The following is a 55695-nucleotide window of genomic DNA, read 5'->3' on the forward strand; positions in this document are numbered from 1 at the left end:
CGTTGTGTCGGCTTCTTTCTGTCTACGCTGTCGAGAGCGTCTTGCAATTCCTCGACGGAGATCTCGTCGAGATGATTCACTATCTCTTACAACATTTTCCGGGCAGAAAGTTCTAACGGTTACTATAGTCACGACGGACCGCGGGTCCGGTCGCCAGCCCCATCATTATCATTCGTGAGTATTCGGCCCCGTGTTTTATATTGTAAATCAGGGACCTAAGAGGTACTTACACTGGACAACCAGAGGTGTTCCCTATTACCAGACAAACCGGCGACGACATGGAGGGCTGGACAGATGCGTGAGCGGGTGCGGCGGCTGGTCCCGGACGCGATCCGGGGGAGTTACCTCGCGAAGTTCGCCGCCGTCGTGGTCGTAATCGCGGCGATAACCGTCGCTGTCGGGCTCTACTCCCAGCAGGGGATCGCGGGACAACTGACCGAGAACGTCCACTCGGAGATGGAGACGACGACCGAGCTGGAAGCCAACGGGCTGGCGACCTGGCTGGAGAGCAACCAGCGCTCGACGCGGATGCTCTCCGCCCACGCCGTGTTCCGACAGGGCGACCGCGAGGAGATAGACAGCAGGATGGAAACCGAACTGAGTCAGTTGCCCGAGGAGACCCAGGCCATCCACTACGTGGATCTCGACTCGCGGCGCATCGTCGAGAGCACGACCGACGACGCGGAGGGGGAGAACCTCACGGAGTGGGACATCGAGTGGATGGTGAGTTCGCTCGACATGTCCGCGTACTCGACGGTCGCCGTCTCGGACGTGTTCCGCAACGGCGAGGGGGAGCAACTCGCGTTCGTGAGCCGTATTCAGGGCACCTCGCGCGGGGTGATGATCGTCGTCGACCCGAGCGTGCGCGCTACCCAGTTCCGCAACAGTATCAACAACAGCACTACCCAGGTCGTCAACGAGGAGGGGCAGATCTCCTTCGCCGCCGACCAGTCGTCGCTGCTGACCGAGTACGAACACGGCGCTGATTCGGCGGCCGTCCAGGCCGGTCTGCGCGGCGAGATCGGGGTCGCCGAGTCGAACGAGAGCGACGAACTCGTCGCCTACGCGCCGGTCACGGGCACCGACTGGGTCGTCATCAAGCAGACACCCACATCCAATGCGTATGCGCTCCGGTCGGCGATCAGCAACGACTTCATGCTCCTGTTCGGCGTCGCGATACTGGGCTTCGTCCTCATCGGGGCGACCATCGGCCGCAACACCGTCCGGAGCCTGAACGTGTTGCGGAGCAACGCCGAGTCCATCGCCGACGGTGACCTCGACGTCGAGGTTCCCGAAACCGACCGGATCGACGAGGTCGGGCAGGCGCTGACCGCCTTCGACGAGACGGTGACCTACCTCGGGACCGTCGCGGGACAGGCGGACGCCCTCGCGAATCGCGATTTCGAGGCCGATGTGCTGTCAGAGGACGTTCCCGGTGATCTCGGTCGGTCGCTCCGGACGATGCGGGACGACCTCCAGACGTTCGTCAGCGAACTGGAGGCCGCACAGGCCGAGGCCGCCGAGTCACGGGAACGCGCCGAGGAGCTGGCGGACTCGCTCGAACAGCGGGCGGCACGCTTCAGCGAGCTCATGGCCGAGGCGGCGGACGGCGACCTCACCAGCCGCCTCGACGCCGACACCGACAGCGAGGCGATGGCCGACATCGCGACGGCGTTCAACGAGATGCTCGGGGAACTGGAGACGACGATGGTCGAGATCCAGGGCTTCGCCGAGACGGTCGCGACCTCGAGCGAGCAGGTCGCCAGCAGCGCCGACCAGATCGAGACCGCGAGCGTCGACGTCAGCGACGCCGTCCAGGACATCGCCGCGGACGCGTCCGAACAGAACGAGACGATCCAGCAGGCCATCGAGGAACTCACCGACATGTCCGCGACCATCGAGGAGGTCGCCTCCTCGGCCGACGAGGTCGCCACGGTCGCAGACGAGGCCGCGTCACTCGGCCAGACCGGGCGTCAGCAGGCCGAGGGAGCAGTCGAGGAGATGGACGCCATCGAAGGCACGGTCGACGACGTGATCGCCGCCGTCGAAAACCTCGACGAGCAGATGGCGGCGATCGGCGACATCGTCGACCTGATCGACGACATCGCCGAGCAGACGAACATCCTGGCGCTCAACGCCTCCATCGAGGCGGCGCGGGCCGGCGAGGCCGGCGAAGGGTTCGCCGTCGTCGCCGGCGAGGTCAAGCAGTTGGCCGAGGAGACCGGTGAGGCGACCCGGGAGATCGACGAACGGATCAGCGAGACCCAGGCGACCACGACCGAAGCGGTCGAAGACGTCCGCGCCATGGGCGACCGCGTGGCCGACGGGATCGACGCGGTCGACCGGACCGTCGAGACGCTCGAACGCATCGCCGACACCGTCGCCGACGCCAACGCCGGCGTCCAGTCCATCAGCGAGGCGACCGACGAACAGGCCGCCACCACCGAGGAAGTGGTCGCACAGGTCGAAGAAGTCGGCACGATCAGCGAACGGACCTCGACCCGCGTCGAGTCGGTGGCCGCCTCCGCCGAGGAGCAGACGAACTCCATCTCGGAGGTGACCGAGGCCATCGAACGGCTCTCGGCACGTTCACAGGAGCTCGAAGCGCGGCTGACCGACTTCGAAGTCGAGGCCCACTCCGAAAAACAGCTCGCGGCAGACGACGACTAACGGATTCACGCCGCGACGAGCGCGTCTTCCAGCAGTTCTAGCGGGTGACGAATCTCATAGCCTGACCCGTGTTCCATCTGCATCGCGCAGGTCGGACACTCGGTCATCCCAGTCTCGCCCTCGGCCTCGTCCATGTGTTCGAACATCTCCTCGCCGATCGCCATGGATTTGTCGTACTTCTCGGCCTTCCAGCCGTAGGTCCCCGAGATGCCCGAACAGGACTCGCCCACGTCCTCGATCCCGACACCGTCCAGGTCCCGGAACAGTTCGACGGCCTGGCGGTCGAGGCCCTGGTTGCGGGCGTGACAGGGCGCGTGGTAGGCCAGGTCCGGGCCGTCCACGCTGGCCGCCGAGATCGCGTCGTTCAGGTCCTCGTGAATCCGGAGGTACTCGACGGCCTCGTAGGTGCTGGCCGAGACCTCCGCAGTGCCTTCGAAGGAAAACAGTTCGGGATACTCCTGGCGGAGCGACATCGAGCAGGAGGTACAGGAACAGACCACGTCGTACCCCTCCTCGACGAGCTCGGAGAACTCCTTGATGTTCAGCTTCGCATCGCGCCGAGCGTCGTCGAGCATCCCGTTAGCGTACATCGGCGTGCCCGAACAGCCCTGGTCCGGGACGGCGATCTGGTAGCCGAAGTGCTCGAAGACCCGCACCATCGCCTTGGCGACCTCGGGCGTGTTGTAGTTCGCGTAACAGCCGTGGAAGTACGCGACCCGCTTGTCCTCGCTCCGTACCTGCGGGCCGCCGCGTTCGGCCCACCACTGCCGGAAGGTCTGCTGGGCGAACTCGGGGAACTCCCGCTCGGCGGTGACGCCGAACACCTTCTCGCCGACCTGCCGGACCAGCGAGTTACCCATCACCGCGTTCGCCAGGCGCGGGACCTTGCTCGCGAACCAGGCGCTGATGCGGTAGTTGGCGAGGACGCGATTGCGCCAGTACTCGACCGACAGCTTGTCCATCTGCTGGTCGACGTACTCCCCGCGGGCCTCGTTGTGCATCTGGCTCAGGGGCACGTCCGAGGGGCAGGCGTTGTCACAGCGCATGCAGTTCGAGCAGTCCATGATCGAGTCGTCGACGTCGTGGTCGTCTTTCTGTTTGAGCCGCCACTGCTCTGGGCCCTGGAACTTCGGCCCGGGGAAGTCGTCGTCGACCTCCGCGACCGGGCAGTTCGTGTCACAGGTCGAGCACTTGTAACAGTCGTCTGCGCCCTCCCGGAGGTCCAGCTCGTTGTCCGGGAACACCTGGACCGGTTCGAACTCGTCGCCGTCGGGTATCTCGTCGTCGGGGACGGACGGTACGTCGTCGTCGGGGGGAGATTCAGCGTCGCTCATGTTGCACCTTCTCCTGCGAGTCTACCGGCGTGGAATCCCGTCGCCAGCGAGACGCCGCTGCCTGATTTCTCCGCTGCGAAGTCGTAGTTACCCAGCACCGAACCGGCGGCCCGGAGGTTCGAGAACTCCGGGGTCCCGCCGGCGTCCATCGGTCGCAACTCGCGGTCCGGATCGACGCCGAAGCGGGCGAACCGGTGGTCGCCGAAGGCCTCGTCCTCGAACCAGTCGTATCGATCCGACGGCTGTGCGACGTGGCAGTCGAACACCGGTTCTTCGACGCCCTCGCGGTCGGAGTCGATCCCCTTCCCGACCAGCCCGCCGGTCGCGAGGACGTACTCCTCGGCCGCGTAGGGCACGTCGTTACCCGTGCGGTCGACGACGACCGACTCGACGCGGTCGCCGTCGGCCTCGAAGCCGACGACGGGGTTGCCCGTCTCGATGCTGACGCCGGCTTCGTCGAGGGCCTCGTAGAGCCGGTCTTCCAGGCGAATCCCCGGAAGGCTCGGGGGTCCCATCGGGACCTCGAACACGTCCGCGCCGATGTGCTCGGCCAGGTCAGTCCGTACCTCGCGGGGATGGTCGTCGCCCAGCACCGCCGGGAACCCGACCCGTGCTTCGCCGTCGAGGCGTCCGTTCACGAGTTCCGCCAGCGCGCGGCGGACGCCACGGGTCCCGCCCCCGATCGGTTTGTCCTGATCCAGCAGGTGGGCGAAGCGGGTCACCTTCGGGTCCGCGCTGAGTTCGACCGGGAACTCGACGGTCACGCCGCGCGCGTCGAAGGGGGCACCGGCCGCAGCGAGGTGTTTCGCGGCCAGCGGCGCGTCGAACCCGACCAGGCGCTCGAAACCCACGAGCAAGGCGTCGCGGCCGTCGCTGGCCAGGCCCGCCGCGGTGCTGTCCGGATATCGCGCCGTCGGCTTGACCGCCCCGCCGTGGGTCGGGACCAGCGCGTTCCGGTCGGTGTGGTTGCCCTCGTAGGTATCTCCCGCGATGTCGTCGAACAGGTCGAGTCCTGCCTCGATGGCCGCGGGTCCGACGCGCTCGTAAGGATGGCCCTCGGGCAGGTCCTCGACGGCGTCGAACGGGTCGACGATGGGGCCCTCACCGTCGGGCGTGTACCCCAGTACGTCGATCAGGCCACTGGCGTGGCGCAGTGTCGGCTGTTTGTAGGAAACCAGTCGCACGTGTGCGCCAGACTCCGCGGCCGAGATGGCCGCCGTGATGCCGGCGAGACCGCCGCCGACCACGAGCACGTCCTGTTCAATCGCCATGGGCCCCTCCGTCGGCGGCCGTCGTTCGCGTGTCCGTGCCGGTCGCGGCGTCGCCGCCGTCGTCGAACGCCGAGAAGTCGATGGCCTCCTCGCGGTCGACGGGGTCTGAATCTCGGTTCATCGTCGTCGCGTGGAGCGCGTACGTGAGCATCGCCTGGGAGAGCTGTTCGCCCCACAGCGCGTGGCGCTGGCCCTTCCAGCGCTCCTGGTAGAGTTCGTCCAGTGCCGCGTACGACTGTGCCGCGTCGTACTCGGGATGGAGTTCCTGGGCCATCGCGTGGGTACAGAACCCGCCCTGACAGTTGCCCATCGAGGCGCGGGTCCGGATGCGGACGGCGTTCAGGTCCGTGCCAGCCTGGCCGATGGCGTCCTGCAGTTCCGCACGGGTGACACCCTCACAGCCACAGACGACGGGATTGGGGTCGGTAATCGAGAGGACCTCCTCCGCGCGGCTTCCCAGCCGTTGCGTGCTGCGCTTGGCGATGGGCGAGGTCAGGCCGTAGTCGTCCATCGCGTCCTCCAGCACCCGGTAGTTCTTACTGCCGGGCAGGGCCACGTCCGCGGTCCGGCAGGTGGCCGAGACGCCGAGTTTGGCACAGACGTGGTCGCTGATGTCCTCGGCCATCATCCGGTAGGTCGTGAACTTCCCGCCGACGATGGAGGTCATTCCCGGCAGGCCGTCCCGTTCGGCGTGGTCGAGCAGGAAGAAATCCCGCGTGATGTCCTCCGAGTCGGTCGTCCCCGAGCCCGGCGGTTCGTACAGCGGGCGCACGCCCCAGTACGAGCGAATCGTTCGAGCGGACTGGAGTTTCGGGACGAGTTTCGACAGTTCGTCGATCATCAGGTCGACCTCCCACTGCTCCTCGGGGTAGTCCTCGGGGTCGTCGACCTCCGCGTCGGTCGTTCCCAGAATCGCGGTCGTCTCGTGGGGGACGATGATGTCGGCGTTGCCCTTGGGTTTACAGCGGTTGATGACGGTGTCGACCTGCCGGACGTTCATGACGGTCATCACGCCCTTCGAGGGGCGGACCTCGATGTCGACGCCCGCCATCTCGCCGATCTGCCCCGCCCACGCGCCCGTGGCGTTGACGACGTAGTCGGCTTCGATCTCCTCGATCGTCCCGGCCGCGCCGTGACTACGGGTTCCTTTCCCGCTCTGATGGCGAACCTCGACGCCGACGACCTCGCCGGCCTCGACGAGCAGGTCCGTCACCTCGGCGTGGGTCTCGATGCGCGCGCCGTGGTTCTCCGCGCTGACCGCGTTGGCCACACAGAGCCGGAAGGGGTCGATTGCCCCGTCGGGGACCGTGATGGCCTTGTCGATGTCCTTGGCGAGGTACGGTTCGCGCTGGCGGGCCTCCCGCCCGGAGAGGACCTCCGTCGGAATGTCACACTCGTCACAGCCCCGGAGCTTCCGCTCGAAGTACTCCTCGGTGTCCTCCGGCCGCTTGACGAACAGGCCGCCGGTCTCCTCGACGCAGTGGCTCGCGATCTCTTCGAGCACGCGCGTCTCCTGTATGCACTCTCTGGCACTGGCCTGATCGGAGACGGCGTAGCGGCCGCCGCTGTGGAGCAGGCCGTGCATCCGCCCGGTCGTGCCGTGTGTCAGGTTCCCTTTCTCGACGAGGGTCACGTCCAGACCGCGCATCGCCAGGTCCCTGGCGATCCCACAGCCCGTCGAGCCACCGCCGATGACGAGAACGCTCGGTGTGTCAGCCATCGCACTGTCCCCACATTGGACTGCTCGTACATATTTTTACCGCAGGAATGAAACCTCCAGTAAATTAGATGCACACAGTATCATATAAGAATACGTACTCGACAGGGCTGTCGTCGAGTTGGGACCGACGCCACTCAGGAGATCATCGACGAGGCAGGACCGACCGAAGCAGTGCGACAAAAATACCCTTTTGGCACGCGAAAAGCGGCGATACCCGCCAGCTTCCGGGAGCGATCGGCGGACGTGGAGCCGCCAGAGTTCGTTACGGCATAACACTTATCATGATTGGGCTAGAGATTTATCGCTAAGACGGCTTTGGCAGTAAAGAAAGCTGTCGAGACACCAGAGTGGAGAACCCAAAATGTCATCAAATACGTACGTCGGCGCGATCGACCAGGGGACGACGGGAACCCGGTTCATGGTCTTCGACCACAGCGGTCAGGTCGTCGCCAACGCCTACGAGAAGCACGAACAGATCTATCCGGAACCCGGCTGGGTCGAGCACGACCCGATGGAGATCTGGGAAAACACCAAGACGGTCGTGACGACCGGCCTGGAGGAGGCGGGACTCGACGCGAGTCAGCTGGAGGCGCTGGGCATCACCAACCAGCGCGAGACGACGCTCGTCTGGGACGCCGAGACCGGGAAACCGGTCCACAACGCCCTGGTCTGGCAGGACCGCCGAACGACCGACCGCGTCGAGGAGGTTCAGGAGGCGGGGAAAGTCGAGTGGATCCGGGAGAAGACCGGCCTCGAGTGTGACGCGTACTTCTCGGCGACCAAGACCGAGTGGATTCTCGACAACGCCGACCCGGTGAAGATGGACCGGTCGCGCTCGGAAGACGTCCGCGACCGCGCCGAGAACGGCGAACTCATGATGGGCACCATCGACGCGTGGCTCATCTACAACCTCACCGGTAACCACATCACGGACGTCTCGAACGCGTCGCGGACGATGCTGTACAACATCCACGACATGGAGTGGGACGAGGAGCTCTTAGACGAGTTCAACGTCCCCGAACCAATGGTTCCGGAGGTACGCCCGTCCTCGGACGAGGACTACTACGGACACACCGACGCCGACGGCTTCCTGGAGGAGTCGATTCCCGTCGCGGGCGCACTCGGCGACCAGCAGGCAGCGTTGTTCGGCCAGACCTGTTTCGACGAGGGCGACGCGAAGAACACCTACGGGACGGGGTCGTTCTACCTGATGAACACCGGGAACGAGGCCGTCGAGTCCGACCACGGCCTGCTGACGACGATCGGCTTCCAGCGGTCGGGCGAACCCGTCCAGTACGCCCTTGAGGGGGCGATCTTCATCACCGGCGCGGCCATCGAGTGGCTCGAAGACGTCGACCTCATCGACGACCCCGCCGAGACGGCCGAACTGGCGCGGTCGGTCGACTCGACCGACGGCGTCTACCTGGTACCGGCCTTCACCGGCCTGGGTGCGCCCCACTGGGACGGACGCGCTCGCGGGACCATCGTCGGGATGACCCGCGGGACCGAGCGCGAGCACATCGTCCGGGCGACGCTCGAATCCATCGCCTACCAGACCCGCGACGTGGCCGAGGCCATGGAGGCAGACTCCGGCGTCGAGACGACGAGCCTCCGCGTCGACGGCGGGGCAGTCAAGAACAACTTCCTCTGTCAGCTACAGGCCGACATCATCGGAACGGAGATCGTCCGGCCCGAGGTCGACGAGACGACCGCTCTGGGGTCAGCATACGCGGCCGGCCTCGCCGTCGGCTACTGGGACACGCTGGACGAACTCCGGAAAAACTGGCAGGTCGACCGCGAGTTCGACGTGAAAAACGGCGGCGAGTACGACGACAACTACGAGCGCTGGGAGGACGCGGTCGAACGCTCCAAGGACTGGGCCCAGGACGGAGGGAGCTAGCCGATGTTCCAGGCGGTGCTCCAGCTACCCGTCATCGGAATGGAAGTCGAGCCGTTCCTCCTTTTGCTCATCACCGCCCTCGCCGGCGGGGCGTTCGGTGCAGCGCTCGGCGCACTGCCGGCGTTCGTCTTCACGGGCTTCGTCGTCTTCCTCGGTGAGGGGATCGCCATCCTCCAGCGGGAGATCGGCAGCAGTCTCGACGTCCCCGGCGCTGGGAACATCGCAACCGGCGTGACCGGGACGATCGGGTTCGGTGCAGTCACCGGCCCCCACATCGCCTTCGCCGGCGGTGTCGCCGCGACCGCCTACGCGGGGCGGAAGTACCCCGAGATGGAACCCGACGACTGGGACTACCACTTCGGGAAGAACATTCTCTACGCGTTCGGGACCAAACCCGACATCCTGGCGGTGGGTGCGATCTTCGGCGCGGTCGGGATGCTCTTCACCCGGATCATGGGCGGCATCGGGTTCCCGACGGACAACATCGCGCTGTCGGTCGTGGCGACGGCCTTCCTCGCCCGGCTGGCTTTCGGCTACCCGCTCGTCGGCAAGGTCGGCGGGTCGAACATCCTCGACATGTCCCCGTTCGAGCGCGAGGAGAAGCGCACGGCAGCCGACGGCGGCACGGAGACCGACCGCCTGGCGACCGAGCCGTGGCTCCCCCACCAGTACAAGTGGGCCGGCGTCACGGCGATCGGTCTCGTCGGCGGGATCCTCGGCGGCTTCATCTGGATCGAAACCGGGAGCATCTTCCTGGGCTACGCGATTTCGGCGATGAGCCTCCTCTTTCTCAACCTCGGGGTCGAGAAGATCCCGGTCACCCACCACATCACGCTGCTGGGTGCGGTCGGTGCCGTCATCGCGATGCCGATGATCGGGAGCGAAGTAGTCGCGCTGCTGGTCGCCGGCGTCTTCGGTGCCGTCAGCGGCCTCTTCGGCGAATTGACTCAGCGGCTCTTCTACTCACATTCCGGGACGCACGTCGATCCGCCGGCGATGGCGATCGCGCTGTTCATGCTGATCCTCGGCGTCCTCTATCTGGCCGGTGCCATCCCGAACGCGGGGTATCTCGGACTCTAACCGGCAACGACCCACATCTCACAGTAACCGGTTCAAAACACTCACTGTCCTCTATTTCTAACCACACGTCAGACTGGTAGAGGACTACGTCACGCCACACAGATGGACCTGAAATCCCGAATCCGTCGACGCCGGCGAACAGGCACGACTGCCACGCTCGTCCTCGATTACGAGGCGATCAGTCCCATCGCCCACGTGTCCGAACCGACCGGCCGTGGTCCCGTGCTCGAACGGCTCCTCGATTACCTCGATCCGGTGTTCGACGGCGATTTGCCGCCGAACGCCTACGTCTGGGGACCCATCGGTGCCGGCAAATCGGCAGTCGTCACGGCGCTGTGGGCCAACCTCGCGGGGCAGCTCTCGGAGTCACAGTCGGTGATCCACACGACGACGCGGTCGCAGACGACCAACGCGCCACAGTTCGTCTACGTCGACAGCCGCGAAGCGAGCAGCACCTTCGCACAGTACCGCGCGATTCTGGACGCCATCTCCGACGAGTCCGTCCCGGAGAAGGGCATCGGGACGGACACGCTGGAGACCCGACTGACAAACTCGCTCCGGGCCGGCGGCGCCAGCGTCCTCGTCGCCGTCGACCACGTCGGCGAGCCCGAAACCCCCGACCTCGCGACCGTCGCCGACCGGCTCGATTCCCTCGGCGCGTCGCTCACGTGGGTCGCGGTCGGACGGACGAATCCCGAGACCCTCGCTGTCGATCTGCCGCCGGAACGCATCGAACTGCCCGCGTATCGACGCCACGATCTGGTCGACATCCTCACGAGTCGGGCCTCGGAGGGGCTGGCCGAACGCGCCCTCCAGCACGAACAGACCCGCGATATCGCCGACTGGGCCGAGGGCAACGCCCACGACGCCTTCGCGGCGCTGTTCGGGGCTGCCGACCGCGCCGCGCGGAAGGGCCGCTCGCGCATCCACAGCGAGGACATCACCGCGGGCATGATGGACGTGCCGCGACCCTGCAGTTCGCTCGGTCGCGTCATGGCACTGCCGCAGAATCGACAGCTGGTGTTGCGAACGTTCGTCGACCTCGACGAACACGCCCGCGAGTCCGTCGAGCGGACGACCGAGGCCATCGCCGACGCCGCTTCGGTCGATCTCACCCCCGGCACCGTCAAGCGATTCCTCTACGAACTCGCTGAGACCGGCATCATCGAACGCGTCCAGCGGGAAACCGGCGACGACTCCCACGGCCGTCCCCCGAGCCGCGTCGAACCGCGGTTCCCGATCACCGTGTTCCGACGCCTCTACGACATCCGGACTGAGTGAGCGGTCTCACCGCTTGATTCGCGTCCGGTCCCCGGTACCACCTGCGCCGCCACTGTCGCGGTCCCTCACCTGCGGATTCGGGACCGATCACCAGTGCCGGCGGTCCTCGCACTCGCCAATGCCCCCATCACGCCCACGTCGTCCCCCAGATTCGTCAGTTGCAGGTCCGGCACGTTCGACATGACCACGTCGTCCAACCGGTCCCGAACCGGGTCGATCACCTGCTCGGAGTTGTGCAACGCGACAGCCCCGCCGACGTAGACGGCCAGTGGCGCGTACGCGTGGACGACGTTCGCGATCCCGATCGTGTTCCACTCGGTGATCCGTTCGAGCACGTGATCGGCCAGCGGGTCGTCGCCCGCAGCGGCGAAGAGATCCGACGCAGCGAACTTCGGGTCGGCGACGGACAGGTCCGTCTCGATGTCCGTGGTCTCGTGGAGGTACTCGGCGTAGTAGGGGATGTTGCTCCCCGAGCAGTACGCCTCCCAGTGGCCGTCCTTGCCACAGCCACAGGTGAGTCGCCCCTCGGGATCGACCGTCAGGTGGCCGACCTCGCCGGCGTTGCCGTCCCACCCCGTGAGGACGTGGCCGTCGACGCAGACGCCGGCCCCGATGCCCGTGGAGATGGTCAGGTACACCATGTCGTCCGGGTTGCGGTCGCTGTGGAACCGCTCGCCGATGACCGCAGCGACCGTGTCGTTGTGGAGGTAGACCCGATCGCTGTCGATCAAGTTCTCGATCGGCCCCGTCAGCGGGATGCGGTCGATGGTCTCGGGGAGGTTCGCGGGCTGTTGCACCTCGCCGGCAGCCAGGTCGAGCGGGCCGATAGCGCCGATACCGACCGCGCGGATCGCCGTCGGGTCCGCTCCCGCGGTCGCGCAGGCCGTCCGGAGCGAATCGAGGACCGCTTCGGTCACCGTGATGCCGCTGGGACCCTGTGGCGTGTCGCGTCGGTCCTGCCCGAGGACCGTCCCGTCCTCGTCGGCGACCACGGCGCGGAGGTTCGTCGCCCCGAGGTCGACTCCCGCGTACATGTGCGGGGGCAAATGGCCCTGTCGTACTTAAGCGCGTTCGATGACCGAGACGGTGTGAGTAACGGCTAGGCAGTCGAGACGTAACTGAGGGAGTCTCGGGAACTGTCGAAGAACACGCGCTCGCGACGAGCGACTACCAGCCGCCCGCCTGGCTCTAGACCGTGTCTTCCTCGCGGTGACCGACGGTATCCTCGTAGACGACGCCACGTTCCGCGTCGAGCGTGACGACGGTCCCGTCGGCGACGCCCTCGGGCAGGTCGGCGTCGGCGATCGCCGGCACGTCGATCTCGCGGGCGACGATCGCGGCGTAGCCGGTAACGCCCCCGTGGCCGTCGATGATACCCCCGAGTTTCGAGAGGTCGCCGTCGAACTCCCCGTCGAACCCATCGGGCACGGCGAGAATCGCGCCGTCGGGCACCGACGAGAGATCGCCGTCGCCGACGTGGGCGAGCGGTCCGGAGACGAGGCCGTCCACGACCGACCGGCCGGAGGCGACCGTTTCGGCGGCGACGTGGACCTTGAGCATGTTCGCCGTGTCCAGGCCTTCGAGTTCGGTCATCATCCCGGAGAGAACGACGACGGTTTCGCCGGCCTCGGCCGCGCCCGCGTCGATCGCCGACTGGACTGCCGTCTGAATGACGGCGTCGGCACCGCCCTCCGTGTAGGGGGTGTACTTGGGCTGGATGCCCCACGAGAGCGCGAGCTGACGGCGGACGCGCTCGCTGGGCGTCGCGGCGACGACCGGCATGTCCGGCCGGTACTTCGCGGCTTTGAGCGCGGTGTAGCCCGATTCGGAGGCGGCGACGATGGCGCTGGCGTCCACGTCGCGTGCGAGGTAGCGCGCCGACCGCGCCAGCGCGTCGGTTCGGGTCGTCCCGGCGGCCGGCACGCGCTGTTCGCGGGACTCGGCGTACTCCTCGCTTCCCTCCACGTCGCGGACGATGCGGTCCATCGTCTCGACGACCCTGATCGGGTGGTCGCCGATGGCCGTCTCACCCGAGAGCATGACCGCGTCCGTCCCGTCGAGGACGGCGTTGGCCACGTCCGAGGCCTCGGCGCGAGTGGGCCGGCGCGCGTGGACCATCGAGTCGAGCATCTCGGTGGCGGTGATGACCGGCACGCCCGCCGCGTGGCACTTCCGGATGATGCGTTTCTGGATGAGCGGCACCTCCTCCATGGGACACTCCACGCCGAGGTCGCCGCGGGCGACCATGACCCCGTAGGCCTCGTCGACGATGGAATCCAGGTTCTCGACGGCCCCCGCACGCTCGATCTTGGCGATGATCGGGATGTCCCCGCCGAGGTCGTCGATGTGTTTGCCGATCTCGTAGACGTCCTGTCCGTCGCGGACGAAACTCGCCGCGACGAAGTCGGCCTCCTTCTCGACGGCGACCGCCAGTTCCTCGCGGTCCTGTTCGGTGATGGTCGGCAGGTCCAGGTCGACGCCGGGGACGTTGACCCCCTTTCGCCCGCCGAGTTCGCCGCCGTCCTCGACGCGGGCGATCACGGCGTCGCCCTCGACCGCCTGGACCGTCGTCTCGATGCGCCCGTCGTCCAGCAGGACGCGGTCGCCCGACTCGACGGCCGTGATGGACATCGAGAGCCCGATCTCCTCGGGCGTGGCCTCCTCGCCGGAGACGAACCTGACGGTCGACCCCGCCTCGACGTAGATGGGGTCGTCGATCGGTGCGGTACGGACCTCCGGCCCGGCGATGTCGTGGACGACCGGGACGGGGGCCGAGAGTTCGCCGCTGACCTCGCGGACGCGGTCGATGAGGGCTGCGCGTTCCTCCGGGGTGCCGTGGCTGGCGTTCATCCGGACGACGTCCATGCCCGCCTCGATCAGTCCCCGCAACTGTTCACGTGAGTCCGATGCCGGACCGATAGTACAGACGATTTTCGCGTTTCGCATTGATGTTCCTCCGGTGCTGGTCCGGCTGTTTCAGGACCAGTCGCGTTCGATAGCCCTTGTCGCTGAAGGGAGATAGTGTTGTCCGCGTCGTCTCGAAAAATTGTCTTTCGTCCTACAGGACGATGCTCTTCGTGGTGACGAACTCCTCGATGCTGTACCCCAGGCCCTCGCGCCCGATGCCGGAGTCCTTGACGCCGCCGAAGGGGATGTCGCCCAGACCGTGGGACGGCGCGCCGTTGATGCGGACCGCGCCGGCCTCGATGCGCTCGGCCAGGTCCATCGCGCGGTCGTAGTCCTTGGTGAACACCGACGCGTCCAGCCCCATGTCGCCGGCGTTGGCGATGTCCAGGGCCTCGGCTTCGTCCTCGAATTTCGTCACGACGGCGACGGGACCGAACTGCTCCTCGTGGATGAGGCGGGCGTCGTGGGGGACGTTCGCGAGCAGCGTCGGCTCGAAGAACTGCCCGTCTCGGTCGCCACCTCGAACCAGATCGGCCCCTTTGTCGACGGCGTCCTCGACGAGTTCCTCGACGTAGTCGGCCTGGTCCTCGCTGATGAGCGGGCCGAGCGTGGTCTTCTCGTCGAAGAGGTCGCCGGCCTCCCAGTTGTCCATCTCCGTGTCGAGCATGTCGACCATCTCGTCGTGGACCCCCTCGTGAGCGAGGACGCGGGAAACCGCCGAACAGCGCTGCCCGGCGTACTTGAACGACCCCTTGGCACACTGACCGACCGCGTCGGTGAGGTCGGCGTCCTCGAAGACGATGGCCGGCGCGTTGCCGCCCAGTTCCATGTGGAGGTTGACCATGCCGCTCTCGCGGGCGACGTGTTTGCCCGCCGCCGAGGAGCCGGTCATCGCGATGGCGTCGATGCGGTCGTCGCCGGAGAGCACGTCACCGATGGCGCTGGCGCGACCCGCGACGTAATTGAAGCCGCCGTCGGGCAGGTCCGCCTCCTCGATGCAGTCGGCGAGGACGGCCGCGCTGACGGGCGTCTTCGTCGCGGGCTTGAGGACCACGCTGTTGCCGCCGGCGATGGCGGGCGCGACCTGGAGTGCGGTCGTCGCGAGGGGGTAGTTGTACGGTGTGAGACACAGAACCGTTCCCACCGGCTGGGGCTTGACGATGGCTTTCCAGCCCTCGTGGCCCGCGGTCGTGCCTTCGAGGAACTCGCCCTGGAGGTCGTGAACCTCCTCGACGGCGCGGCGGAAGCGCTCGACGGCCGAGTCGACCTCACCGCGTGCGGACGAAATCGGCTTGCCGGCCTCGCGGACGATGATGTCCGCGAGTTCCTCCTTGCGGGATTCGATCTCGTCGGCGATGGTCTCCAGCCACTCGGCGCGCTGGACGAGCGTCGTCTCGCGCATCGCCCGCTGTGCCCGATAGGCGGCGTCGATCGCCTCGCGTGCCTCGTCGGGCCCGGCCGCACCGACCGTCGCGAACGTCCCGCCGTCCGCGAGGTCCGTGACTTCGAGCACCTCGTCGTCGGTCTCGAATTTCCCCTCTACGAAGATGTCGTCCGGATACTGTCGTGACGTGGCCATACTACCACGTACGCCCTCCTCCCGTAAAGAGTTTACTCAAAATCGAATTAATATCTATCAGCCATGTGTGACAACCCAGACCATAATTCACTCGTGGGCAAATAGGCGTTATATCGGCTGAAGGAGTCGTTTACCCGCAGAGATTCGGTAGCACAATCAGAGGATTACCGAGAACAGTCGGTCATTACGAATGTACGCTCTGGCGAGAGGACAGCAGTTCGACGGTACCGTCAGTAAAACTGGTGTCCTAGCGGGAAAGTTCGGTTTCCTCGCCGTCGATGACCCGGTCGACGGCGGTCGGCGTGACCACGGCGATGTCGCCCGGGACGGTGCGTTTCAGGGCCGCCGTCGCGGTCCCGTACTCCAGCGCGTCGGGGACGGTACCGTCCCGTAATCGCTCGGCAAGGAATCCGCCCACGAAGGCATCACCGGTCCCGACCGGGTGCGCGTCGCCGGCCGCGAACGCCGGCTGCTCGACGACCGCACCGTCGAAGACGGCGAGTACCCCCTCGCTGCCGCGAGTGACGATCGTCGTCTCGAAGCCGTACTCCCCGGCCAGACCGCGAGCCACCGACTCGGCCGATCCGGATCGGTCCAGGACCGTCTCGGCGTCGCGCTCGGCGACGACGAGCACGTCGACGAGCGGGAGGAGGTCGGTCAGCGTCTCACGGGCATCGGCCGGCGACCAGAGCTTCGACCGGTAGTTCAGGTCGAACGCCGTCGTCGTCCCCGCCTCGCGGGCGAGCGAAAGCAGGTCCTTCGTCGTCGTCGCCAGCGTCTCTGAGAGCGCCGGCGTGATACCAGTCGTGTGGAACGCAGTGGCGCGCTCGATGCGGTCGGTCGGGAGTTCCGCGGCCGTAGCCGTCCGGACGGCGGCGTGGTCCCGGTCGTAGACGACGGTCGAACCGCGCGGCTGGTCCCCGGTTTCGAGGTAGTACGTTCCCTGTCGGCCCTCGTCGGCCCAGACGACCGCGGCGTCGACGCCGTGGCGTCGGAGCGACCCCGTCACCCGTCGGCCGGGCGGCGAGTCCGGGAGTTTCGACAGCCAGGTGGCGTCCAGGCCGAGGCGCGCCGCGGCGGCGGCGACGTTGCTCTCGGCCCCGGCGGCGTGGACCCGGAACCGGTCGGCGGTCTCGATGGGCGTGTCTCCGGGCGGGGAGAGTCGGAGCATCGTCTCCCCGAAGGTCACGAGGTCGGGCATACGATGACGCTGGTCGTGGACGTAGTTAAATGACGAGGCAGCCGCGGGCGAAACGCGCCGACGGGCGAGCGGGAAAACGGGGACCGGTCGCGGCCGCTCGGCCGTCTGGAGGGGCTACCGCCGCTCCGTGACGACGACGGCCTCGTTGGACTGGAGCCACGCCCGGTGGTTCTGCCGGTCGTAGATGATGACGCCGTCACCGGCTTCCAGTTCCACGAATCGGTCGTCCTGCCTTGGGCCTCCGGCGGGTTGCTCGGTCGTATCGTCCGTTGGTTCTACTGACATTGGGGGCAGTTGTCCTGCGACAGGAACACCTACTCGCCGTGCCATGATAAACGTTACCAAACTCCACAGTAACGCCGTTACTGGGACGTGACTCCGGGTCGCGGTCAGTCGTCGGACCGGCCGTATCCCTGGTTTTCGATACACTGTCGCATTTCGGCCTCGTCGTAGTGTTTGTGGAGGCGCGTGGGCGTATCACAGTAGAACGTCTCCCCGTCCCAGCGCAGCGTGACCTCCGTCTCCGTTCCGAGCGTTTCCGTCCGGACCACAATGCGGCGACCGTCCTTGAGCGCCGCCAGGAACTCGTCGGCGTGTAGTTCTCCCGCGGCGACGTGTAGTGGTTCGGGCATCAGCCCTAGCTACGTCGAGGCCCCCAATCAGTGTTGGTTCCCGGGACGCCTGTGTACTCGTCGCTCCAGACCGGGACAACACTGATTGGGCCACTCATGGTGTGAACGATATGCACGTTCTCGTCATCGGTGCCTACGGCAGCGCCGGCGTCGCCGCAGCCAACGACCTGGTCGACGTCCCCGAACTCGACCGACTCACGCTCGTCGACGACGGGGACCCGGGCGGGGGACTCTGCATCCTCGACGGGTGTATGCCGTCGAAAGAGGTGCTCTCGGCCGGGGCCCATCGGTTCCAGGCCCGCGCGGACCATCGGCTAACCGGCACGCCCGAGGTGGACATAGACGAGGTCGTGGCGACCAAGGACGAACACATCCACAACTTCGCCGAACACCGCCGGAGCGCGGTCGAGATGCTCGCCGAGCGCGATCACGTCGAGTTCGTCCACGACACCGCCCGCTTCGTCGACGACCGCACCGTCGCCGTCGGGGACCGCGAGTACGAACCCGACTACGTGGTCGTCGCGACCGGGTCGGTGGTCAACGCCCCGAACCTCCTCGGGATCGACGAGGTCGACGTGATGACCAGCGCGGACGTGCTGGACGCGACCGACTTCCCGGACTCGGGGATCGTCATGGGATTCGGTTACGTCGGGCTGGAACTCGTCCCCTACCTCGCCGAGGCCGGCGAGATGGACGTCACCGTCGTCGAACACGACGCCCGCCCGCTGGACGAGGCCGACCCGGCCTTCGGCGACGAACTGCTCGACATCTATCGCGAGGAGTTCGACATCGAGATCCTCACGGAGACCGACGAGGAACGCGTCGAGCGGACCGACGACGGCGGTCTCCGGCTCTACACCGACCGGGACGACGACCGGGCAACCGTCGAGGCCGACCAGCTGTTTTCCTTCACCGGCCGTCGCCCGAACCTCGACGGGTTGGGCCTCGACGAAACCGCACTCGACCCCGGACCGGGGTGGGTCACGGACACGATGCAGGCCCGCGACGACGAGTGGGTCTTCGTCGTGGGCGACGTCAACGGCAAGGAACCGATCCTCCACGTCGCCAAAGAGCAGGGGTTCACCGCGGCAGCGAACATCCGCCGACACGCGGGGAGCGAGCCGCTGGTCCCGTACGAGAACGTTCCCCACCACGTCGTCTTTTCGGCACTGGGGGTGTACCCCTACGCCCGCGTGGGGCACACCGAGGCGACGGCCGAGGCCGCCGGGGTGGACTACGTCGCCGTCTCGCGGGATGCCAGCAACGACGGGGTGTTCAAGACCAAAGACGCCGCCGAGGGACGAGCGTCGCTCGTCGTCGACGCCACCGACGGGACGGTACTGGGCTACCAGGGCCTGCACTACCACGCCGACGTGATGGCCAAGACGATGCAGGTCGTCGTCGAAACGGGGATGGACGTTCGAGCAGTCCCCGATCGGGCGTACCATCCGACGACCCCCGAGATACTGGACAGCCTCTTCCGGCAAGCCAGCGATCAACTGGCGTAACGAGCGTCGGCTCGAACACGGCCGAGACGGCCCGAACTGTGTTCAGTATGCTTGCCGTTTTTTACTACGACTGAAACCCCAGGCAGGTAGAAAGGTAACAGTGCTCACGGCCATATTTTGTTACGTTCGAATAGTTTCCGAAAGTAGAGAGCCGTCCTTCGATTCCTACGAACGCACAAAATCTTTATGCGCGATCATCAAGTCTGTTCGGGACACCTGGGGTCGCTATGAACGCAGACACCACACCGGAAGCGGTGACCGTCGATCTCCACGTGCGCTCGCTGGTGCCGCGTGCGGGACACACACAACAGAACGCCGCCATCGAGCGGCTGGACGACCTCGAATCGGCGGGGCTGCTCGGGGCGTTCAACGTCCACGTCTGGGGGCATCAGGTCAGCCTCTCGACGGCGGCCGCCCAAACCGACGCGGGTCAGTTCGTCCTCGACCGCGTCGAGCGGTTCCGCGAGTGGGCCGACGAGACCGGCCGCTCGATCGATTCGTTTTTCGAGACGCGCCGGGTCGAATCGGAGCTCAGAAACGAGGAGTACGCCGCGCTCGTCCTCCCGTCGCTCACGCTGGCCGAGTATCACGACGACGAACTTGCCTTCGTGGCCCCCTGTTCCGACGGGGACGCCGTCTGTACGGTCGAGGACCGAGTCGACGCGCTGGCGGCGCGCAGTTCGGTCGACACCGTCCGGGCCGACGACCAAACCGAGCCGGCTGTGGTCGCGGAAGAAGAAGAGTAAGGCTCGCTAGCGGTCGCTCTCGTCGGCAGGAACGAGGTGGTCCCGGCCCCACGTTCGCATCGCGTCGATCACGGGTGCGAGTTCCCGTCCCCGTTCGGTCAACCCGTACTCGACCCGAAACGGTTTCTCGCTGATGACCGTCCGCGTGACGATTCCCCGCTCCTCCAAGTCTTCGAGGCTGTCCGAGAGGACCTTGCTCGAGATCCCGTCGACGGCCTCCTTCAGCGCGTTGAACCCCAGCGGTCCGTCGGTCAACAACCGGTCGACGATGACCGGATGCCACTTCTTCCCGATGAGCGACGCCGTCGCCGTCACCGCACACCAGTCCTCGCCAGCACACCAGATCTCCACGGGTCCGTCCGCGTCGCCGTCTTCCCGACTCATACCCCGGCGTTCGGTCGCCAGTAGTAAATAGTTACCTTCCCGAACTGAGTTACGAGTGGTTACCCACAAGACCCACGTTCGCCCCCTGTGTACGCGGAGTGCATATCGCCGGTAGATTCACGGGTAACGTCGTAGTATAGAAAGACATGGAAGAGAACGACCAATACCACTGTGAGGCCTGTGGGCGGGCGTTCGAGACGCGATCAGAACTCGAAGGACACGTCCACGACATCGGCCTCGTCGACTGATCGACGCCTACGGAACGAAGCACGTTCAGTCTGACTGGTAACTGTCGTATGAATTTATGAACGGGCCGTCCTATTCCCGGGTATGTACGAGGTACTCCTGCCAGTCGACGAGAACGGCGAGCGAGCGGTCGCACAGGCACAGGCGGTCACGGACCTGCCGGGTGACGGCTCGGACGTTCGCGTGACCCTCTTCCACTCGTTCACCGACAACCCGAGCGGCGCGTCGGTCACCCAACTGCAGTCGGCCCGGCGTGCACGGGACGTGCTCGACGACGCGGGCATCGAGTTCAAGATGGACGAGGGGAGCGGAGATCCCACGCGCGCGATCCTCGAAGCCGCCGAAGATATGGACGCCGACCTCGTCTGTCTCGGCGGTCGCAAGCGGTCACCGGCCGGGAAGGTCCTGTTCGGCAGCGTCATCCAGAGCGTGCTGCTGGACACGAACCGCTCCGTCCTGGTCGCACACGCCGACGACGACTGAACCGGCGACTCAAGCCTTCAGAGACTTAAAACACCATCTATTTCCGGGATAAATTTCACACCGAAAGTCGTGGATATAAATACTGCCGGTGGGTGGGTGGTTCATCGCTTCCGGTCTCTCACCGGCGGGGGACGCGCCCACGTCCCCCAAACCAGCCGTCCCGCAAGCACCACGTGCCAGCAGTACCGCGGTGCCGTTCCTCAGGCGGCCCCCGCGGTGCGTTTCCGAACTCATACGGACTGCTGTAGATCATTTTCGCATCGATCGCCCAATTGCGGGCGATCGTAGCGGTAAACAGCTACAGCAAACCGTATCAGTCCTCGGTGAGCGACTCGTGTGGCGTCGACGTACTCGACTCCCCGCCAGCCATCGGATCGCCCGTCGTCGAGCGGTTGGCGACCCGGTCCCACAGCACCAGCGTCGAGGGGAGGACGAACAGCGAGGCCAGATAGGCGTAGACCACACTCAGAGCCGTCAGGATGCCGAAGACGCCGATCGCGGGGTTCAGGGCGAGCCAGAGGACGCCCACGCCGAACACCGTCGTGAGCATGCTCCCGGTCAGCGCGCCGCCGGTCCCGATGATCGTCCGGCGGAGCGCGGGCATGAGCGGGCGCTCGTCGAACTCGTCGGCGAAGCGGTGGACGACGTGGACGGAGTAGTCGATCCCCAGGCCGATGGTGATGGCCAGAATCGTCCCGTTGAAGGCGTTGAACTTCACGCCGAGGTACCGCATCGACGCGACGACGAAGGCGACGCTCATCGCGATGGGGACGACGTTCGCGATACCGAGCGACGGCCGACCTTCGAGCACCCAGTAGATGAAGACCAGGAAGACGGAGGCACCGACGAGTGCCAGCGCCAGGCTCTGGACGACGCCCTCGAACAGCATCTCCGTCGCGTCCTGGAAGATGACGGCGAAACCCGTCGCCGAGGCCTCGAAGCGGTGGTCGCTCGCGACCGCCCGGGCGTCGGCGGTCGTCTCCCTGTCGTCGGCGCTGTCGTCGACGGTGTAGACGACGCGTGCGCTCCGGCGGTCCTCGCTGATAAAGGATAGCGCCTGCTCCCGCGCCGGGGAATCCAGCAGGGCGTCGTAGATCTCGCCCAAGTTGTCGTCAGGAATCCCGTCGTCGTTGCGGTCGTTGCGAGCGACCAGCCGTCTGAACTCGGGGTCGGCCTCGGCCCGGGACTGGATGACGGTCACGATGCTCTGGGCGTCGGCGCGTCGGTCGTCACCCCGGAACGTCGGCGGTGGGTCCGCTCCCGCGCGATGGAGCGACTCCAGGGCGTTGTCCCGGGTCATCGGCCCCTCGACGTACAGGAGTACCTGGCCGTCCTGGTCGAACTTCTCCTCGCGGAAGTTGTAGTTCTCGACGTACTGGTAGGACGCGGGCGGGCGGAACGGTTCGGGGAGTGACTGCAAGGCCTCGGGCGTCTCCTCGGCCGGCATGAAGTCCTCCGGGGAGAACCCGGTCCCGATGCCCGTCGCGTAGTAGCCGACGCCGCCGGTGACCACGAGCATGACGAGCAGGAAGGCGAGCGGGGCGCGCCTGGCGACGACGACGCCGCCGCTCAACGCGCGACCGAGCGCCGAGTCCTCGTCGCCGAGCGGCCGCTGGCTCATGGTCGGAATGGGGTATTTCCGGCGCAAGCGATCGATGTACACCTTCCCCGCCGGGAGGAAGATCCCGAACAGCAGGAAGGTGAAGACGATGCCGATGGCCGCGACCAGTCCGAAGTCCTTGGTCGGGGGGAAGGCGCTGACCAGGTTCGAGAGGAAGCCGATGACCGTCGTTCCGGTGACGATGAAGAAGGCCACCAGTAACTGGTCGGTCGTGATCCGCATCGACGTCTCGATGTCCTGTCCGCGGGCGCGTTCCTCGCGGTAGCGGTTGACCGCGTGGATGCCGAAGTCGATCCCGACGGCGATGAGCAGCGGCGGGACGGCCACGAGCAGCGGGTTGAAGGCGATGCCCGCGAGTCCGAGGAAGCCAAACGTCCACAGCAGGGCGATGACGATGGTGACGATGCCCAGCAGCAGGTCCACCAGGTCCCGATAGGCGACGATCAGGAACCCGACGATGAGGACCAGCGCGGCCGGCATGACCAGCACCAGCGAGTCCGAGATGGTGTCCGGCTGGCTCCCGAGCACGCGGACGTCCTGGCTGACGGTGCCGACGACCCGGCGAACCCGGTCGTCCCGGTCCGGGATGTCGCCCGTGCCGTGGGAGATCGTCGCCTGTGCGGCCGAGGCCGACGCCGCCTGCTCGTTGAAGTCGTCACTCAACTGGTTGGTAAAACCGGGGTTGCGCTCGGCCGCCCGTCTGACGGCGGCGTCGATTTCGGACGGCGTCGCCGACTCGACGGCGTCGATCTCCTCACCGAGGGTGCTCGCGTTCGGGTCCAGGGTGCGGGCGACGACGCCGGCGGGACTCGACGTGGACTCGACCCGCATGTCCTGCTGGTTTTCGACGCGCTGTTGGGCGTGCAGCAACCGCAACATCGCGGGTTTCGAGAGGACGTTCTGGCTGTCCTGGAGCAGCGTGGTGCTGGCGGAACTTCCCCCGGAACTGAAACTCGAACCGAAGTCACGCTGGATGTCCTCCAGGGCCTCGAACGATTCGAGGTCGTCGATGAACTGGTCCTGTCCGGACTCGGTCTCGACGTTCCCGAGCCCGCCGACGAACAGGACCGTCAGCCCCAGAAAGAGGAGGACGATCTTCCCGGGGCTGTTGACGATGCGGTCGTCGACCCAATCGATGACTCGCTGATACTCGACCATGGGGACCAAACCAGCGCTCGGGCGGCGACTGGTATGCTCCCCACGTCGTGACCGAAGCCGCTAATCGGTTTGCAAACGCTAATAAACTGAAAAACTATTTATCAGTGACAGGTGTCGGATTCACTGGTCGCCGTCGGCGGACCGGTCGACGTTCCGGTAGGTTTCGACGAGCGCGTCGAAATCGTCGATCTCCTCGCGGAGTCGTTCGGTCATCGCCTCGGCCTCGCGAACGGTTCGCTTGAACTCCTCGCTGTCCCCGAGTTCGGCGTCGGTCAGTTCGGCTTCCAGCACTTCGAGTTTCGAGAGGAGCGAAAAGTACTCCTCGATGCGTTCGGCGTCGGCGACGGGATCGACGTGTCGGTCCAGCGTCGTGTGGAGGATCTCCTCGTCGACCGGTTTCGAGAGGTAGTCGTCGAAGTCCAAGTCGAGGATGTTCAGGTCCGGATCGACGGCGGTCACCATGACGACGACGCAGTCAAGGCCGCGATCGCGGATCTCCGCGAGCACCTCGTCGCCGGACGTGTCGGGCATCCGGCGGTCGAGCAGGACCGCGTCGACGCCCTCGTCGACTTTCGCCAGCGCCTCCCGTCCGCTGTACGCGACGGACGTGTCGTAGTGCCGTTCGAGTTTGGTCGCGTACACGTCGGCCATGTCCCGCTCGTCGTCGACCACCAGAACGTGCGGACGAGAACTACCCACGATAGTATCCACTCGGTGGTTCCGGGAGTTATACTTTGTGTGCGGACCCTCAGCGGCCGGGATGGCGTCCGATCTCACGGAACGCCATCTCGAAGTCGTCGAAGTCGGCGAGCGACTCGTCCATCTCCGCTTCCAGCCGTTCGGCCCGCTCCCGGAGGGCGGCGATGTCCTCGTTCGTCTCGAGTTCCTGGGGCGTCTTCTCGGCCTCCAGGAGCGCGAGTTTCGAGGTCACCTCGTAATACTGGTTGAGTCGGTCGTCGTACCCGCGGGCCCTGAGTTGCTGACGGACCGCCTCGAGCAGGTCGTCGCTCTCGACGGGCTTACAGAGGTAGTCGTCGAACGGCATCTCGATGATGTCGAAGTCGGGATCGACGGCCGTGATCATGATGACCCGGCAGTCGAGCTCGCGGTCCCGGATCTCCCCGAGTACGTCGTCACCGGACTTGTCGGGCATCCGCCGGTCCAGCAGGACCACGTCGACATCGGCGTCGACCTTCTCGAGGGCTTCCTCACCTCCGTAGGCGACACGAACGGTGTACTCGCGCTCGAGTTTGAGCGCGTACACGTCAGCGACCTCCTTCTCGTCGTCGACGACCAGGAGGGTCGCCTCCGAATCGTTGGCCATGCTCCCCTCTATTTGTGGGGACGAGTTATACTTTGTGCGCGAGATGTCGCTGTGACGCGACCCAGCGGGCGTCACGCCCCGCCGCCGGACCGTCCCGAAACCGCATGATTATCCCGCCAGCAGGCACTCGACTCGGACATGGTGCCCACGTCAGGAGGGAGCCACTGATGGCTCTGTCCGAGCGAGTGAAGTTTGCGCTGGTATTGAGCGCCGGTATCGTGCTCCCGGGCCTGGCCGATTACGCCCTCGCCCAGGCGGGCTACGACCTGCTGGGAAGTTTCGTGTGGGCGACGGGCTACTTCGGGACGATGATCCTCATCTGGTACGTCTGGCTCCGCCCACTCGACATCACCGGGCCGTCGTGACCCGATCATCGACAACCGGGTACCCTCTCGACGCGTAACGGAAGTTTTTAGGCTGCTACAGAGCGACGTTCGGACAGGAATGAACGCGTTACCGCTCCAGGTGATCGACAACTTTCTGCTCCAGTACAACGTCGGGCAGGCGATCCTCCTGATTTTCATCCTTGGGTTCCTGGCAGCGCTGCCGCTGAAATCACGACGAGTCCACGCCATCCAGTTCATCAGTTTCGGGCTCATCTACATGCTGACACCGAACAGCATGCTGGAAAACGCCCACTGGAAGTTCCTCGGCATCGCACTGCTGATGATCGGACCGATGGTGTATCTGACCGCGCGGAAGTAATCAGTCCAGTTTCCCGAGGCCGGCAAAGAAGTCCAGTGGCGGGCCGGCGATGTGGACCGGTTCGTCCGCCCGCCGGAGTGTAATCGTCGCCGGTGGCTCGACGGTCTCGTCCTCCCGTCCGTCACTCACGACGACCGCTTCGTCCGCGTTCGAGAGAGTGATCTCGACGGTGCTTTCCTGGTCGATCACCAGCGGTGGCATCGGCTCCTCGCCCGCCATCTCGGTAATCACGAACCCATCGACCCCCGGGTGGATCAGCGGCCCACCCTCGCTCAAGTTGTAGGCCGTGCTGCCGGTCGGCGTCGCGACGAGTACGCCGTCGGCGTGGCCGGCCGCGTACAGGTCCCCGTCGACCGTCACTTCCAGATCGAGTCCCTGTCCGTGGCCACGCTGGGGGCCCAACACGGCGATCTCGTTGATGGCCGGCGGCACGGACAGGTCGGCACCGCTGGCCCCCAGGCGACTCATCGACCGCGTCTTTGCGGTGCCCGCTGTGCGCATCGCCTCGACTTCGTCGCTGACAGCAGCGACCGCCTCCGCCGGTGGGACGGCGTTCAGGAAGCCGACCTCGCCGAGGTTGACGCCCATCACAGGCGTCGTCCTGGCCCCACGGGCGGCAAAGAGGAAGGTCCCGTCGCCGCCGATTGAGACCACCAGATCACAGGTCGCCATCTCGTCGATAGCGACGCCGGTGACCGTCTGGTCGGACTCGGCAGCGAGGTGCGCTGCCGTCACTTCGTCGACCACCACCGCGACGTCGTCGGTCCGGAGGCGGTCGGCGACGTCACTCGCCAGCGACGCAGCACGGGGGTTGTCCCGCTGGGCGACGATCCCGACTTTCATTTCGTCGGGCTTTGCCCCCCGAATGTATAAACCCCGCCATATCCCCGACGACGGCGTCCCTACCGCTGTTCCCGCCGGTTCTACCGGCCGGTTCGAGTGCCGAACACGGACAAGGTTAATTTATCCCCACTCCAACGGCTATCCATGGCCATCCGGCCGGGAGCGAGTGGTGCCCGATGAGCGAGGACGACTCTGACGACGACTGGTTCGAGAGCGCCGTCGGCGACGACGGTGAGGGCGAGGAATCGGTCGACGAGTCGGAGTCTCCCGAGAGCGGTAGCGCAGGCCCCAGCGAGGCCGACGAGGGCAGTGACAGCCCCTTCGGAAGCGACCAGGCCGACGACGCGGGCACAGACGGAGACAGTCCCTTCGGTGACAACGCAGGCACTGACGAGGAGAGCCCTTTCGGTGACAACGCGGGTGCAGACGAGGACAGTCCCTTCGGCGACGACGGGGAAAGCGACGCGGACAACCCCTTCGGCGGTGGGGAAACCGCCGACAGCGAGAGTCCGTTCGGCGGGAGCGATGACACCGACGGGGACGACCCGTTCGGTGGGAGCGGTGGCGGCGGCGGTGACAGCCCCTTCGGCGGCGACGACCAGGGCGGAGACAGTCCGTTCGGCGGGAGCGGCGGCGGTGACGGCGACGACGGCGAACTGTTCGACGACGACTTCGCCTCGGCGTTCGGGGGCGGCGGTGACGACGGTGGCGGTGACTTCGACGACGAGGACTTCGAGTCCGACATCCCGCGCATCAAGCTCGGCATCGAGGGCTTAGACGACATGATCCAGGGCGGCATCCCCGAACGACACCTCATCACCACCATCGGGTCGGCCGGGACCGGGAAGACGACGTTCGGCCTGCAGTTCCTCCACCACGGCCTCCAGAAAGACGACCCCGAGAAGGCCGTGTTCATCACGCTCGAACAGAGCCACGAGGCCATCATGGCCACCGCGGCCGAACGCGACTGGGGGTTCGAAAAACACGAACGCGAAGACAACCTCGCCATCATCGACCTGGACCCAGTCGAGATGGCCAACAGCCTCGACAACATCCGGGCGGAACTGCCCGCCCTCATCGAGGACTTCGGGGCCGACCGACTGGTGCTGGACTCGGTCTCCCTGCTGGAGATGATGTACAACGACCAGGCCAAGCGCCGGACCCAGGTGTACGATTTCACCCGGTCGCTGAAGAAATCCGGCGTCACGACGATGCTCACCTCCGAAGCCAGCGAGGAACACGACTACTCCTCCCGTCACGGCATCATCGAGTACCTCACCGACGCGGTCATCCACCTCCGCTACGTCCGCGAGGAGACCCGCGAGACCCGCACCGCCGTCTCCATCCAGAAGATCCGCAACGCCAACCACTCCCGGGAGACCAAACCCTACGAGATCACCGGCGAAGGGATCTCCGTGTACCAGCAGGCGAATATTTTCTGACCACCTTTTTCTGCGTCGGGTGGCCTCGCGCTGCTCGGCCACCGCTCCTTGAAAAACGTGGGCGAAAAAAGGCCGCGAGTCGCGCCTGCGGCGCGCTCGCGGTGAACGACTCTCGCTACGCTCACGGGCCACTCCGTTCCCCTTCCGCGATCCGAGGGCACCTTGCAGTCACCCTCGCGGCGTTCGCGTGCGGTACTACTCCTCCATCAACACCCGAATCGAATCCGTATCGGCTACGACGATCAGGTTAGATCCCATCCCGAGGTCGTAGTCCTCGACGTCGAACGGCCGGCGGTGCGTTCGGCCCGCGTCGGTCTCGATCGCGAGCTCGTAGTCCCCGGTTTCGGTTATCTCCGGGTCGACGTAGCTGCTCGCGTCGGCGTCGAGCGTGACGGATTTCTCGACGTGAGTCTCACCGTCCCTGTTGACTGTCAGGTGAACGGTCCGAGTCCCGGACGTGTTGTTGGTGACACGAATCAGAATGTCCTCGGCGACGTCGGTCGTCCGGTCGCTGGCGGACGGCGGCGCTGTCGTCGTCGTGTCGGGCGTCTCCGCTGTCTCGTCACCATCGGGTCGGTTCGTACAGCCGGCAAACAGCAGGACACCGGCGGTCAGGAGGGCGCGTCGGTTCACATTGGCCGATACCCACGGTGCGTGATAAGTCTTCTAGACTGTCATCGCGCGACCGTCACCGGCACCGACGACCCCCGGACGACGGTCTCGGCGACGCTCCCCAGGAGAATGCGCGTGACGCCCGACCGACCGTGGCTCCCCATGACGATCTGGTCGATGTCGTGTTCCTCGGCGTACTCGACGATGACACGGGAGGGCTTGCCCACGACGGTGTCCTCACTGACGGCGACGCCGCGTTCGGTGGCCCGGTCGCGTGCCTTCTCGAAGAGGCGCTCGGCTTCGTCCTCGGCCCGCTCGTACCACTCCTCGGAGAAACTCGGGATCGACGCCTGCGCGCTGTACCCCGCGTCGGCAGGATTGATGACGTGGAGTACGACGAACTCGCCGTCGGGGAACTCGTCGATGGCGAACTCGAACGCCTCCCAGGATTGAACCGACCCGTCGAGGGGGACCAGGATTCGCTTTCCCATGGTAGTACACAACACGCCACATGATTAAAACGTTCCTGCCGACGGGCCGTCAGTCCCGACCGTGTTTGGTGACACAGACCGGGAGGCCGATGAGTTCGACGGGTTCAGAGTTGTCCGGGGAGTAGACGACCATCTGGCCTTTCTCCATGTAGGGGACTTTCGCTTCGAGGTTCGCGGGGATGTTCACCGCGGAGATGGCGTCCTCGTCGCCGAGGTTGAGGACGACGGTGGTGTTGATCTGCTTGAAGACGGGTTCGGCGATGTCCTGGGGGTCCTGGGTGATAAGGAACAGGCCGAGTCGCTCTTTGCGGCCCTGTTTTGCGGCTTCGGTGAACTTCCCGATGACTTTGCGGGCCTGGACGCTGTCGGCGTCGGTCAGGAAGTTGTGTGCCTCGTCCATGCCCACGACCAGCGGCGTCTCCTTGATCCGGTCGAAGCGCGGGTCGTTCGAGAGTTTCTCGTCGACGAGCAGGCTCGAAAGCGCGAGCACGATGGTTTCAGTGGTGCGACTCTCCGTGATGTGATACGTCGGGACCACGGTGAGTCCGCCGGGTCGGACGAACTCGTGGACCAGGTCGGTGATGGGGCGGGCGTCCTGGTCGAACACGTCGCCGAACCCGCGAGCACGCCGTCGAACCGCGTCGAAGGTGGCTTCGTGGACGCGGCCGTTCTCGTCGAGTTCCTCCTTGAGTGCCGGGTCGTCCAGAAAGGAGATGAACTGCTCGTAGGTCCCGTTCGACCCGTAGTTGTCGAAGAACCTGGAGAGGAGGTATCGCAGGGCGGCGTACTGGTTGTCGTTCAGGCCACCGCCGGAGACGAGCCAGGGGTTGCCCCGGACCATCGAGAAGGGAATGGTGAACTCCACCTGTTCGGCCCGGTGGTGGTCGGCCGAGTACGAGGACCCCCCGACTTTCGGGACGAACGCGACGGTGTCGTCGTGGCCGCCGTAGGCGACGCCCTCCCGCTCCATGCGACGGCGGTCCTCGTCGGTCATCTCGGGGTTGTCGTCGTGCATCTGGGCGTACTCGTCCTGGGGGTCGAACTGCACGACTGCCGTCTGGACCTCGCGGTCGCTCCCCGAATCGACCGGGTAGCTGCGCGCCTCGTCGAGATACTGCCGGAGGATGTTCTTCGAGCCGTGGGTCTTCCCCGACCCAGTCCCGCCGGCGACGAGCGTGTGGCGGAACACGAGCGGGTCGCCCGCGTCGTAGTCGTCCTTGATGCGGTAGTCGATGGTCGGTGGCTCGGCAGCGGTCTGGACCCGCTCGCCGCCGACGGCCAGATGGCCGAGGAAGACGCCGTCCTCGGGAATCTTCAGGCCGGTCTTGATCTCGCTTTTGTCCGTCGCGGCGCGGACGACCGTCTCGGGTTTGGGCACCCGGTCGGTCATCCGGCGTTTGAGCTCACCATCCTGTTCGAAGAGGACCGCCACCGGCTCCAGCGAGGCCATGAACTTGAAGTCCTGCTCGTCGATGCCACGGGACCGCATCGCACGGCGGGCGTGGATCTCGGTCGCGTCGTCGGTGTGGAACTCCTGGGCGTACTCCAGTGCGGTGATGCGACAGAACAGTCGCTCGTCGTCGGGATAGGGGATCAGGAGGTACTTGCCGATGCGAACCTGCGAGCGGTTCTGGACCGTGATGTACGCGCGCAGGGCGGTGTCGTCGGGATCCTCGCTGATCGTCAGCCCCTCCGAAGCCGAGAGGACGCCGATCCCGCGGTCGCTGCCGGCCGGCGACACGTCGACCGTCTCGAACTCCGCGGTCTCCGCTTCGGAGGTAGTCCCGTCGTCGCCAGCCGCCGCGGTCTCGGCCGATTCGCCGTCGGCCGCCGTAGCGTCGGTCCCGTCACCCCCCTCCTCGTCCGCGTCACCGTCGAACTCCGTAAAGTCTCCCAGATCAGACATACGGATCACATCGAACCCCTGGGTCAAACGCGTTTCCCTGCTGCCGTGATTGGGTCAGGCGACGGACCCCTCATACGGACTGTTGTAACTGGTTACCGGTTCGACCACCCGCCGTCGGGTGGTCGATACCGAACTGACTTACAACAGTCCGTATCAGTCGACGCGAGACTTTTCCGCACTCACCGCGTAGGAACGTTCATGTTACTCATTAGCGGTACCGCCGGCGGGACGGATCTGACCGGCACGCTGTACGAGCGCGGCGAGCGCTCACCGTCGTTCAAGGGCGCACCCGACGACGACGCCCCTTACATCTGGGTCTGCGACGCCTTCTACGAGGTCGAAAGCGGCGGCCAGACGACCGAGATCGGCGGCCGCGAACTCAACGTCGCCTTCGAATCGCCCATGCCCCACGGCTTCGAGACCCGGGAGACGGCCATCGACGCCGCCGAGGAACACATCCGGACCCAGTTCGCCCGCGTCGGTCTCGACCCCGGCGAGGTCGAGATCACCGTCGCCCAGGCGGAACCCGAAGCGCAGTGAGTCGTCTTGCCGCTCGACGGAATAGATAGGTTCTTAATCACGACAGACCACGCGCATGGTATGGCGACTCGTGCCCCGAGTGAGACAGACACGAACACTATCGATCTCTCTCCGGCCGTCCCCTCCGATCTCTCCGCGCTGACACGCATGAGTTCGGATCTGGGCCGACGGCTCGTGGAGGGCGAGGAGACGACCAGTCGCGGCGAATGGTCACACACCGAGACGGCGCGAGAACTCTCGATTCACCACGCGACGGACAACACCGTCATCCTCCGGATGCGGACGCCAGTCGGGCGGGAGCGCTTCTACGGTGCGATGCAGTCGAACCTCGACGCCGCAATATCGAGCCTGGACGTCGACCCGGACTGGGAGCGCCAGTCCTGATCGGCGGCTACGTCGTTTCGGCGACAAAGTCGCCCACGCGCTCGGCTATCTTCTCGGCCTGTCCAACGAAGAAGTGATCTGCGGGGAACGGTTCCACCGCGTAGCCGAGGCCGCGCGCCCGCTCGACGACCGGTTCCCACTCCACGGTGTCGTCGCGCTCCCCGTAGCAGACCTGGACGGGGCAGTCGATGCCGGCGAGCGCACCGACGGTATCGAGCCCCTCGCCGACGGTCGACGGGGGCGCGAGCACGGAGAGTGCAACCGGTTGCGGGTCGGCCTCGGCCGCGACGCACAGCGCGATGGCAGCCCCGAAACTGTACCCGAACAGCCCCACGGGGCTGTAGTTGTCCCGGGCGTACGCCAGGGCGTTGCGGGCGTCCGTTCGTTCGCCCGTCCCCTCGTCCCAGGGACCGTAATCGAATCGGAGGCAGGCGATATCGCGACTCGCGAGCGCGTCGCCAACGGCGCGGAGGCGCTGGTCCGTCCGGGACCCGCCCATCTGAGGGTGTGGCGGACAGGCGACGACGGCGCGGTCGGCGTCGGGCGAATCGATGGTGACACGCACGTCGCGTGTTCCATCGATGCGGATCTCCTCGCTCATACCTGTCGCTCGTTCCGGTGTACCAAGAAGCCCGCGCTCCCTTTTGACACACCCCCACGAGAGCGTGGTTTCAGAACGAATATTCTTCTCGACGGTCTACAATCAGACATGGAGTGTCGGAACTGCGGTGCGTCGGTTTCCGAACACGACCAGTACTGCATGGCGTGCGGAGCCGAACTGGCGGGTGGCTCGGAACAGGGCGCCCGGGAGCGCGCCACGCGACAGGGCGACACGAGTCCGCGCGAGGTGGCGAACGGCGGGGCCGAAAATGCCGCGGCGAACAGCGGGACCGGAACCGCCGCGACGGCAGGCGGCGAGGCACGTCCCGGGACGACCGACAGGCTCCGGGGCCTGAGAGACTCCATCGTCGCTGGCTGGGGCCCGTCCCGGAAAGCCACGTTCCTCGGGGCGGCACTGACGACGGTGGCGCTCGTGTTGCCGTACGCGAAGTCGGCGACCGGGAGTGATACCGTGCTCGGGTTCGAGATCTGGCCGGCAGGCAGTCCAGTCCCGTACGCGGTCTTACCCCTGTTCGCGCTCCTCGCCGCGTACCGAACGTGGGGTCGCGGCTGGGGCTGGCTCTCGATGCTTGGCTCGCTCGGGACCGGACTCATCCTCTACGTGTTCGGTGTCATGGCGGTCGTGGCGGGCGACGACCCCCTCGACAATCTCCACCTAATCGGCGGTGGGACGGTCCCGTTCCCGGACCCGACGCTGGCCGTCGGCGCGTACGTCACGGCAGTCGGGAGCGTCCTCGTCTTGCTGGGGGCATTCGGCGGCCTCGTCGGAGCGACCTCGACGCGCCTGCAACTCTGGTTCAACTGGCTCCTGGGGTAGCCGCTCGTCCACCGCGGGCGTGTAAGTGTTTTAAGGTCGGCGGTACCCAACGGGGCGGTATGGGTATCCTCTCGCGCGCGTCCTACGTCATCCGGTCGAAGGTCAACTCCGTCCTGAACCGGGCGGAGGACCCTGCCGAGACGCTGGACTACTCCTACGAGCAGTTGCGTGACGAACTCCAGGAAGTAAAACAGGGCATCGCCGATCTGACGACCCAGAAAAAGCGCCTGGAGATCCAGCAGCGCCGACTCGAAGAGAACGTCGACAAACACAACGAGCAGGCCCGCGAGGCGGTCCGCCAGGACCGCGAGGACCTCGCACGGCGAGCGCTGGAGAAGAAAAAACAGAAGATGGGCCAGATCGAGGACCTGGAGACACAGATCCAGCAGCTCCAGCGCCAGCAGGATCAGCTCGTCGAAAAGAAGGACACGCTCCAGAACCGCATCGAGCAGTTCCGCACGAAAAAGGAGACGATGAAAGCACGGTACAAGGCCGCCGAGGCCTCGAACCGCGTCTCCGACGCCATGACCGGCGCGGGCGACGAGATGGAGGACGTGGGGCGTGCCATCGAACGCGCGGAGGAACGCACCGAGGAGATGGAGGCACGTGCGGCCGCGATGGACGAACTCCAGGAGAGCGGCGTCTTCGAGGACCAGCTCTCGGACAAGGACCAACTCGACCGCGAACTCGAAGAGATCCGCACGGAGGGCGCAGTCGACGCCGAACTCGACACGCTCAAATCCGAGATGGGCGAGGAAGGGGCGACCGAGGAAGGCACAGACACCGGCACGACGGACGGTACGGAAGACGCGGAGGAAGCTGATGTGGAGACGAACGTCGAGCCGGCAGACGTCGAGACGGACGGCGAGACCGACGTCTCCGAGGACGAACTCGACGCCGAGCTAGAGGAACTGAAAGAAGAAGAGAAGAACTGAGGCGGGCGAGAAACGTCTAGTCCAGGAAGTCGGGTTCGGTCCGCTGCTGGCCGACCTCGTCTTCGAGATGGTCGCGGAACTCGTCGAGGCCGACGCCTTTCGTCTCGCGTTCCTGGCGGTCACGAACCGACAGCGTGCGGTCTTCCTCCTCGTCGTCGCCGAGGATGAGCATGTAGGGGACGTTGTCCTCGTGGGCCTGATGGATCTTCTTTTTGACCGTCCACGAGCGGTCCTCGATGGTGACCCGGTAGTCGCCCAGCCGGTTCTGAATCTCCTTGGCGTAGGGAATGTTGTCGTCGCTGATGGGCAGGATGCGGACCTGTTCGGGCGCGAGCCACGTCGGGAACCGCCCGTTGTAATGTTCGGTCAGCACCATGAAGAAGCGCTCGTAACTGCCGTACAGCGCGCGGTGGATCATCACCGGCCGGTGGTCCTCGTTGTCCTCGCCGGTGTAGGTCAGGTCGAACCGCTCGGGCATGTTGAAGTCGAGTTGGACCGTCGGGCCGTCCCAGACGCGTCCGAGGGCGTCCTCGAAGCCGAAGTCGATCTTCGGGCCGTAGAAGGCACCGTCGCCCTCCTCGACGTCGTACTCGTAATCGCCGTCGTCGAGGACCGCGCGGAGCTGCGATTCGGCCTGTTGCCACAGCTCGTCGCTCCCGACGGATTTCTCGGGCCGGGTCGCCAGCGCGATCTCGACCTCCAGGTCGAACGTCTCGATGACCTCGAAGATGAGTTCCATCACCGTCCGGATCTCCTGCTCGATCTGGTCCGGGCGGACGAACAGGTGGCCGTCGTCGATGGTAAAGGCCCAGACCCGCGAGAGCCCCGAGAGTTCACCCCGCTGTTCTTTGCGGTAGACCTTCCCGTCCTCGAAGTACCGGACCGGGAGGTCCCGATAACTCCACTGCTGCTGGTCGAAGATGGTCGCGTGGCCCGGACAGTTCATCGGCTTCAGGCCGTATTCCTCGTCGTTGACGTCCAGCAGGAACATGTCGTCGACGTAGTTCTCGTAGTGGCCCGACTTCTTCCAGAGCTCCGTCCGGAACAGGTGCGGCGTCTCGACCTCGCGGTAGCCGTCGGCGGTATTGAGGTTCTCGGCGAACTCGGACAGCTCGTTGAGGATCGTCTTCCCGTTGGGGTGATAGAGGGGCAGCCCCGGACCCGTCGTCTCGTCGATGGAAAAGAGGTCCATCTCCTGGCCGATCTTGCGGTGGTCCCGCTCCTCGGCTTTCCGGCGCTGTTCGAGGTACTCCTCCAGGCCTTCCTCGGTCGGGAACGCCGTCCCGTACACCCGGGTCAGCGTGTCGTTGTCCTCCTCGCCGCGCCAGTACGCCGCCGAGATCTCCAGCAGTTCGAAGCCGCCGATCTCCCCCGTCGACTCCACGTGGGGACCCTGGCAGAGGTCGTAGAAGTCGTCCTGCCGGTAGAAGGAGACGGGGTCCTCGCCGGCCGCCTCGGTTTCCAAGATGTCCTGTTTGTACTCGTTGTCCGCGTAGCGCTCTTTGGCCTCCTCGCGGGAAACGAGCTCCCGCTCGATGTCGTAGTCGGCCTCGATGATGCGCTCGGCTTCGTCTTGGATCGTCTCCAGGTCGTCCTCGTCGATGTCGACGCCGGTGATGTCGTAATAAAAGCCGTCGTCGGTCCAGGGGCCGATGGTGAGTTTCGCGTCGGGGAACTCCCGCGTGAGCGCCTGGGCGAAGACGTGGGCCGCCGAGTGGCGCAACACGTCCAGATACTCCTCTGCCGACTCGGTGACGATCTCGATCTCGACGTCGTCGGTGAGCGGCGTGTGCTTGTCGACGAGTTCGCCGTCGACGACGCCGGCTTTCGTGTCGCTCCCCAATCCCGGTCCGATTTCGTAGGCGACGTCCTCGACGGTCGACCCCGACTCCATGGAGAGGGTCGAGCCGTCGGGCAGCGTGACCGTGACCTCGCTCATACCCGTGGCAAGCCGACCGCGTGGGATAAGTGTATTGAGAGTCCGCCGAGCCGACGGGGACCGGTCACGGCTACGCCCGGGCCTCGACGAAGTTGCCGACCTTCCGGGCGAGCGTCCGATAGGCCTGCGTCGCGACCCGGTCGAGATAGTTGACGACGACGGGTTCGTCGTTCGCCGCCTCCCGGTCCTCCGGGACCGCGGCCAGGACCGTCACGTCGAGTTCGTCTGCGATCTCCGGCACCCTCGTGTCCGGCTGGGCCTGGAGCACGACGGCTCCGAGCAGCCCCGTCTCGACCGTCTCGGCCAGGTCGGCCATCTTCCGGGTGTCCGCCATGGCGACCGCGTCGGGTGTCGTCACCAGGATCGCGGAGTCGGCCGCTCGCATCGGAACGACCGTCTCCTGACAGAGGCCCGAACCGGTGTCGACGATGACGGCGTCGAACGCCGACCGGAGCTCCTCGACGAGCGGTCGGAGATTGTCCGGACTGGCGTCGACGAACGCCTCCAGCCGGTCCGACCCCGGCAGGACCGTCACCCCTGCCGGCCCCTCGACGAGTGCCTCGGAAAGCGGCGCGCGACCGGCCAGCACGTCGTGGATGGTCGGCGCGTGGTCGATACCGACCATTCCCCCGAGGTTCGTCATCCCCAGATCAGCGTCGACGATGGCGACGTCGTGGCCCGCCTGTTCGAGTGCGATACCGGTGTTGACGGTCGCCGTCGTCTTCCCGACGCCGCCTTTCCCCCCGGCGATTGCGTATACTTCCCCCATACCGTACCGTCGAATATAGACAGCATCGGCAAAATAACTTCGTATAAGCGTTTTGGCCATTTGCTCGCCTGAAAGTGGCGAGCCGCTCACTGTGGCCTTCCGCCGCGTCCCCGAACCCCGTCCTCAGGATTCGGCGGGTCGCGCTTCGCGCGACTCGACGTAGTCGGTGAGTTTCATCGCCAACCGGCGGTACGCCTGGGCCGCGTAGCTCTCCTCGGCTTCGAGCACGAGCGGTTCCTCGGTCGTTGCGGCCTTGTCCTGTGGAACGACCGACAGCACGTCCTCGCCGAGTTCCTCGGCGACGGCCGAGACCGCCGTGTCCTCGTCGGCCTTGGTGATGACGGCCCCGACGACCTCCGTGTCGACGCGGTCGGCGATATCGACCATCTTGCGGGCGTCGACGATCGACACCTCGTCGGGCGTCGTGACGAGTAACATTCCGTCGGAGACGTCGGCCGGGATCATCGTCTCCCGGGAGACGCCCGCGCCGGTGTCGACGACGACGGCGTCGTAGGACTCGGCCAGCGAGTGCAACACCGGCCGGAGGTTCGACGGGTCGCCGTGTGCGAACGCTTCGAGGCTCTCGTGGCCGGCCAGGACCGACAGCCCGCCCGGCCCTTCCGCGATCGCCTGGCCGACCTCGGCTTCGCCCGCCAGCACGTGATGAAGCCGCGGCTGGTGGTCGATGTCGAGTATCTTCCCGAGGTTCGTCATCCCCAGGTCCGCGTCGACGACGATCGTGTCGTGGCCCGCTTCCTGCAGCGCGACGCCCGTGTTTATCGTCGTCGTGGTCTTGCCCACGCCGCCTTTCCCCCCCGCTACGGTGAATATGTCCCCCACCATCGGTTAGTACAACGTTATCCCGCACCGACAAAAAAATACCGCGACAGTTCTTCGGAGATTTAAAAGGCCGCTGACAATCGACAGGCTAAACCGGCCGCTCGCGTAGCCCTTTCCAATGACCGACCGTGTGGAACTGGTGACGCGTTCGCTGTCGGCCGAGACCCGGCCCGAGTTCGACGCCCGCATCGAGGAGCAGGCGGCCTTCCTGCGCGATGAGCTGACGCGCGGGACGCTCGACACCGAGGGGTTCGCCGTGGGGCTCGAACTGGAGGTCTACGCCGTCGACGACGGCGGGAGCCTGGTTCGGATCCCCCAGGACGTCTTCGCGACCTGCAACAAGGAACTCGGGTTGCACAACGCGGAGCTGAACACCGATCCGGACCCTTTCACCACCGACGGCATCGAAGCCCAGGCCGACGCGCTGCGGACCCAGTGGGCGCGCGCACGTGATGCCGCTCGCGGGGCGGGCTGTGAACTCGTCCTCGACGCGATGTGGACCGTTCCGCCCGCGGAGGGGAGCCACCGGTACCTCGCAGACACCGAGGAACGGGACGGGGTGACCGTCCCGACGAACATGCGACCGGTGTCGCGGTACTGGGGGATCGACCGCGATTGCGTCCAGCGGGCCGGCGGCGAGGTCGCGTTCGACGTGCCCGGCGCGACGACCAGTTTCCCCACCATCCTGTTCGAGTCGCTGGCGACCTCCATCCAGCCCCACGTCCAGATACCCAGCGCAGAGGCGTTCCCGCGGTACTACAACACGGCCATCCGGACGCTCGGCCCAGTGCTGGCGCTGGCGACGAACTCCCCCTTTCTCCCCGGCGACCTCTACGACGAGGACGTCGATCCCGAACGACTGCTGGCCGACACCCACCACGAACTCCGCATCGACGCCTTCGAGCAGTCGGTCAACCAGACCGACCCGCCGAAAGTCAGGGTGCCCGATGACATCGAGACGGTCACGGACATCGTCGACCACCTCGTCGCCGACCCCGTCATCTCGCCGTTCCTCTCGGAGTGGCTCGACGAGGGCGACAACGAGGAGTTCGCCGACCGGTTCTGGGAACTCGACCACAAGCGAGGGACCTACTGGCGGTGGCTCCGCCCGGTCATCGGCGGCGACCCCGTCGACGGCGTCAGCGACGAGCGCTCGCTGCGCATCGAGTACCGCCCCATCCCGACCCAGCCGTCGATCCGGGACATCGTCGGCTTCCAGTGTCTCGTCGGCGGCCTGATCCACGGCCTCGTCGTCGATGACCACCCGCTCGCCGACCTCGACTGGGAGGCCGCGGAGGCCTGTTTCTACTCGGCCGTCGAGTGCGGCCTGGACGCCGACTTCGCGTGGGTCACCGCCGAGGGCGACCGGACCGACGATCCCGACCGCGTCTTCGCGGAGGTGTTCGAGTACGCCCGGCGCGGGCTCGCCGACCTCGGCGTGGCCGAGTCGACGGTCGACACCTACCTCGGCCCGCTCGAAACGCGCTGGGAGACCGGGACGACGCCGAGCCGGTGGAAGATCGAGCGAGTGCGCGAGGGACTCGACGACGGCGCGTCGCTGTCCGAGGCGCTCGCGCGCATGCAGCGTGACTACGTTCGGTTGTCGACCGAACACGACACGTTCGCCGAGTGGGTGTAGTTCCGGTCGGCTCCGTGCCGGTTCGGTGGCAACTACCCACGGCCGTCGACACCCTTGAGCGGGTCGCTCTCCTTGCTTCCCAGTGGATCCCCAATGAGTAACAGCCAGCACGGAGACACGGTCTATCAGGTATACCTGCTCGAAGACGACCCGAGCGCGGGCGTCGAGTCGCCGGTGACCGGCCGGCGGCTGGACTTCTTCGATTCGGGCGTGTGGGTCGAATGCGAGGACAGCCGGGACTTCTTCCCGTACGAACGGGTCAGCGTCGTCCGAGAGCGCGCCGCGGAGGAAGTCGAAGCGGAGACCGGGGAGTAGGCCCCTATTGTTTTCGACGCCGCGTGACGCCGAACACGAGGAGCGCCACCGTCCCCGTCACCATCGAGGGCCAGTAGTCGCTGGACAGGTACAGATCGAGATCGAAGATCGGCGCTCGCCAGTGGGTCAGCGGGTAGAGCAGGTCGTAGGTGTAGGGCACCGGCCGGAGCAGGAACGCGTCGAGCAGGAGGTGCGACAGGAGGCCGCCGACCAGCAAAAGGAACACGCCGCGCCGCTCCGAGGCCTCGACGAGGAGGCTCAAGACCAGGGCGGTCAACAGCGCGCCGCCGAGCCGGTGGAGCGGTTCCCAGGAGAAGGGCACGCCCAGCAGCGGTTCGACCCGATAGGCCGGCACGAAGAGTTTGATCTTCACCAGGTCGGGAATCAGGGCGCCGGCCATCCCGGTCACGATGCGGGGTCGCGTGAGCCAGTCGATCCGCCACGCGCTCACCTGCAGGACGACGTAGACGGCGAGGACGTGCGTGAGGAAATCGGGCATCAGTCCTCACCCCGCTTCCGGAACACGAGCCGGTCGGTGTCGAGCCGCCAGTCCCGGAGACAGAGCGCGACGACGAACAGCAACGCCGCGAAGCTGATCCCGTACATGTAGGTCCTGTTGGTCGACGGCGAGAGCACGCTCCCCTGAACCGAGACGGAGTGGTTCGCCTGTAACGTGCCGGTGATGTCCACGGCGGTTCCCCGCTGAACGTCCCGGTCGAAGTTTCGGAGAGTGAGTTCGAGTCGCTCGTCGGTCCCGTCGAGGACGACGACCGTCGGGTCCGTGGAGACGACGGTCGCGTCGAACGTCACGGTCTGACCGACGTACGTCTCGTAGTCCGTGGCGTAGTCCTCGGCGGTCGGCTGTCGGTCTTCGTACGCGCCGTAGTCGAGCAACAGGCCGGCCTGGAGAGCCACGAGAAGAACGACCACCACCGCACGCCGGGACAGGTCGTCGCCGATGTGCATCCTCTGTCCGGTAGCTCCAGCACCGACACACAAATCTCTTCTACCTCGCGTCGCCGATGCCGGGGTGGCGCTCACCGCTCCCGCACACCGGTTCCCGGCCGGTCCCAGTCGGACAGGTCGATGCGTCCGCCGGGCATTGGGATTCCTTCGAAGGGGTCCTCTGCCAGCAGGAGCGCGCCGTCGAGGTCGGCGTACTCGACCAGCGGGCCGAGGTGTGCGGCGGCCGCGATGGAGGCGTTGCTCTCGGTCATACAGCCCACCATCACGTCGAGGTCGCAGGCGTGGGCGGCGTGGATCGCCCGGAGCGCCGCCCGGAGCCCGCCGCACTTGGCGAGTTTGACGACGGCGACGTCGGCGCGGTCGGCCACTGCCGGCACGTCCCGGGCCGTGACGCAGCTCTCGTCGACCGCGACGGGGAGCGGGCTCGCATCGTGGACCCGTTTCAGCCCCTCGGGGTCGCCGGCGGGGACGGGTTGTTCGACGAACTCAACGTCGTGCTCGGCCAGGAACTCGGTCATCGCGACGGCTCGGTCGGGGTCCCAGGCCCCGTTTGCGTCGACCCGGAGTCGCGCGTCGGGCGCGGCCTCACGGACGGCCGCGACGATGTCCCTGTCGCGGTCGGTCCCGAGTTTGACTTTCAGCACCGAGTAGCCGGCGTCGACCGCCGCGGCGGCCCGGTCGGCCATCGCGTCGGTGTCGGCCAGCCCGATAGTGTAGGAGGAGGAGACGGTCCGGTCGGGGTCCAGCCCCCAGTAGCGGTACAGCGGGAGATCCAACCCCTTGCAAACGAGGTCGTGGCACGCGACGCTGACGGCGCTCCGGGCCGCCGGGTCCGCGCCTCGGCCGCCGACCGCCTCGGCCATCCGTCGCTCGATGCGCTGGAGCCGGTGGGGATCACCGACGTCCCTGACGAGGTCGAGCAGATCGGGCATCACGGCCGCGACGGACTCGTGGTCCTCGCCGTAGTACTCGCTGGGCGCGCCGCCGCCGATGCCCACGCGGCCGTCCTCGTCAGTAAGACGAACCACGACGTTGCCCGAGCGTTCGGTCGTTCCCCGGGAGATGCCGAATGGCACGTCCAGCGGGAGGTCGTGCCAGGCGAACTCGGCCGAGAGGGTCATAGCACCGCGTCGAGGATTTCCGCGGGCCCGAACCGGACGGGGTCGGTCGCCGGGACGCCGAGCGTGGTCGCGTACTCGATGACGGCCTCGTTCGCGGCCTGTGAGTCGAGGTGGGCGGTGTTCAGCGAGCCGGCCACCACGTCGGCTCCCGACACCGGCGCGGCGAGGTCCTCGTAGAGCGAGGCGACCTGCGGGAGTTGCGGAATCGGGAACGACTCGTAGCCGTGGATCGCCTCGCGGCCCGCCTCGTGACAGCAGACCAGTCGGTCGGGCATCGCGCCGTGGAGGATTCCGCAGGTCACCGCCGAGTAGGCGGGATGGGTGATCGACCCCTGGCCTTCGACGACGAGCAGGTCGTGATCGTCGCCCCGCTCGCAGACCATCCGCTCGACCGCGCCCGCGGTGAAGTCGCTCACCGTCCGGTCGACGGGAATCCCCCAGTCCTCGACGATGATACCGGTCTGACCCGTCGGGATCAGGGCCGCGTCGACGCCCCGGTCGCGGGCGGCTTCGACCAGTTCGACGCTCGTGGTCATCTTCCCCGTCGAGCAGTCGGTCCCCACCGTCAGCACCACGTCGGCGTCCACGTCGCCGGCCAGGCCCTCGGCGACGGTGAGGTCGTCGGGCGGGTCTCGCACGTCCCAGATGTCGCAGTCGTGCTCGGCGGCGAGGTCACGGAACTCCGGGTCCTCGTTGAGGAAGTAGTGGAGTCCGGAGACCACGTCACAGCCGCGTTCGAGTGCGCCCCGGACGTCGGGCCGCCAGGACTCGTCGAACTCGCCGCCGATGGGGGCGATACCGACGACGAGCGCGTCCAGCGGCCCCTCGACGTCGTCGATGCTCGCGACGACGGGGGCATCCTGGACGGCCGCGTCAGAGATGTGGTCGGCCACGCGAGTGCCCGCGTGCTCGCGATCGAGGACTGCGCGCACGTCGTAGTCGGCGTACCGGAGGACCCCGACGGCGGTCTTCGCTCGGTCGGGAAACCCCTCGTGGGCGAGGACGGCGACGTTCATACCTGGACCCTGGGCACCCCCGGTCATAAACGCCGGCACCGCCCGGGTTTTTGTGATAGCCCAGCATCAGGTTCGATCATGCGCCGCCTTGCCCTCCTGCTGTTCGGCGTCGTGCTGGCCGCGGGACTCATGGTCGGTCCGGCAACGGGAGCAGCGACGACGGATGGGAACGAAACCGCTCTGACTGCCGAAATCCAGGGAACGACGGCCACGAACGTGTCGGTTCCGGCCGAAGACGTCGGCGCGGTCCGCTCGACCGTCGCGACCGAACTCGGCGTCGACGAGCAATCGGTCCGAGTGGCACCCCCTGGGGACACGGTCGAAGTCCGGGAGCGGAACGTCTCGACGGCGGCCCTGCGGGACGCCCTCGACGCCGCGGGCCTCGACGGTTCGGCGGCCACGATCAGCGAGAGCGTGACGGCCCGGACGCAGGCCGAGACGGTCAGGGTCGTCGCCACGCGCCTCGACCAGGCGGGGATCGACGCGACGGTCCGGAACGCGACGACCGACGACGGGACGCGCGGCGTCGCGATTCGGTCGACGGACGCCGACCGTGACGACGTCGTCGGCAACCTCACCTTCGAGGGACGGATCGAGTTCGTCGCCCACTTCCCGGCGGGCAACGGGAGCTACCGGGACGTGACGCTGCTGACGAACGACGATTTCGCTAACGTCGGATCGGCACGGCCGGGGGCAGCTGGTCGGCCCAATCCCTACGTCCCGGTCACGCTGACCGACGAGGCGGCGGCGAACTACTCGGCGGCGATGCGGGAGTTCGGCTTCACCAGTTCCGAGGGCATCGGGAACTGCCCGACCGACGACGCTCGGGCGGACCCGGCGAACGCCTCGGGCTACTGTCTGTACACGGCCTCCGACGGCGAGGTCATCTACGCGGCACAGATGAGCGCCGGACTCGCCCGGCAGTTCGAGAACGGCGAGTTCGCGGCCGACCCGCAGTTCGTCATCACGGCACAGAACATGTCCGAGGCGCGCGACCTCGCGCTCTCGCTCCGCGCCGGCGCGCTCCCGGCACCGCTGGAGCTCGAGTCGACGATGGTGAACGAAACAGACGAGAGTGACACGGACAGGGAGACGGACACGGAGACGACCACGAACGGCGACGGGCCCGGCTTCACCGCGGTCGTCGCGCTCGCGGCGGTGCTGGCGTTCGCAGTGGCCGGGCGGAGAGCCGACTCGCGTTGACGGTCACAGGCCGTGGAGTGTAACCGTCCAGAAGTCGCGGAAGGCGTCGTCGAGCGCGTCCTCGGGGTCGCCGGTGGCGTCTACGGTCGCCGTGGCGTCTGCGACCTCCTCGAACTCGGCCAGCACGGTGCGTTCGCCGACGACGTAGAGCCGGTCGGTGTCTCGTTCCTCGATGGCTTCCAGACAGCGGTCGACGTGGGTCTCGATCTGTTCGTCGCGGATGCGCTCGAACCGGGACTGGGAGAACCCGCCCTTTGAGTGTTGGCTCTTGAGTTCGGAGTCGAACCCGTAGAAGGCGGTTCGATCGCGGCCGTCGTACTCGCCCATGGCGAACAGGTCCGACCGGACCAGCGCGAGCGTGAACTCGCCGGTCGGCTCGATCCGGGACCGGTCGAACGTGAAGGCGTCGTCCCACTCGGCGAACGGTTCGGGTGGAGCCGGAACCGACAGCGCCGCGCTCACGAGTCCGGCGTCGTCGGTGCAGACGAGACAGGGGGCGGCCCGCGAGACCAGCGCCGCTCGCTCGCCCAGCGCGTCCCGCACCGATTCCGGAACCGTGGATTCGACGTACGCCGTCAGCGCGCCTTCTCGTTCCGTTTCGACGGTGGCGAGTCGGTCCAGGACCTCGGTAAGTCGGTCGTCGCGGAGCCGTTCAGTGCGGCGGTACTCCAGCGTCGTCCCCTCGTCGTCGCGGAGTCGCTCGACAGTTCCTTCGAGGGAAGCAATACGGTCCTCAAGGTGGTTGACCCGTTCTTCGGCCTCCTGTCGGGCACTCACGGCGTCAGTCCGTCGCTCCTCCTCGGCATCGAGCCGTCGCTGCAACTGTTCCCGTTCGTCTTCGAGGTCGTCGATCCGCGCTTTCAGCTCGGCGCGCCCGAGCAGCTGGTCCAGCATTACCGGAGAGGGTAGCGGGGCGGGCTTAAATTGCGGGGCCGCCGAACCGGAAATCGAACCCGGTCTCGTCGCTTGCTTCGTCGTCGGCCACCGCGAACTCCCCGGTCAGCTCCAGCAACTGCCTGGCCCTGTCGGCTTTCGCCAGCAACACTTCGCGCAACGTCGGCGGGTTCCGAACCCGGCTGTCCTCGAGGACGCCCGCCGGAACCGCGAGCGTGTCGCGGGGCACGGTCTCGTCGCCCGTCACCGGGAAGTGGCTCGTGTCGAGTTTCATCACGAGCGGATTGTCGAGACGCTCGACTCCCTGACCATCCGTATACAGTTGCTCGTTGACCCGCTCGTGCTGTTCGCGACACATGGCTGCCGTCTCCCGCTCGCCCGGTTCGACGTACAACCGGCCGAGGTAGTACCCGCTCGAAAATCGCTCGAACATGCTATACGGTAACTTCTAACAAGGCATTGGACAAAAACCTTGGCCGGTGGAGTTATGCCGTCGTGCATTCAGTCCGTTTACTGATCGAAAAAGCGACGGGGCGAGCAGCAGGCGACACAGATTTGAGGATGGGCGGGCAGGATGGGATAATGTGGCGACGTGAGGGGCGGGTCATCCCCGCGCGGTGGGCGCAGTACTACCTCGGGAACACGCCGAGTCTCGTCTGGCTCCTGGTCGCAAACGTGGTCGCAGTGCTGGTCGGAATCAGGTATTACGTCGAAACAATGCCCGATTACTCGACGTTCGCCTGGCCGCTATACGTCGATTCGCCGGTCGCGGTGTTCCTGATGGCGCTGTCGCTCGCGACGCTGCTTCCCTTCCTCGGTCGACCCCTGGAGGACGTGCCGCGGACCCGCGTCCTGGCGTACCTGCACACGCTCGCGTTCGTCTGGCTCGTCAAGATGGGACTGTGGACGTTCGTCGCGCTCAACCTCGGGTTCACGTCGTACTTCCCGGCAGTCTGGGCGTACTTCGGGATCGTCCTCACGCACCTCGGATTCGTCGCGGAGGCGTATCTCATCCCCCATTATACGGCGACTACTCGGGGTGCGCTGGCGTTCGCCCTGGCCTGTTCGCTCGTGAACGACGCCGTCGACTACGGGTTCGACCTGCATCCGCCGCTCCGGTACGAACCGACGGGTGCACTGGTGATCTCGACGGTTGCGCTCTCGGTCCTCGCGGTCGCGCTCGCAGCCGTGTCGATGGACAGATTACCGACCCAAACGGGAGATTAAACGCTATTGGACGGTCTCGGAGCGTCTCAATGGGTGGTTGAACGGTGCGAACGGATGTTCGCTTTTTTGTGTGTTTCAGGATAAGGGTCTGGTACGATGAGTGTCCGTCAGACCGCGTTGGTTGTTCTGCTGGTGGCTATCGGAGTCGCTGCGGTGGTGGCCCCAGCAGCGGGTGCGACGGACGGGCCAGTCGCCGTCGATTCGGTCGCAGCCAACGAGACGAACGAATCGAGCGGCGAAAACGCCAGTCTGGGGACACAGATCTCCTCGTTCATGCAGGCCAGTTCGGCCGAGACTAACGGTTCGGTCGACGCGGGCATGTGGGAAGCCGAATTCAACGCGTCGAACGGGACGGAGAAGGCCGCAGTCGTCGAGAACAGAATCAGAACGCTCGACCGTCGGGTCGACAGGCTCGAAGACCGGCTCGCGGACCTGGAGGCCAGACACGAGAACGGCAGCCTCCCGGAGGTGGCCTACATGGCACAGGCGAGCCAGTTGACCGCGGAGATCGAGTCGCTCGAACGGTCGATCAACGAAACCGACAGCGCGGCGAAAAGCGTCGGTGTGAACGACACGCGTCTCGATAAATTGCGGACCGATGCCAGGAACATGAGCGGTCGCGCGGTGGCGAACGACGCCCGCGGTCTCTCGGTCGTTTCGCCGCCGGGCCTCGCGCGCGGCGGGCCGCCCGGAGATGCAGGAACACCTGGTAACGGTGGACCAGCGGAGAACGCGGGGAACGCCAGAGCTCAGAGACCGGCTGACGACGCCGGTGGTCCCGGAGGGAACGGCCCGCCGGGAGCAGGCGGTAACGGGACAGCAGACGCGGACAGGAACGAGACCGGGGCCGAGAACCCATCCGAACGGAACGGGGGAGAACAGCGCGGCCCGACCCGAGACGACACTTCTGAGTCGGGCAGTTCACAAGCATCAGACGACCAGACACCGGAGAGCGACGAGAGCGACACGATCGACGGGAGCGACACGGTCGATGGAAGCGACGGCGGCGAGGACGGGGACGCGTCCGGGAGCGATTCGGGAAACGCGAACCGTAACGATGGTGGGGACTCGACGGGCAACGGTGACACCGGCGGGAACGGTCCGGACCGCGGCGGCCCGCCGTCGGGGCGATAAGTGGTCGACGGCTTGCAGTTAACCTTATCAGTACCCTTCGCTAACGTTCGGTAAATGGACTCCGCCGAGCTGCTCGATCTCCTGGGCAACGAGAACCGCAGACGCATCCTGCGGTTGCTCGCCCGGAAGCCCTGTTACGTCACGGAGATCAGCGAGTATCTCGGTGTGAGCCCCAAGGCGGTCATCGACCACCTCCGAAAGCTAGAGGAGGCGGGGCTCATCGAGAGCCGAGTGGACGACCAGCGCCGCAAGTACTATTTCATCTCCCAGAACCTCCGCCTGGAAGTCAGCGTCTCGCCGTACGGGTTCGGGACGAAAAGCGCCTACCCGGCCAGTCGGAGCCTCGACGTGGCGGCGACCTGCCACCACCTCAAGATCGATTTCAGCGCACAGGAGGCCAGCGAGGCCGCCGACATCGCCGAGGAACTGAACGACCTCAAACAGCTGGAAAACGAGCTCTCGATGGCCCAGCGATGGGTCCAGGGAAAGCTCGCGGACGTGATGGAGCAACTCAGCGAGGAACTCGGGACAGACGACACGCGACTGTACGCCGACCTGCTGCGTTCGCTCGCGGAGCAGCCGATGACGACGGGGGAACTGAACGAAGACGTCGAAGCCCCGCGACCGGTCGTCGAAGAAGCCCTCTCGGAACTGGCCGAGCGGGGCATCGTCGGCAGGACGGGCGACGAATGGCGACTCCGCGACTAGAGGTCCCGCGTGAGGCCGTCCCGGAGGTCACGGCCCAAGTAGTGACCGACGACGCCGGCCAGACTCCCGGCCCCGACGCCGAGCGCGATCAGTGGGACCCCCACTCCGAGGGCGGTCAGCACCAGGTGGTCCAGCAGTGTTCCGAGGCCGGCACCGATGGCACCGGCGAGGACGAACTCCAGATATCGGGGCCTGGCGTCGGCGAGCCCGACGCCGAACCCGACCGTCGCGATACCGAGGAAGCCGGCGAGTCCGCCAAGCGGAACGACGGTGCCGGCGAGGACCATCGCGACCAGCGTCAGCGCGAGGACGAACAGGAACACCCGAACCGAGAACAGGCCGCTGAACGGGGAGGCGAACCGGTCCCGGAGTCGGCTCGTGACAGTCGCCTCCGCTGCGGCATCGGCCGACTGTTCGGGACCCGGGCCCGGGTCGACGGCCGGGCCCGGACCGTCGTCGAATCCCAGGTCCGCCTCGTCGAGGACGTCCCCCGGGTCGTGGTCGGGCCGTGTATGCTGGTCGGTGCGTTCAGCCATCGTAACTGAAAGTTCCGCCTCCGCGGACGTGAGTCTTTTCCCGCGCGGTGGGCGAAAAGATGGTTTCAAGTCCGGGCGCGCGGTACGCGACCGTATGAACCCAGGGGACCGGGTCCGCGTCGACCGCGCGGACCAGACGTACGAAGGCGTTCTGTTGCCGTCGTCGACGGCCGAGAACCTCGTCGTAAAGCTAGAGAGCGGGTACAACGTCGGGATCGATCGCGAGGCAGCGGCCGTCGAGGTGGTCGAATCCGACGTCTACGCCGTCGAGGACGCACAGGACACCGGCGGCGAGTCTGAAGTCGAGTTCGACGAAAACCTGCCGACGATCTCGCTCATCTCGACCGGCGGCACCATCGCCTCGACGGTCGACTACCGCACCGGCGCGGTGACCGCGCAGTTCGACGCCGAGGACGTGCTGCGGGCCGTCCCGGACCTGGCCGGCCGCGCGAACTATCGGGGCCGAGTCGTCGCGAACATCCTCTCGGAGAACATGACCCCCGAGGTGTGGCAGGACCTCGCCGACGCGGTGCGAGAGGAGATCGAAGCCGGCGCGGACGGCGTCGTCGTCATGCACGGGACCGACACGATGCAGTTCACCGCCTCGGCGCTGGCCTTCATGCTCGACACCCCCGTTCCCATCGTGTTCACGGGGAGCCAGCGCTCGGCCGACCGACCCTCCTCGGACAACGTGATGAACGCAGTCTGTGCCGTCGAGGCCGCCAAAGCCGACTGCGCGGAGGTGCTGGTCTGCATGCACGCCGGCGAGTCCGACGACGTCTGTGCGCTCCATCGGGGCACGCGCGTCCGGAAGAACCACACCTCCCGCCGCGACGCCTTCGAGACCGTCGGCTCCGAACCGCTCGGGAACGTGGACTACGAGCGTGAAGAAGTAACCTTCCGCCGGGATCACGTCGAGCGCGGCGAGCAGGACCTCGACCTCGCCCCCGATCTGGAAACCGACGTGGAACTCGTGAAGTTCACGCCGGGGACGAGTCCGGCGATGCTCGAAGCCGCCGCCGAAGACGCCGAGGGCGTCGTCATCGAGGGCACGGGACTGGGCCACGTCAACACCGACTGGATCGAGAGCATCGACGCGTTGACCGACGCGGGCACGGCCGTCGTGATGACGAGCCAGTGTCTCGACGGACGGGTCTGTGACCGCGTCTACGACACCGGGCGGGACCTGCTGGACGCCGGCGTCGTCGAGGGCGAGGACATGCTCCCCGGGACGGCGAAAGTCAAGCTGATGTGGGCGCTCGCCAACACCGAGGCCGTCGCCGACGCGATGCAGGAACCGCTCGCCGGTGAGATCACCGACCGCTCCGTGCCCTGGACCTGACGCCGATGGCGGTGACCGTCCGACAGGCCGAAGCCGACGACTACGACGAGGTCCTCGCGTTCACCCGGGACACGTGGGCTGACCGCGACGTCGGCGACTACGTCCCCGACGTGTTTCACGAGTGGGTCGAGACCGACGGCCCCGAACAGCGGACGTTCGTCGCGACGGTCGAGGGCGACGTGGCCGGCCTCTGTCAGGGCGTCTTTCTCAGCGACTACGAGGTCTGGGCCCAGGGGATGCGCGTCAACCCCGATTCCCGTGGCGAGGGCGTCGGCACCGAACTCACGACGGCGGTGTTCGACTGGGCGCGCGAGCAGGGCGCGACGGTCTGTCGCAACCTCGTGTTCTCCTGGAACGACGCCGGCCTCGGCCAGTCACGGGCGGTCGGCTTCGAACCGGTCACGCAGTTCCGTTTCGCCCACCCCGAACCAGACGCCGACGCGGACGCACCGGCCGAAGCCTCGGGCGAGTTGACCGTGACCGAAGACCCAGCGGCAGCCTGGAGTTTCTGGCAGCGCTCGGCGGCCATGCGCTCGCTGGGCGGGCTCGCGCTGGATTCGACGGAAGCGTGGGCCGTCTCGGAGCTCTCGCGCGACCGACTGCTTGCACTGGCCGACGACGAGCGGGTGTTCGCGGTCCAGGGCGACGACCGGACGCGCGCTGCAGCCGTGCGCGTGCGCGAGTACGAGAGCTCCGACGGCGAAACGCGGTACGCCGAGTACGGCTTCGCGGCCTGGGACGATATCGAGGCCGCGAACGTGGTATTCAGGGCTATCGAGCGCGACGCGGCGGCCCTGGATGCCGACGAGACGCGCGTCGTCGTCCCGGAGACGGCCCGGCACGTCAGCGACGCGGCCTACGCGCGGGCCGGGATCGGCGAGTCGCCCGAGTTCGTCTTCGAGAAAGACCTAACGGGGATTTAACCGCCGCTGACGGGCGGGAACAGCGCCAGTTCGTCGCCCGCGTCGAGTTCCGTCTCGTAGCCCGCTTTCTCGACGAAGGGGTTATCGCCGTTGTGCAGGACGCGGATGTGGTCGGCGATGTCGCCCTCGTCGTCGAGCACCTCCTCCCGGAGTTCCGGATGGGCGTCCAGAAGCGCGTCCAGCGCGTCGCCGAACGTCGCGCCGGCGTCGACGTCCACCTCGATCTCCCTGGTCCCGGTCGTCTCCGCGAGATTGGCGAAGAGCTTCCACTGCATACCCAGAGGGGCGGCCGCAGCGACAAAGAGGATTCCGGGTCGAGTCATACGGTTTGCTGTAAGTCGTTGCCGCATCGACCGCCCGACAGCGGGCGGTCGTCGCGGTACACAGTTACAGCATTCCGTATCAGTCCTCGATCGCGGTTTCGGGTTTCCCGTCCGCGGGCGGCCCGGTCTCGGGCGCGTCGGCCGCAGTATTGATTTTCCGGAGTTGCTCCGGGCGAGCGACGGCGTAGAGCGAGTCACCGGGCCGGATGGTCCGGAATCGGTCCGGGATGGGCTCGACGGTGCCGTCGGCGGTTCTGATAGCGATCACGGTGACCGACAGCGAGCCGAGCGGCTGGCCGGCGAGCGGGCTCGCCTCGGGGACGGTGACGACGCTCATCGTCTCGGAGCCGGCCCGGAGCAGCGACGCGAACTCGCGGTCGGCTCGCGGCTCGAAGGGGAGCGTCACGAGTCGGTACACGGTGTCAGGATCGAGTAGCGGCGCGTCGCCGGCGTCGACCGCGAGCGTCACCACGTCGCCGGCGATACCGCGGATCTCCCCGGTCGTCACGTGGTCGGCCGGACCGGTGGTCCACACTTCGACGATATCGCCCGCGCCGGCCGTGAAGGCGGGGTCTGCCCTGATGGCGACGGCAGCCGTCTCGGGTGGGAGCGTCGTGCCGATGCCGGCCGCCCGGGTACCGAGCGCGAGGTACTCGACGCTACCGTCGTCGGCCAGGTCGACGTCGACGTGACCGACGTTGTACTCGGCTTTGAGGCGGGTCCGCAGTCGGGTTTCGAGTTCGGCGACGGTCAGGCGCTTCGGGAAGAGGAACGTGTGACCGGCGAGCTGGTCCTTGGTTTCCTCGGGGACGGGGTCGTAGCCGACGATGTCGTCGATCTCCTCGGGCATCTCGACGGCGAGGACGCGGCCGACGGCTTCGACGACGCGGCTGATCTCGCCGTCGACGTTCCGTGCGCCCGTGGCGACGAAGGCGTCCTTGCCGAGGCGGTCCCCGACGGAAACTGCACCGTACGCCGCGACGCCGGCGACGAGAAACGCAGTGATGTTGAACAGGACGGTCGTCGTCGACAGCGGATCCGGACCGGTTCCGGTAATGACGTGTCCCAGCGCCCGCCGGGTGTTGAGATACGCCGCGATGCCGCTCAGACCGATGAGAACCGGGAGCCCAGTCTGTACTCGCTCGTGGGCGTACCACCGGAACACGAGCGCGACGGTCCCCGAAAGTGCGCCGGCCAGTATCGCCATCCCCAACAGCCGACTGATGGCGAGCGCCGGGTCGTCGAACACCGAAACCGTCTGGACGACTGGACCGGTCGCCCCGTCGATCACTGCCGGGTTCACTCTGCGACCGCCTCCGCAAAGTCGTCGAGGGCCCGGCGGCTACCGACAGCGAACACGTCGTCGCCGTGGGCGAGTTCGAGCGTTCCGTCTGGAACGAGCTCCCAGCGTGACTGCTGCCTGACGGCGAGGACGGCGACACCGTACGCTGCCCGGACGTTGGCCGCTCCCAGCGTGGTCCCGTCGATCGAACTGTCCGAGGTGATCGTGAACCGCTGGAACAGCTTGCCGGTTCGCCGGAGCAGCGAGACGAGCTCGTACTCCAGTCTCGTTCCCTGTGCCGTGACGACGACGCGGGCCCGGTCGGCGTCGACCACCGCGTCCACGTTCTGTTGCGCGACGGTGATGGTGAGCCGGCCCTCGCCACCGGTTGTCGTCGGCGCTCTCACGGGTGTCCGGGCGTCTTCGTCCGCCCCCTCGTCGGTGAGGTCGCGGTCAGACTGCGGGTCCGCGGTCGCTGGGTCTACCGCGTCGGGCTCGCTCCCGTCCGACACCGCGCTGACGACGGTCCCGACCACCGCTCCGTCGTCGGTGCCGAGTCGAACCTCGTCGCCGCGGGCGACTCCCGTGGGGACGAGGGCCTCTACGGAGAGGGCACGGTTCCCCGTGGAGACGTGCTGGGAGAGGCCGGAGAGCGGCGGGGCAGCGGTGACCGAGGCGTGGCCGCGCTCGTCGATACTGACGGCCACGTCACCGAGACGCAACTCGGTGCGGAGCCGCTCGGCGAACCGCGTTTCGAGGTCCGAGATCTGGAGGTCCGCCGGGAACGTGTACTCGACCGCGCGAATCTCCGCGCGGAGGTCGGACGATAGCGGCGGATATCCCTCCATGTCCGCGACGTCGCCGGTGACGGTGATGCGGACCTCGTCGCGGCCGCCGACGAGGTCGACGACGTCCCGAGAGAGCGTCCGGTCGCGGAGGCCCGACAGCGAGAGTCGTTTGGGGACGGTCGCCCCCATGTGGTCGCCCCTCGCGTGTGAGTAGAGTGAAAGCGCCGAGACGACCAGAATCCCGGTGATGAGCGTCGGCGCGTTCGCCGACTGGGTCACTGCCGGGTTCGCGAGTGCGAGCAGGCCGCCACTGACGCCGGCGAGCGCGACCGCGAGCACCAGCACGCCCAGCGGCGGGACGGTCACCCCGGTAAAGTACTTGAACCCGAATCCCAGCGCCCAGGAGGCGAGTGCGGGGATGATCCCGGTGAGGATTCCGAGATAGATGCCGAAGAGTATCTCGACTGGAACCGACGCCATACACCGATCGACGGTGTCTGGTTACAAACCAGTATCTGCAACACCGTTCCAGCTTGGAAACCACTGACGTGATCCGAGTGCCGGAGTGTCTTCGGCCCGAATGGTCCGGCGGAATGCCGGTCACAGCGGGTTCGCGACGTGCGAGGAGGGATCAGTCGACCGACCGATCGTCGTCACCGTCGGTCGACACCCCGGACGTTCCGTCCTCGGGTGTCCCGACAGCAGGGACGGCTGCGGCGTCGAGCTTTCGGAGGTCCTCCGGTTTGGCGATGGCGTAGAGGTCGTCACCGGCCCGAACGGTGCGGTCCCGCGGTGGAATGGGCTCGATTCCGTCGCCGGTTCGGATCGCGACGACGGTGACACCGAGGGACTGGACGGGTTGGCCGACCAGCGAACTCCCCTCGCGGACGGTGACGACGCTCATCGTCTCGGCGGCGGCCCGGAGCAGCGAGGCGAACTCGCGGTCGGCACGCGGTTCGACCGGCAGGGTCACAAGCCGGTACTCGGTGTCGGAGGAAAGCAGCGGCGCGTCGGCGGCGTCGACCGCGAGCGTCACCACGTCGCCGCTGACCCCGCGGAGTTCGGCGGTGGTCACGCGCTCGGTCGGGTCTGTCGTCCAGACCTGAACGATGTCACCGGCGCTGGCGGCGAAGGCGGGGTCGGCCCGGACGGCGACGGCGGCCGTCTCTGGCGGGAGCGTCGGGCCGATACCGGCCGCCCGGGCACCGAGCGCGAGGTACTCGACGCTGCCGTCGTCGGCCAGTTCGACGTCGACGTGGCCGACGCCGTAGTCGGATTTGAGACGGGTCCGCAGCCGGGTTTCGAGTTCGGCGACGGTCAGGCGCTTCGGGAAGAGGAACGTGTGACCGGCGAGCTGGTCCTTGATCTCCTCGGGGACGGGGTCGTAGCCGACGATGTCGTCGATCTCTTCGGGCATGTCGACGGCGAGGACGCGGCCGACGGCTTCGACGACGCGGCTGATCTCGCCGTCGACGTTCCGCGCACCAGCGGCGACGAACAGGTCGTTGCCGAGGCGGTCCCCGACGCGGATCGCACCGAGGGCTGTGGCCCCGGCGACGAGGAACGCGGTGACGTTGAACAGCGCGGCGGTCGTCGACAGCGGGTCCGGCCCGGTGCCCGAGATGACCTGGCCGAGCGCGGTCCTGGTGTTGAGATACGCCGCGACGCCGCTCAACCCGAACAGGACCGGCAGCCCCGTCTGGACGCGCTCGCGGGTGTACCAGCGGAAGCCGAGCGCGACGGATCCGGAGAGGAGCCCGGCGAGGATCGCCATCCCAACGAGTTGGCTGACGGCGAGCGTCGGATCGTCGAACACCGAGGCGACCTGAAGTGGAGATACGGGGGACGCGGCGATGGGGATCACGCGACCACCCCGGCAAACGCTTCGAGCGCGTCCCTCGATCCGACCGCGAACAGTTCGTCACCGGCCGCGAGTTCCAGGGCGTCGGGCGGTGCGAGCTCCCAGCCGGTCGACCGTCTGACCGCAAGCACCGCGACGCCGTGTGTTTCCCGGACGGTCGCGCTCCCGAGCGAACGGCCGGCGAGATCGCTGCCAGTCCCGACGGTGAATCGACGGAACCGGTTGCCGGTGCGGCGCAACAGCGAGATGAGTTCGTACTCCAGTCTCGTTCCCCGGGCTTCGACGACGACGCTGGCGCGGTCGGCACCGAGCAGCGGCGTCGCGTCAGCCCGCGTGACGGCAGCGGTGAGCTGTCCCTCGCCGCCGGTCGTCGTCGGTGCTCTGACGGGTTTCGACGGTGCCTCCTCGTCGGTCGCTGGCACCACGTCCGCGTCGGGCGTTGGCGCCTCAGCGGCGAAGCGTTTGTCCGCCTCGTCGTCACCCGATCTCGCGCTGACGACGGTGCCCGAGACGGCCGTTTCGTCGGTG

General features: G+C 66.7%; 55 protein-coding genes (1 of these 55 only partly in view). 22 read left to right on the plus strand and 33 right to left on the minus strand.

Features of this window, described 5'->3' with window-relative positions:
- Positions 1-294: 294 nt before the first annotated feature.
- Complete coding sequence (locus E2481_RS10785) at positions 295-2670, plus strand: methyl-accepting chemotaxis protein (protein ID WP_136717161.1); 2376 nt, start codon at positions 295-297, stop codon at positions 2668-2670.
- Positions 2671-2675: 5 nt separating this feature from the next.
- Here the strand turns inward: E2481_RS10785 and E2481_RS10790 are convergent, their stop codons facing one another.
- Genes E2481_RS10790 through glpA form a run of 3 tightly spaced genes read right to left on the minus strand, consistent with a single transcriptional unit; the run spans position 2676 to position 6995 of the window.
- Entirely contained in the window at positions 2676-4004 is a 1329-nt protein-coding gene (locus E2481_RS10790; RefSeq protein ID WP_136717162.1) for an anaerobic glycerol-3-phosphate dehydrogenase subunit C, read from the minus strand.
- Positions 4001-5275: a glycerol-3-phosphate dehydrogenase subunit GlpB gene (gene glpB, locus E2481_RS10795; RefSeq protein ID WP_136717163.1), complete on the minus strand. Its 1275-nt coding sequence runs from the start codon at positions 5273-5275 to the stop codon at positions 4001-4003. Before glpB ends, E2481_RS10790 begins: the two co-directional genes overlap by 4 nt.
- Positions 5265-6995 carry an anaerobic glycerol-3-phosphate dehydrogenase subunit GlpA gene (glpA, locus tag E2481_RS10800; protein WP_136717164.1) on the minus strand — a complete coding sequence of 577 codons (1731 nt, stop codon included), beginning with the start codon at positions 6993-6995 and terminating at the stop codon, positions 5265-5267. The genes glpB and glpA overlap by 11 nt, the downstream gene beginning before the upstream one ends.
- 361 nt (positions 6996-7356) lie before the next feature.
- Between glpA and glpK the strand changes: the two genes are divergently transcribed.
- The 3 genes from glpK to E2481_RS10815 all read left to right on the plus strand — a co-directional run bounded on the left by glpK (position 7357) and on the right by E2481_RS10815 (position 11256).
- On the plus strand, positions 7357-8895 hold the full coding sequence (gene glpK, locus E2481_RS10805) for a glycerol kinase GlpK (protein ID WP_136717165.1): 1539 nt from the start codon (positions 7357-7359) through the stop codon (positions 8893-8895).
- 3 nt (positions 8896-8898) lie between these two features.
- Entirely contained in the window at positions 8899-9975 is a 1077-nt protein-coding gene (locus E2481_RS10810) for a hypothetical protein (protein ID WP_136717166.1), read from the plus strand.
- Between the two features lie 102 nt (positions 9976-10077).
- A complete protein-coding gene (locus E2481_RS10815) occupies positions 10078-11256 on the plus strand; it encodes a Cdc6/Cdc18 family protein (protein WP_136717167.1) in 1179 nt (392 codons plus the stop codon).
- A 65-nt stretch (positions 11257-11321) separates the two neighbouring features.
- On the opposite strand, the gene E2481_RS10820 is transcribed toward E2481_RS10815, so the two are convergent.
- The 6 genes from E2481_RS10820 to E2481_RS10840 form a co-directional block, all read right to left on the minus strand.
- The gene (locus E2481_RS10820; RefSeq protein ID WP_136717168.1) at positions 11322-12290 is read right to left on the minus strand and encodes an ROK family protein; all 969 of its coding nucleotides are present in this window, start codon (positions 12288-12290) and stop codon (positions 11322-11324) included.
- A 154-nt stretch (positions 12291-12444) separates the two neighbouring features.
- On the minus strand, positions 12445-14202 hold the full coding sequence (gene pyk, locus E2481_RS10825) for a pyruvate kinase (RefSeq protein WP_136717169.1): 1758 nt from the start codon (positions 14200-14202) through the stop codon (positions 12445-12447).
- A gap of 112 nt (positions 14203-14314) precedes the next feature.
- Complete coding sequence (locus E2481_RS10830) at positions 14315-15742, minus strand: aldehyde dehydrogenase family protein (RefSeq protein ID WP_136717170.1); 1428 nt, start codon at positions 15740-15742, stop codon at positions 14315-14317.
- Positions 15743-15989: 247 nt separating this feature from the next.
- A complete protein-coding gene (gene kdgK1, locus E2481_RS10835; protein ID WP_136717171.1) occupies positions 15990-16943 on the minus strand; it encodes a bifunctional 2-dehydro-3-deoxygluconokinase/2-dehydro-3-deoxygalactonokinase in 954 nt (317 codons plus the stop codon).
- Between the two features lie 114 nt (positions 16944-17057).
- Positions 17058-17228, minus strand: a complete 171-nt coding sequence (locus E2481_RS18705) for a DUF7331 family protein (RefSeq protein ID WP_169302424.1) — start codon at positions 17226-17228, stop codon at positions 17058-17060.
- A 104-nt stretch (positions 17229-17332) separates the two neighbouring features.
- On the minus strand, positions 17333-17575 hold the full coding sequence (locus tag E2481_RS10840; protein WP_136717172.1) for a hypothetical protein: 243 nt from the start codon (positions 17573-17575) through the stop codon (positions 17333-17335).
- A 110-nt stretch (positions 17576-17685) separates the two neighbouring features.
- On the opposite strand from E2481_RS10840, the gene E2481_RS10845 reads away from it, so the two are divergent.
- Both E2481_RS10845 and E2481_RS10850 read left to right on the plus strand, forming a co-directional pair.
- Entirely contained in the window at positions 17686-19083 is a 1398-nt protein-coding gene (locus tag E2481_RS10845; protein ID WP_136717173.1) for a dihydrolipoyl dehydrogenase family protein, read from the plus strand.
- Between the two features lie 227 nt (positions 19084-19310).
- A complete protein-coding gene (locus E2481_RS10850) occupies positions 19311-19829 on the plus strand; it encodes an HTH domain-containing protein (RefSeq protein ID WP_136717174.1) in 519 nt (172 codons plus the stop codon).
- A gap of 6 nt (positions 19830-19835) precedes the next feature.
- Here E2481_RS10850 and E2481_RS10855 read toward each other — a convergent pair whose 3' ends face one another.
- Positions 19836-20213, minus strand: a complete 378-nt coding sequence (locus E2481_RS10855) for a winged helix-turn-helix transcriptional regulator (protein WP_136717175.1) — start codon at positions 20211-20213, stop codon at positions 19836-19838.
- Positions 20214-20543: 330 nt separating this feature from the next.
- On the opposite strand from E2481_RS10855, the gene E2481_RS10860 reads away from it, so the two are divergent.
- Positions 20544-20942: a universal stress protein gene (locus E2481_RS10860; protein ID WP_136717176.1), complete on the plus strand. Its 399-nt coding sequence runs from the start codon at positions 20544-20546 to the stop codon at positions 20940-20942.
- Positions 20943-21255: 313 nt separating this feature from the next.
- Here E2481_RS10860 and E2481_RS10865 read toward each other — a convergent pair whose 3' ends face one another.
- The 3 genes from E2481_RS10865 to E2481_RS10875 form a co-directional block, all read right to left on the minus strand.
- The gene (locus E2481_RS10865; RefSeq protein ID WP_136717177.1) at positions 21256-23721 is read right to left on the minus strand and encodes an efflux RND transporter permease subunit; all 2466 of its coding nucleotides are present in this window, start codon (positions 23719-23721) and stop codon (positions 21256-21258) included.
- Positions 23722-23841: 120 nt separating this feature from the next.
- On the minus strand, positions 23842-24420 hold the full coding sequence (locus E2481_RS10870) for a response regulator (protein ID WP_250137796.1): 579 nt from the start codon (positions 24418-24420) through the stop codon (positions 23842-23844).
- A gap of 49 nt (positions 24421-24469) precedes the next feature.
- Positions 24470-25045: a response regulator gene (locus tag E2481_RS10875; protein ID WP_136717178.1), complete on the minus strand. Its 576-nt coding sequence runs from the start codon at positions 25043-25045 to the stop codon at positions 24470-24472.
- 167 nt (positions 25046-25212) lie between these two features.
- Here E2481_RS10875 and E2481_RS10880 point away from each other — a divergent pair, with 167 nt between their 5' ends.
- Both E2481_RS10880 and E2481_RS10885 read left to right on the plus strand, forming a co-directional pair.
- A complete protein-coding gene (locus E2481_RS10880) occupies positions 25213-25410 on the plus strand; it encodes a hypothetical protein (RefSeq protein WP_136717179.1) in 198 nt (65 codons plus the stop codon).
- Positions 25411-25489: 79 nt separating this feature from the next.
- The gene (locus E2481_RS10885) at positions 25490-25750 is read left to right on the plus strand and encodes a hypothetical protein (protein WP_136717180.1); all 261 of its coding nucleotides are present in this window, start codon (positions 25490-25492) and stop codon (positions 25748-25750) included.
- On the opposite strand, the gene E2481_RS10890 is transcribed toward E2481_RS10885, so the two are convergent.
- Positions 25751-26593 carry an NAD(+)/NADH kinase gene (locus E2481_RS10890; RefSeq protein ID WP_136717181.1) on the minus strand — a complete coding sequence of 281 codons (843 nt, stop codon included), beginning with the start codon at positions 26591-26593 and terminating at the stop codon, positions 25751-25753. It lies immediately after the preceding gene.
- 176 nt (positions 26594-26769) lie between these two features.
- Here E2481_RS10890 and E2481_RS10895 point away from each other — a divergent pair, with 176 nt between their 5' ends.
- Positions 26770-28035 carry a KaiC domain-containing protein gene (locus E2481_RS10895; RefSeq protein ID WP_136717182.1) on the plus strand — a complete coding sequence of 422 codons (1266 nt, stop codon included), beginning with the start codon at positions 26770-26772 and terminating at the stop codon, positions 28033-28035.
- 195 nt (positions 28036-28230) lie between these two features.
- On the opposite strand, the gene E2481_RS10900 is transcribed toward E2481_RS10895, so the two are convergent.
- Genes E2481_RS10900 through E2481_RS10910 form a run of 3 tightly spaced genes read right to left on the minus strand, consistent with a single transcriptional unit; the run spans position 28231 to position 31044 of the window.
- A complete protein-coding gene (locus E2481_RS10900) occupies positions 28231-28668 on the minus strand; it encodes a hypothetical protein (protein WP_136717183.1) in 438 nt (145 codons plus the stop codon).
- A 41-nt stretch (positions 28669-28709) separates the two neighbouring features.
- Positions 28710-29138, minus strand: coding sequence for a universal stress protein (locus E2481_RS10905; RefSeq protein ID WP_136717184.1), 429 nt, complete (start codon positions 29136-29138; stop codon positions 28710-28712).
- Positions 29139-29187: 49 nt separating this feature from the next.
- Positions 29188-31044 carry an ATP-binding protein gene (locus E2481_RS10910; protein ID WP_136717185.1) on the minus strand — a complete coding sequence of 619 codons (1857 nt, stop codon included), beginning with the start codon at positions 31042-31044 and terminating at the stop codon, positions 29188-29190.
- Positions 31045-31242: 198 nt separating this feature from the next.
- On the opposite strand from E2481_RS10910, the gene E2481_RS10915 reads away from it, so the two are divergent.
- Positions 31243-31584 (plus strand): DUF7113 family protein, encoded by a 342-nt coding sequence (locus E2481_RS10915; RefSeq protein ID WP_136717186.1) that lies wholly within the window; start codon positions 31243-31245, stop codon positions 31582-31584.
- A gap of 60 nt (positions 31585-31644) precedes the next feature.
- Positions 31645-31968: a hypothetical protein gene (locus tag E2481_RS10920; RefSeq protein ID WP_136717187.1), complete on the plus strand. Its 324-nt coding sequence runs from the start codon at positions 31645-31647 to the stop codon at positions 31966-31968.
- A 7-nt stretch (positions 31969-31975) separates the two neighbouring features.
- Here the strand turns inward: E2481_RS10920 and E2481_RS10925 are convergent, their stop codons facing one another.
- Positions 31976-32569 (minus strand): alpha/beta hydrolase, encoded by a 594-nt coding sequence (locus E2481_RS10925; RefSeq protein WP_136717188.1) that lies wholly within the window; start codon positions 32567-32569, stop codon positions 31976-31978.
- A 108-nt stretch (positions 32570-32677) separates the two neighbouring features.
- On the opposite strand from E2481_RS10925, the gene E2481_RS10930 reads away from it, so the two are divergent.
- Positions 32678-33406: a zinc ribbon domain-containing protein gene (locus tag E2481_RS10930; protein ID WP_136717189.1), complete on the plus strand. Its 729-nt coding sequence runs from the start codon at positions 32678-32680 to the stop codon at positions 33404-33406.
- Positions 33407-33465: 59 nt separating this feature from the next.
- Positions 33466-34341: a PspA/IM30 family protein gene (locus E2481_RS10935; protein WP_136717190.1), complete on the plus strand. Its 876-nt coding sequence runs from the start codon at positions 33466-33468 to the stop codon at positions 34339-34341.
- A 16-nt stretch (positions 34342-34357) separates the two neighbouring features.
- Here the strand turns inward: E2481_RS10935 and thrS are convergent, their stop codons facing one another.
- The 3 genes from thrS to E2481_RS10950 form a co-directional block, all read right to left on the minus strand.
- Positions 34358-36280: a threonine--tRNA ligase gene (gene thrS / locus E2481_RS10940; RefSeq protein WP_136717191.1), complete on the minus strand. Its 1923-nt coding sequence runs from the start codon at positions 36278-36280 to the stop codon at positions 34358-34360.
- A 70-nt stretch (positions 36281-36350) separates the two neighbouring features.
- A complete protein-coding gene (locus E2481_RS10945) occupies positions 36351-37049 on the minus strand; it encodes a MinD/ParA family ATP-binding protein (protein ID WP_169302425.1) in 699 nt (232 codons plus the stop codon).
- A 123-nt stretch (positions 37050-37172) separates the two neighbouring features.
- Positions 37173-37892, minus strand: a complete 720-nt coding sequence (locus E2481_RS10950) for a MinD/ParA family ATP-binding protein (RefSeq protein ID WP_136717193.1) — start codon at positions 37890-37892, stop codon at positions 37173-37175.
- A 115-nt stretch (positions 37893-38007) separates the two neighbouring features.
- Here E2481_RS10950 and E2481_RS10955 point away from each other — a divergent pair, with 115 nt between their 5' ends.
- Positions 38008-39528, plus strand: coding sequence for a hypothetical protein (locus tag E2481_RS10955; RefSeq protein ID WP_136717194.1), 1521 nt, complete (start codon positions 38008-38010; stop codon positions 39526-39528).
- Between the two features lie 93 nt (positions 39529-39621).
- Positions 39622-39843 carry a hypothetical protein gene (locus E2481_RS10960; RefSeq protein WP_136717195.1) on the plus strand — a complete coding sequence of 74 codons (222 nt, stop codon included), beginning with the start codon at positions 39622-39624 and terminating at the stop codon, positions 39841-39843.
- A gap of 4 nt (positions 39844-39847) precedes the next feature.
- On the opposite strand, the gene E2481_RS10965 is transcribed toward E2481_RS10960, so the two are convergent.
- The 4 genes from E2481_RS10965 to E2481_RS10980 form a co-directional block, all read right to left on the minus strand.
- Entirely contained in the window at positions 39848-40342 is a 495-nt protein-coding gene (locus E2481_RS10965; protein WP_136717196.1) for a metal-dependent hydrolase, read from the minus strand.
- Complete coding sequence (locus tag E2481_RS10970) at positions 40342-40809, minus strand: hypothetical protein (protein WP_136717197.1); 468 nt, start codon at positions 40807-40809, stop codon at positions 40342-40344. The genes E2481_RS10965 and E2481_RS10970 overlap by 1 nt, the downstream gene beginning before the upstream one ends.
- Positions 40810-40880: 71 nt before the next feature.
- Positions 40881-41930, minus strand: a complete 1050-nt coding sequence (locus E2481_RS10975; RefSeq protein ID WP_136717198.1) for a dipeptide epimerase — start codon at positions 41928-41930, stop codon at positions 40881-40883.
- Positions 41927-42946, minus strand: a complete 1020-nt coding sequence (locus tag E2481_RS10980; protein ID WP_136717199.1) for a DUF1611 domain-containing protein — start codon at positions 42944-42946, stop codon at positions 41927-41929. Before E2481_RS10980 ends, E2481_RS10975 begins: the two co-directional genes overlap by 4 nt.
- A 78-nt stretch (positions 42947-43024) precedes the next feature.
- Between E2481_RS10980 and E2481_RS10985 the strand changes: the two genes are divergently transcribed.
- Positions 43025-44149, plus strand: coding sequence for a hypothetical protein (locus E2481_RS10985; RefSeq protein ID WP_136717200.1), 1125 nt, complete (start codon positions 43025-43027; stop codon positions 44147-44149).
- Positions 44150-44152: 3 nt separating this feature from the next.
- Here E2481_RS10985 and E2481_RS10990 read toward each other — a convergent pair whose 3' ends face one another.
- Entirely contained in the window at positions 44153-45043 is an 891-nt protein-coding gene (locus E2481_RS10990; RefSeq protein ID WP_136717201.1) for a Vms1/Ankzf1 family peptidyl-tRNA hydrolase, read from the minus strand.
- A 25-nt stretch (positions 45044-45068) separates the two neighbouring features.
- Positions 45069-45476 (minus strand): DUF5802 family protein, encoded by a 408-nt coding sequence (locus E2481_RS10995; protein WP_136717202.1) that lies wholly within the window; start codon positions 45474-45476, stop codon positions 45069-45071.
- Positions 45477-45625: 149 nt separating this feature from the next.
- Between E2481_RS10995 and E2481_RS11000 the strand changes: the two genes are divergently transcribed.
- The 3 genes from E2481_RS11000 (at position 45626) to E2481_RS11010 (ending at position 48112) form a co-directional block, all read left to right on the plus strand.
- The gene (locus tag E2481_RS11000; protein ID WP_136717203.1) at positions 45626-46270 is read left to right on the plus strand and encodes a DUF1405 domain-containing protein; all 645 of its coding nucleotides are present in this window, start codon (positions 45626-45628) and stop codon (positions 46268-46270) included.
- A gap of 96 nt (positions 46271-46366) precedes the next feature.
- Positions 46367-47404, plus strand: coding sequence for a hypothetical protein (locus E2481_RS11005; protein WP_256867894.1), 1038 nt, complete (start codon positions 46367-46369; stop codon positions 47402-47404).
- 54 nt (positions 47405-47458) lie between these two features.
- Positions 47459-48112, plus strand: a complete 654-nt coding sequence (locus tag E2481_RS11010; RefSeq protein ID WP_136717205.1) for an ArsR/SmtB family transcription factor — start codon at positions 47459-47461, stop codon at positions 48110-48112.
- On the opposite strand, the gene E2481_RS11015 is transcribed toward E2481_RS11010, so the two are convergent.
- Complete coding sequence (locus E2481_RS11015; RefSeq protein ID WP_136717206.1) at positions 48109-48648, minus strand: hypothetical protein; 540 nt, start codon at positions 48646-48648, stop codon at positions 48109-48111. The two genes, E2481_RS11010 and E2481_RS11015, sit on opposite strands and share 4 nt — an antisense overlap.
- A 94-nt stretch (positions 48649-48742) precedes the next feature.
- Between E2481_RS11015 and gatD the strand changes: the two genes are divergently transcribed.
- Positions 48743-49990, plus strand: coding sequence for a Glu-tRNA(Gln) amidotransferase subunit GatD (gene gatD / locus E2481_RS11020; RefSeq protein ID WP_136717207.1), 1248 nt, complete (start codon positions 48743-48745; stop codon positions 49988-49990).
- Positions 49991-49995: 5 nt separating this feature from the next.
- A complete protein-coding gene (locus E2481_RS11025) occupies positions 49996-50913 on the plus strand; it encodes a GNAT family N-acetyltransferase (RefSeq protein ID WP_136717208.1) in 918 nt (305 codons plus the stop codon).
- Here E2481_RS11025 and E2481_RS11030 read toward each other — a convergent pair.
- The 5 genes from E2481_RS11030 to E2481_RS11050 all read right to left on the minus strand — a co-directional run.
- The gene (locus tag E2481_RS11030; protein WP_136717209.1) at positions 50910-51188 is read right to left on the minus strand and encodes a ubiquitin-like small modifier protein 1; all 279 of its coding nucleotides are present in this window, start codon (positions 51186-51188) and stop codon (positions 50910-50912) included. The genes E2481_RS11025 and E2481_RS11030 overlap by 4 nt on opposite strands.
- A gap of 127 nt (positions 51189-51315) precedes the next feature.
- Entirely contained in the window at positions 51316-52539 is a 1224-nt protein-coding gene (locus E2481_RS11035; RefSeq protein ID WP_136717210.1) for a TrkA C-terminal domain-containing protein, read from the minus strand.
- Positions 52536-53786 carry a potassium channel family protein gene (locus E2481_RS11040; RefSeq protein ID WP_136717211.1) on the minus strand — a complete coding sequence of 417 codons (1251 nt, stop codon included), beginning with the start codon at positions 53784-53786 and terminating at the stop codon, positions 52536-52538. Before E2481_RS11040 ends, E2481_RS11035 begins: the two co-directional genes overlap by 4 nt.
- Positions 53787-53937: 151 nt before the next feature.
- Positions 53938-55170 (minus strand): cation:proton antiporter regulatory subunit, encoded by a 1233-nt coding sequence (locus E2481_RS11045; protein ID WP_250137797.1) that lies wholly within the window; start codon positions 55168-55170, stop codon positions 53938-53940.
- Positions 55167-55695 carry the final stretch of a potassium channel family protein gene (locus tag E2481_RS11050; protein WP_136717212.1) on the minus strand. 716 nt of this gene lie beyond the right edge of the window, so only the last 529 of its 1245 coding nucleotides appear in the window; its start codon lies beyond the right edge, outside the window; the stop codon is at positions 55167-55169. Before E2481_RS11050 ends, E2481_RS11045 begins: the two co-directional genes overlap by 4 nt.

It is taken from the genome of Halorientalis salina (genome assembly GCF_005049285.1).
Taxonomy (GTDB): domain Archaea; phylum Halobacteriota; class Halobacteria; order Halobacteriales; family Haloarculaceae; genus Halorientalis; species Halorientalis salina.

What these genes read in the sequence shown, in the direction of transcription:
- E2481_RS10785 (WP_136717161.1), top strand. Translation starts at nt 295, where the DNA reads ATGCGTGAGCGGGTGCGGCGGCTGGTCCCGGACGCGATCCGGGGGAGT.
- E2481_RS10790 (WP_136717162.1), bottom strand. Translation starts at nt 4,004, where the DNA reads ATGAGCGACGCTGAATCTCCCCCCGACGACGACGTACCGTCCGTCCCC.
- glpB (WP_136717163.1), bottom strand. Translation starts at nt 5,275, where the DNA reads ATGGCGATTGAACAGGACGTGCTCGTGGTCGGCGGCGGTCTCGCCGGC.
- glpA (WP_136717164.1), bottom strand. Translation starts at nt 6,995, where the DNA reads ATGGCTGACACACCGAGCGTTCTCGTCATCGGCGGTGGCTCGACGGGC.
- glpK (WP_136717165.1), top strand. Translation starts at nt 7,357, where the DNA reads ATGTCATCAAATACGTACGTCGGCGCGATCGACCAGGGGACGACGGGA.
- E2481_RS10810 (WP_136717166.1), top strand. Translation starts at nt 8,899, where the DNA reads ATGTTCCAGGCGGTGCTCCAGCTACCCGTCATCGGAATGGAAGTCGAG.
- E2481_RS10815 (WP_136717167.1), top strand. Translation starts at nt 10,078, where the DNA reads ATGGACCTGAAATCCCGAATCCGTCGACGCCGGCGAACAGGCACGACT.
- E2481_RS10820 (WP_136717168.1), bottom strand. Translation starts at nt 12,290, where the DNA reads ATGTACGCGGGAGTCGACCTCGGGGCGACGAACCTCCGCGCCGTGGTC.
- pyk (WP_136717169.1), bottom strand. Translation starts at nt 14,202, where the DNA reads ATGCGAAACGCGAAAATCGTCTGTACTATCGGTCCGGCATCGGACTCA.
- E2481_RS10830 (WP_136717170.1), bottom strand. Translation starts at nt 15,742, where the DNA reads ATGGCCACGTCACGACAGTATCCGGACGACATCTTCGTAGAGGGGAAA.
- kdgK1 (WP_136717171.1), bottom strand. Translation starts at nt 16,943, where the DNA reads ATGCCCGACCTCGTGACCTTCGGGGAGACGATGCTCCGACTCTCCCCG.
- E2481_RS18705 (WP_169302424.1), bottom strand. Translation starts at nt 17,228, where the DNA reads ATGTCAGTAGAACCAACGGACGATACGACCGAGCAACCCGCCGGAGGC.
- E2481_RS10840 (WP_136717172.1), bottom strand. Translation starts at nt 17,575, where the DNA reads ATGCCCGAACCACTACACGTCGCCGCGGGAGAACTACACGCCGACGAG.
- E2481_RS10845 (WP_136717173.1), top strand. Translation starts at nt 17,686, where the DNA reads ATGCACGTTCTCGTCATCGGTGCCTACGGCAGCGCCGGCGTCGCCGCA.
- E2481_RS10850 (WP_136717174.1), top strand. Translation starts at nt 19,311, where the DNA reads ATGAACGCAGACACCACACCGGAAGCGGTGACCGTCGATCTCCACGTG.
- E2481_RS10855 (WP_136717175.1), bottom strand. Translation starts at nt 20,213, where the DNA reads ATGAGTCGGGAAGACGGCGACGCGGACGGACCCGTGGAGATCTGGTGT.
- E2481_RS10860 (WP_136717176.1), top strand. Translation starts at nt 20,544, where the DNA reads ATGTACGAGGTACTCCTGCCAGTCGACGAGAACGGCGAGCGAGCGGTC.
- E2481_RS10865 (WP_136717177.1), bottom strand. Translation starts at nt 23,721, where the DNA reads ATGGTCGAGTATCAGCGAGTCATCGATTGGGTCGACGACCGCATCGTC.
- E2481_RS10875 (WP_136717178.1), bottom strand. Translation starts at nt 25,045, where the DNA reads ATGGCCAACGATTCGGAGGCGACCCTCCTGGTCGTCGACGACGAGAAG.
- E2481_RS10880 (WP_136717179.1), top strand. Translation starts at nt 25,213, where the DNA reads ATGGCTCTGTCCGAGCGAGTGAAGTTTGCGCTGGTATTGAGCGCCGGT.
- E2481_RS10885 (WP_136717180.1), top strand. Translation starts at nt 25,490, where the DNA reads ATGAACGCGTTACCGCTCCAGGTGATCGACAACTTTCTGCTCCAGTAC.
- E2481_RS10890 (WP_136717181.1), bottom strand. Translation starts at nt 26,593, where the DNA reads ATGAAAGTCGGGATCGTCGCCCAGCGGGACAACCCCCGTGCTGCGTCG.
- E2481_RS10895 (WP_136717182.1), top strand. Translation starts at nt 26,770, where the DNA reads ATGAGCGAGGACGACTCTGACGACGACTGGTTCGAGAGCGCCGTCGGC.
- E2481_RS10905 (WP_136717184.1), bottom strand. Translation starts at nt 29,138, where the DNA reads ATGGGAAAGCGAATCCTGGTCCCCCTCGACGGGTCGGTTCAATCCTGG.
- E2481_RS10910 (WP_136717185.1), bottom strand. Translation starts at nt 31,044, where the DNA reads ATGTCTGATCTGGGAGACTTTACGGAGTTCGACGGTGACGCGGACGAG.
- E2481_RS10915 (WP_136717186.1), top strand. Translation starts at nt 31,243, where the DNA reads ATGTTACTCATTAGCGGTACCGCCGGCGGGACGGATCTGACCGGCACG.
- E2481_RS10920 (WP_136717187.1), top strand. Translation starts at nt 31,645, where the DNA reads ATGGCGACTCGTGCCCCGAGTGAGACAGACACGAACACTATCGATCTC.
- E2481_RS10925 (WP_136717188.1), bottom strand. Translation starts at nt 32,569, where the DNA reads ATGAGCGAGGAGATCCGCATCGATGGAACACGCGACGTGCGTGTCACC.
- E2481_RS10930 (WP_136717189.1), top strand. Translation starts at nt 32,678, where the DNA reads ATGGAGTGTCGGAACTGCGGTGCGTCGGTTTCCGAACACGACCAGTAC.
- E2481_RS10935 (WP_136717190.1), top strand. Translation starts at nt 33,466, where the DNA reads ATGGGTATCCTCTCGCGCGCGTCCTACGTCATCCGGTCGAAGGTCAAC.
- thrS (WP_136717191.1), bottom strand. Translation starts at nt 36,280, where the DNA reads ATGAGCGAGGTCACGGTCACGCTGCCCGACGGCTCGACCCTCTCCATG.
- E2481_RS10945 (WP_169302425.1), bottom strand. Translation starts at nt 37,049, where the DNA reads ATGGGGGAAGTATACGCAATCGCCGGGGGGAAAGGCGGCGTCGGGAAG.
- E2481_RS10950 (WP_136717193.1), bottom strand. Translation starts at nt 37,892, where the DNA reads ATGGTGGGGGACATATTCACCGTAGCGGGGGGGAAAGGCGGCGTGGGC.
- E2481_RS10955 (WP_136717194.1), top strand. Translation starts at nt 38,008, where the DNA reads ATGACCGACCGTGTGGAACTGGTGACGCGTTCGCTGTCGGCCGAGACC.
- E2481_RS10960 (WP_136717195.1), top strand. Translation starts at nt 39,622, where the DNA reads ATGAGTAACAGCCAGCACGGAGACACGGTCTATCAGGTATACCTGCTC.
- E2481_RS10965 (WP_136717196.1), bottom strand. Translation starts at nt 40,342, where the DNA reads ATGCCCGATTTCCTCACGCACGTCCTCGCCGTCTACGTCGTCCTGCAG.
- E2481_RS10970 (WP_136717197.1), bottom strand. Translation starts at nt 40,809, where the DNA reads ATGCACATCGGCGACGACCTGTCCCGGCGTGCGGTGGTGGTCGTTCTT.
- E2481_RS10975 (WP_136717198.1), bottom strand. Translation starts at nt 41,930, where the DNA reads ATGACCCTCTCGGCCGAGTTCGCCTGGCACGACCTCCCGCTGGACGTG.
- E2481_RS10980 (WP_136717199.1), bottom strand. Translation starts at nt 42,946, where the DNA reads ATGAACGTCGCCGTCCTCGCCCACGAGGGGTTTCCCGACCGAGCGAAG.
- E2481_RS10985 (WP_136717200.1), top strand. Translation starts at nt 43,025, where the DNA reads ATGCGCCGCCTTGCCCTCCTGCTGTTCGGCGTCGTGCTGGCCGCGGGA.
- E2481_RS10990 (WP_136717201.1), bottom strand. Translation starts at nt 45,043, where the DNA reads ATGCTGGACCAGCTGCTCGGGCGCGCCGAGCTGAAAGCGCGGATCGAC.
- E2481_RS10995 (WP_136717202.1), bottom strand. Translation starts at nt 45,476, where the DNA reads ATGTTCGAGCGATTTTCGAGCGGGTACTACCTCGGCCGGTTGTACGTC.
- E2481_RS11000 (WP_136717203.1), top strand. Translation starts at nt 45,626, where the DNA reads ATGTGGCGACGTGAGGGGCGGGTCATCCCCGCGCGGTGGGCGCAGTAC.
- E2481_RS11005 (WP_256867894.1), top strand. Translation starts at nt 46,367, where the DNA reads ATGAGTGTCCGTCAGACCGCGTTGGTTGTTCTGCTGGTGGCTATCGGA.
- E2481_RS11010 (WP_136717205.1), top strand. Translation starts at nt 47,459, where the DNA reads ATGGACTCCGCCGAGCTGCTCGATCTCCTGGGCAACGAGAACCGCAGA.
- E2481_RS11015 (WP_136717206.1), bottom strand. Translation starts at nt 48,648, where the DNA reads ATGGCTGAACGCACCGACCAGCATACACGGCCCGACCACGACCCGGGG.
- gatD (WP_136717207.1), top strand. Translation starts at nt 48,743, where the DNA reads ATGAACCCAGGGGACCGGGTCCGCGTCGACCGCGCGGACCAGACGTAC.
- E2481_RS11025 (WP_136717208.1), top strand. Translation starts at nt 49,996, where the DNA reads ATGGCGGTGACCGTCCGACAGGCCGAAGCCGACGACTACGACGAGGTC.
- E2481_RS11030 (WP_136717209.1), bottom strand. Translation starts at nt 51,188, where the DNA reads ATGCAGTGGAAGCTCTTCGCCAATCTCGCGGAGACGACCGGGACCAGG.
- E2481_RS11040 (WP_136717211.1), bottom strand. Translation starts at nt 53,786, where the DNA reads ATGGCGTCGGTTCCAGTCGAGATACTCTTCGGCATCTATCTCGGAATC.